Origin of the sequence: Sphingobium abikonense NBRC 16140, from assembly GCF_001598335.1 — a bacterium.
GTDB lineage: Bacteria > Pseudomonadota > Alphaproteobacteria > Sphingomonadales > Sphingomonadaceae > Sphingobium > Sphingobium abikonense.
The window spans coordinates 1-56885 of the sequence record NZ_BCYT01000018.1 but is presented as its reverse complement, the minus strand read 5'-3'; the positions used below and the strand labels follow the sequence as shown (position 1 = coordinate 56885).

Annotated in this window: 49 protein-coding genes, 1 tRNA gene and 1 pseudogene (1 of these 51 running past the window's edge); 26 read left to right on the top strand and 25 right to left on the bottom strand. The window is 63.0% G+C overall.

Translation table 11 applies throughout. The features are described 5' to 3' along the window. Together SAB01S_RS15365 and purF are read right to left on the bottom strand one after the other, a co-directional pair. Positions 1-518, bottom strand: the 5' portion of a protein-coding gene (locus tag SAB01S_RS15365; RefSeq protein ID WP_062734094.1) for an SDR family NAD(P)-dependent oxidoreductase. The gene continues 196 nt to the left of window position 1, outside the view; the window shows 518 of its 714 coding nt (coding positions 1-518); its start codon is at positions 516-518; its stop codon lies off the left edge, out of view. Positions 519-606: 88 nt separating this feature from the next. Continuing rightward, entirely contained in the window at positions 607-2067 is a 1461-nt protein-coding gene (gene purF / locus SAB01S_RS15360; protein ID WP_062734079.1) for an amidophosphoribosyltransferase, read from the bottom strand. 203 nt (positions 2068-2270) lie between these two features. On the opposite strand from purF, the gene ccmC reads away from it, so the two are divergent. The 8 genes from ccmC to SAB01S_RS15325 all read left to right on the top strand — a co-directional run bounded on the left by ccmC (position 2271) and on the right by SAB01S_RS15325 (position 9124). Then, positions 2271-2993, top strand: a complete 723-nt coding sequence (ccmC, locus tag SAB01S_RS15355) for a heme ABC transporter permease CcmC (protein WP_062734077.1) — start codon at positions 2271-2273, stop codon at positions 2991-2993. A gap of 1 nt (position 2994) precedes the next feature. Continuing rightward, entirely contained in the window at positions 2995-3126 is a 132-nt protein-coding gene (locus SAB01S_RS18990) for a hypothetical protein (protein ID WP_281179055.1), read from the top strand. Further along, on the top strand, positions 3123-3569 hold the full coding sequence (gene ccmE, locus SAB01S_RS15350; RefSeq protein WP_062734076.1) for a cytochrome c maturation protein CcmE: 447 nt from the start codon (positions 3123-3125) through the stop codon (positions 3567-3569). The genes SAB01S_RS18990 and ccmE overlap by 4 nt, the downstream gene beginning before the upstream one ends. Beyond that, on the top strand, positions 3566-5494 hold the full coding sequence (locus tag SAB01S_RS15345; RefSeq protein WP_062734074.1) for a heme lyase CcmF/NrfE family subunit: 1929 nt from the start codon (positions 3566-3568) through the stop codon (positions 5492-5494). Before ccmE ends, SAB01S_RS15345 begins: the two co-directional genes overlap by 4 nt. After that, the gene (locus tag SAB01S_RS15340; RefSeq protein ID WP_245646504.1) at positions 5491-6018 is read left to right on the top strand and encodes a redoxin family protein; all 528 of its coding nucleotides are present in this window, start codon (positions 5491-5493) and stop codon (positions 6016-6018) included. The genes SAB01S_RS15345 and SAB01S_RS15340 overlap by 4 nt, the downstream gene beginning before the upstream one ends. After that, on the top strand, positions 6015-6422 hold the full coding sequence (locus tag SAB01S_RS15335; RefSeq protein WP_062734071.1) for a cytochrome c-type biogenesis protein: 408 nt from the start codon (positions 6015-6017) through the stop codon (positions 6420-6422). Before SAB01S_RS15340 ends, SAB01S_RS15335 begins: the two co-directional genes overlap by 4 nt. After that, entirely contained in the window at positions 6419-7063 is a 645-nt protein-coding gene (locus SAB01S_RS15330; RefSeq protein WP_062734069.1) for a tetratricopeptide repeat protein, read from the top strand. Before SAB01S_RS15335 ends, SAB01S_RS15330 begins: the two co-directional genes overlap by 4 nt. A gap of 132 nt (positions 7064-7195) precedes the next feature. Further along, entirely contained in the window at positions 7196-9124 is a 1929-nt protein-coding gene (locus tag SAB01S_RS15325; protein ID WP_062734068.1) for a potassium transporter Kup, read from the top strand. Between the two features lie 81 nt (positions 9125-9205). Here the strand turns inward: SAB01S_RS15325 and SAB01S_RS15320 are convergent, their stop codons facing one another. Next, entirely contained in the window at positions 9206-9676 is a 471-nt protein-coding gene (locus tag SAB01S_RS15320; protein ID WP_174525667.1) for an Hsp20 family protein, read from the bottom strand. 594 nt (positions 9677-10270) lie between these two features. On the opposite strand from SAB01S_RS15320, the gene SAB01S_RS15315 reads away from it, so the two are divergent. Both SAB01S_RS15315 and SAB01S_RS15310 read left to right on the top strand, forming a co-directional pair. After that, a complete protein-coding gene (locus SAB01S_RS15315) occupies positions 10271-11521 on the top strand; it encodes a lipoprotein-releasing ABC transporter permease subunit (RefSeq protein ID WP_062734065.1) in 1251 nt (416 codons plus the stop codon). Next, the gene (locus SAB01S_RS15310; protein ID WP_021225690.1) at positions 11514-12191 is read left to right on the top strand and encodes an ABC transporter ATP-binding protein; all 678 of its coding nucleotides are present in this window, start codon (positions 11514-11516) and stop codon (positions 12189-12191) included. The genes SAB01S_RS15315 and SAB01S_RS15310 overlap by 8 nt, the downstream gene beginning before the upstream one ends. A 17-nt stretch (positions 12192-12208) precedes the next feature. Here the strand turns inward: SAB01S_RS15310 and SAB01S_RS15305 are convergent, their stop codons facing one another. After that, the gene (locus SAB01S_RS15305) at positions 12209-14005 is read right to left on the bottom strand and encodes a diguanylate cyclase (protein WP_062734063.1); all 1797 of its coding nucleotides are present in this window, start codon (positions 14003-14005) and stop codon (positions 12209-12211) included. Positions 14006-14149: 144 nt separating this feature from the next. Between SAB01S_RS15305 and dnaE the strand changes: the two genes are divergently transcribed. Together dnaE and SAB01S_RS15295 are read left to right on the top strand one after the other, a co-directional pair. Continuing rightward, on the top strand, positions 14150-17695 hold the full coding sequence (dnaE, locus tag SAB01S_RS15300) for a DNA polymerase III subunit alpha (RefSeq protein WP_062734061.1): 3546 nt from the start codon (positions 14150-14152) through the stop codon (positions 17693-17695). A 94-nt stretch (positions 17696-17789) separates the two neighbouring features. Then, entirely contained in the window at positions 17790-17999 is a 210-nt protein-coding gene (locus SAB01S_RS15295) for a hypothetical protein (protein ID WP_062734059.1), read from the top strand. 335 nt (positions 18000-18334) lie between these two features. Here the strand turns inward: SAB01S_RS15295 and SAB01S_RS15290 are convergent, their stop codons facing one another. Beyond that, positions 18335-19402 carry a PA0069 family radical SAM protein gene (locus SAB01S_RS15290; RefSeq protein ID WP_062734057.1) on the bottom strand — a complete coding sequence of 356 codons (1068 nt, stop codon included), beginning with the start codon at positions 19400-19402 and terminating at the stop codon, positions 18335-18337. A gap of 96 nt (positions 19403-19498) precedes the next feature. Here SAB01S_RS15290 and rnr point away from each other — a divergent pair, with 96 nt between their 5' ends. Continuing rightward, entirely contained in the window at positions 19499-21811 is a 2313-nt protein-coding gene (gene rnr, locus SAB01S_RS15285; protein WP_062734056.1) for a ribonuclease R, read from the top strand. Positions 21812-21884: 73 nt separating this feature from the next. Here rnr and SAB01S_RS15280 read toward each other — a convergent pair whose 3' ends face one another. Beyond that, a complete protein-coding gene (locus SAB01S_RS15280; protein ID WP_021224590.1) occupies positions 21885-22340 on the bottom strand; it encodes a universal stress protein in 456 nt (151 codons plus the stop codon). Between the two features lie 186 nt (positions 22341-22526). On the opposite strand from SAB01S_RS15280, the gene SAB01S_RS15275 reads away from it, so the two are divergent. The 4 genes and pseudogenes from SAB01S_RS15275 to SAB01S_RS18195 all read left to right on the top strand — a co-directional run. Next, on the top strand, positions 22527-23852 hold the full coding sequence (locus SAB01S_RS15275) for a pyruvate dehydrogenase complex dihydrolipoamide acetyltransferase (RefSeq protein WP_062734054.1): 1326 nt from the start codon (positions 22527-22529) through the stop codon (positions 23850-23852). After that, the gene (locus SAB01S_RS15270; RefSeq protein ID WP_009821884.1) at positions 23852-24253 is read left to right on the top strand and encodes an acyl-CoA thioesterase; all 402 of its coding nucleotides are present in this window, start codon (positions 23852-23854) and stop codon (positions 24251-24253) included. Before SAB01S_RS15275 ends, SAB01S_RS15270 begins: the two co-directional genes overlap by 1 nt. Before the next feature lie 12 nt (positions 24254-24265). Next, positions 24266-25678 carry a dihydrolipoyl dehydrogenase gene (gene lpdA / locus SAB01S_RS15265; RefSeq protein ID WP_062734052.1) on the top strand — a complete coding sequence of 471 codons (1413 nt, stop codon included), beginning with the start codon at positions 24266-24268 and terminating at the stop codon, positions 25676-25678. Further along, positions 25635-26216 (top strand): annotated as a pseudogene (locus SAB01S_RS18195) (phosphatase PAP2 family protein); the annotation flags it as partial. The gene lpdA and the pseudogene SAB01S_RS18195, both read left to right, overlap by 44 nt. A 51-nt stretch (positions 26217-26267) precedes the next feature. Here the strand turns inward: SAB01S_RS18195 and SAB01S_RS18880 are convergent. From SAB01S_RS18880 to SAB01S_RS15210, 11 genes are all read right to left on the bottom strand, one after another. Further along, a complete protein-coding gene (locus tag SAB01S_RS18880) occupies positions 26268-27752 on the bottom strand; it encodes a DUF2142 domain-containing protein (protein ID WP_062734050.1) in 1485 nt (494 codons plus the stop codon). 91 nt (positions 27753-27843) lie between these two features. After that, on the bottom strand, positions 27844-28779 hold the full coding sequence (locus SAB01S_RS15255; protein ID WP_062734048.1) for a hemolysin family protein: 936 nt from the start codon (positions 28777-28779) through the stop codon (positions 27844-27846). Between the two features lie 67 nt (positions 28780-28846). Next, the gene (gene ybeY / locus SAB01S_RS15250) at positions 28847-29359 is read right to left on the bottom strand and encodes an rRNA maturation RNase YbeY (protein WP_062734046.1); all 513 of its coding nucleotides are present in this window, start codon (positions 29357-29359) and stop codon (positions 28847-28849) included. Next, positions 29356-30360 (bottom strand): PhoH family protein, encoded by a 1005-nt coding sequence (locus SAB01S_RS15245; protein WP_021224957.1) that lies wholly within the window; start codon positions 30358-30360, stop codon positions 29356-29358. The genes ybeY and SAB01S_RS15245 overlap by 4 nt, the downstream gene beginning before the upstream one ends. Before the next feature lie 122 nt (positions 30361-30482). Beyond that, positions 30483-31847: a tRNA (N6-isopentenyl adenosine(37)-C2)-methylthiotransferase MiaB gene (gene miaB, locus SAB01S_RS15240; RefSeq protein ID WP_062734045.1), complete on the bottom strand. Its 1365-nt coding sequence runs from the start codon at positions 31845-31847 to the stop codon at positions 30483-30485. A gap of 9 nt (positions 31848-31856) precedes the next feature. Next, positions 31857-32615 carry a lysophospholipid acyltransferase family protein gene (locus SAB01S_RS15235; RefSeq protein ID WP_062734043.1) on the bottom strand — a complete coding sequence of 253 codons (759 nt, stop codon included), beginning with the start codon at positions 32613-32615 and terminating at the stop codon, positions 31857-31859. 4 nt (positions 32616-32619) lie between these two features. Continuing rightward, complete coding sequence (locus tag SAB01S_RS15230) at positions 32620-33042, bottom strand: Fur family transcriptional regulator (protein WP_009821873.1); 423 nt, start codon at positions 33040-33042, stop codon at positions 32620-32622. Between the two features lie 123 nt (positions 33043-33165). Beyond that, positions 33166-33588 carry a Ros/MucR family transcriptional regulator gene (locus tag SAB01S_RS15225; protein WP_021224960.1) on the bottom strand — a complete coding sequence of 141 codons (423 nt, stop codon included), beginning with the start codon at positions 33586-33588 and terminating at the stop codon, positions 33166-33168. A gap of 114 nt (positions 33589-33702) precedes the next feature. Beyond that, complete coding sequence (locus SAB01S_RS15220; RefSeq protein ID WP_021224961.1) at positions 33703-34182, bottom strand: GNAT family N-acetyltransferase; 480 nt, start codon at positions 34180-34182, stop codon at positions 33703-33705. Further along, entirely contained in the window at positions 34179-34805 is a 627-nt protein-coding gene (gene tsaB / locus SAB01S_RS15215; protein WP_062734042.1) for a tRNA (adenosine(37)-N6)-threonylcarbamoyltransferase complex dimerization subunit type 1 TsaB, read from the bottom strand. Before tsaB ends, SAB01S_RS15220 begins: the two co-directional genes overlap by 4 nt. 86 nt (positions 34806-34891) lie before the next feature. Then, positions 34892-35467 carry a NifU family protein gene (locus SAB01S_RS15210; RefSeq protein ID WP_062734041.1) on the bottom strand — a complete coding sequence of 192 codons (576 nt, stop codon included), beginning with the start codon at positions 35465-35467 and terminating at the stop codon, positions 34892-34894. Between the two features lie 96 nt (positions 35468-35563). Between SAB01S_RS15210 and SAB01S_RS15205 the strand changes: the two genes are divergently transcribed. The 4 genes from SAB01S_RS15205 (at position 35564) to SAB01S_RS15190 (ending at position 41904) form a co-directional block, all read left to right on the top strand. After that, a complete protein-coding gene (locus SAB01S_RS15205) occupies positions 35564-36034 on the top strand; it encodes a pyridoxamine 5'-phosphate oxidase family protein (protein WP_062734092.1) in 471 nt (156 codons plus the stop codon). A 281-nt stretch (positions 36035-36315) separates the two neighbouring features. After that, positions 36316-37695 (top strand): DEAD/DEAH box helicase, encoded by a 1380-nt coding sequence (locus SAB01S_RS15200; protein ID WP_062734039.1) that lies wholly within the window; start codon positions 36316-36318, stop codon positions 37693-37695. Between the two features lie 95 nt (positions 37696-37790). Beyond that, positions 37791-40682 (top strand): M16 family metallopeptidase, encoded by a 2892-nt coding sequence (locus SAB01S_RS15195; protein WP_062734038.1) that lies wholly within the window; start codon positions 37791-37793, stop codon positions 40680-40682. A gap of 97 nt (positions 40683-40779) precedes the next feature. Then, positions 40780-41904: a glycosyltransferase family 4 protein gene (locus SAB01S_RS15190; RefSeq protein WP_062734037.1), complete on the top strand. Its 1125-nt coding sequence runs from the start codon at positions 40780-40782 to the stop codon at positions 41902-41904. Positions 41905-41911: 7 nt separating this feature from the next. Here SAB01S_RS15190 and SAB01S_RS15185 read toward each other — a convergent pair whose 3' ends face one another. Beyond that, positions 41912-42499 carry a TetR/AcrR family transcriptional regulator gene (locus SAB01S_RS15185; RefSeq protein ID WP_031297574.1) on the bottom strand — a complete coding sequence of 196 codons (588 nt, stop codon included), beginning with the start codon at positions 42497-42499 and terminating at the stop codon, positions 41912-41914. Positions 42500-42616: 117 nt separating this feature from the next. Between SAB01S_RS15185 and SAB01S_RS15180 the strand changes: the two genes are divergently transcribed. From SAB01S_RS15180 to SAB01S_RS15165, 4 genes are all read left to right on the top strand, one after another. Continuing rightward, entirely contained in the window at positions 42617-43801 is a 1185-nt protein-coding gene (locus tag SAB01S_RS15180; protein ID WP_062734035.1) for an efflux RND transporter periplasmic adaptor subunit, read from the top strand. 3 nt (positions 43802-43804) lie between these two features. Next, complete coding sequence (locus SAB01S_RS15175) at positions 43805-46981, top strand: efflux RND transporter permease subunit (RefSeq protein WP_062734034.1); 3177 nt, start codon at positions 43805-43807, stop codon at positions 46979-46981. A gap of 4 nt (positions 46982-46985) precedes the next feature. Beyond that, a complete protein-coding gene (locus SAB01S_RS15170; protein WP_062734032.1) occupies positions 46986-48398 on the top strand; it encodes an efflux transporter outer membrane subunit in 1413 nt (470 codons plus the stop codon). Positions 48399-48657: 259 nt separating this feature from the next. After that, complete coding sequence (locus SAB01S_RS15165; protein WP_062734031.1) at positions 48658-49599, top strand: glutaminase; 942 nt, start codon at positions 48658-48660, stop codon at positions 49597-49599. 2 nt (positions 49600-49601) lie between these two features. Here the strand turns inward: SAB01S_RS15165 and SAB01S_RS15160 are convergent, their stop codons facing one another. From SAB01S_RS15160 to aroA, 7 genes are all read right to left on the bottom strand, one after another. Then, positions 49602-51386: a cation:proton antiporter domain-containing protein gene (locus SAB01S_RS15160; protein ID WP_062734029.1), complete on the bottom strand. Its 1785-nt coding sequence runs from the start codon at positions 51384-51386 to the stop codon at positions 49602-49604. A 241-nt stretch (positions 51387-51627) separates the two neighbouring features. Next, positions 51628-51713 (bottom strand) — tRNA-Leu (locus SAB01S_RS15155). Positions 51714-51761: 48 nt separating this feature from the next. After that, the gene (locus tag SAB01S_RS15150) at positions 51762-52052 is read right to left on the bottom strand and encodes an integration host factor subunit beta (RefSeq protein ID WP_021225008.1); all 291 of its coding nucleotides are present in this window, start codon (positions 52050-52052) and stop codon (positions 51762-51764) included. Positions 52053-52210: 158 nt separating this feature from the next. Further along, positions 52211-53923, bottom strand: coding sequence for a 30S ribosomal protein S1 (gene rpsA / locus SAB01S_RS15145; RefSeq protein ID WP_021225009.1), 1713 nt, complete (start codon positions 53921-53923; stop codon positions 52211-52213). 163 nt (positions 53924-54086) lie between these two features. Continuing rightward, positions 54087-54731, bottom strand: coding sequence for a (d)CMP kinase (gene cmk / locus SAB01S_RS15140; RefSeq protein WP_062734027.1), 645 nt, complete (start codon positions 54729-54731; stop codon positions 54087-54089). Next, the gene (locus SAB01S_RS15135) at positions 54728-54976 is read right to left on the bottom strand and encodes a CBU_0592 family membrane protein (RefSeq protein ID WP_062734026.1); all 249 of its coding nucleotides are present in this window, start codon (positions 54974-54976) and stop codon (positions 54728-54730) included. Before SAB01S_RS15135 ends, cmk begins: the two co-directional genes overlap by 4 nt. Further along, positions 54973-56313: a 3-phosphoshikimate 1-carboxyvinyltransferase gene (gene aroA, locus SAB01S_RS15130; protein WP_062734024.1), complete on the bottom strand. Its 1341-nt coding sequence runs from the start codon at positions 56311-56313 to the stop codon at positions 54973-54975. The genes SAB01S_RS15135 and aroA overlap by 4 nt, the downstream gene beginning before the upstream one ends. Positions 56314-56460: 147 nt before the next feature. Here aroA and SAB01S_RS15125 point away from each other — a divergent pair, with 147 nt between their 5' ends. Continuing rightward, entirely contained in the window at positions 56461-56796 is a 336-nt protein-coding gene (locus tag SAB01S_RS15125) for a TIGR02300 family protein (RefSeq protein ID WP_009821851.1), read from the top strand. Positions 56797-56885 lie beyond the last annotated feature (89 nt).

The following is a 56885-nucleotide window of genomic DNA, read 5'->3' as shown; positions in this document are numbered from 1 at the left end:
CCATAGGCGCCGATCAGCGTCTCCAGTGCCGCCTTGGACGCGCCGTAGGCGCCCCAATAGGCGCGGGGTGCTGAACCGACCGATGACGTCAGGGCAATGACGCGCGCGTCACCGCTTGCGCGCAACATGGTGTCGAACGCCGCGATCATGGCTTGCGGCGCGGCGATATTGAGCGTCAGCAGCCGCGCAAATTCCTTGGCGTCTATCGCCTGCACCGCCGCCAGCGACCCCAGCGTGGCCGCATTCAGCACCAGAATGTCGAGCGCGGACCAGCGCCCGCCTATGGCTTGCGCCAGGCGGCCGATACTGTCGCCGTCGATCAAATCGAGCGGCGCGATCGTCGCGCTGCCCCCGGCGGCATGGATGCGCTCTTCCACTTCCTCCAGCGCGCCGGGCGTACGCGCGGTCAGGATGACATGCGCGCCGGCCTTCGCCAGCGCCTGCGCCGTTGCAGCGCCGATCCCGCGACTGGCCCCGGTGACGAGCGCCAGCTTGCCGGAAAGAGGAAGATTGGACATGGCACTCCCGTTCATGCCGGCCGCCGGCCGAGCTGGTCTGATGTCTGGAAAAAAAGAGCGGCCATTTCCGGCCGCCCGCGCATGCGCGTCAAACGACGCGTTCGGCCAGCAGTTCGAACTGATTCTGCACGACCGCTTCGTCCTGATCCGTCAGCGTGGTGGGATAATCGCCGGTGAAGCAGGCGTCGCAATATTGCGGCCGTATGTCGGCGCGCTTCGCCTCGCCCAGCGCCTTGTACAGGCCGTCGATGGAGATGAAGGACAGGCTGTCGGCATGGATGAAGTCCTGCATGCCGCCAATGTCGAGCCGATGAGCCAGAAGCTTGGTCCGCTCGGGCGTATCGACGCCGTAGAAGCAGCTATGCTTTGTCGGCGGCGAGGCTATGCGCATATGGACCTCCGCCGCGCCCGCTTCGCGCATCATCTGCACGATTTTGAGCGAGGTCGTGCCGCGCACGATCGAATCGTCGATCAGCACGATGCGCTTGCCCTCGATCAGCGCGCGATTGGCATTGTGCTTGAGCTTGACGCCAAGGTGACGAACCTTGTCGCCCGGCTGGATGAAGGTGCGGCCGATATAATGCGACCGGATGATCCCCAGCTCGAACGGAATCCCCGATTCCTGTGCATAGCCTATGGCCGCCGGCACGCCGCTGTCGGGCACGGGAATGACATAATCCGCCTCGACCGGGTTTTCGATCGCGAGCTGCGCGCCGATCGCCTTGCGCACCGAATAGACGCTGGACCCGTCGACGATCGAATCGGGCCGGCTGAAATAGACATGCTCGAAAATGCACGGGCGCGCGTGGGTTTCGCCAAAGGGGCGATGCGACCGGATTTCGCCGCTGTTGGTGACGATGACCAGTTCGCCCGGCTCGACGGTGCGGACATAATCGGCGCCCACGACGTCGAGCGCAACGGTTTCCGACGCAAAGATGGTCGCGTCGCCCAGCGTGCCCATCACCAGTGGACGGATGCCCAGCGGATCGCGGCAGGCGATCATGCCCTCGGGCGTCATGACGATCAGCGAATAGGCGCCTTCCACCTGCTTCAAAGCGTCGATGAACTTGTCGAGCAGGGTCCGGTAGCTAGAGGTCGCCACCAGATGGATGATGACTTCGGTGTCGGACGTCGACTGGAAGATGGAGCCGCGGCGAATCAGTTCGCGACGCAGCTTCATCGCGTTGGAGATATTGCCGTTATGGGCCACCGCAAAACCGCCCGAATTCAGCTCCGCATAAAGCGGCTGAACGTTGCGCAGCGATGTCTCGCCGGTCGTGGAATAGCGGACATGGCCGCAGGCGCTTCCGCCGGGAAGGCCGCGAATCACGTCGTCGCGGTCAAAATTGCCCGCGACATGCCCCATGGCCCGATGGGTATGGAATTCATGCCCGTCCCAGCTGGTAATGCCGGCTGCTTCCTGGCCGCGATGCTGGAGCGCATGGAGGCCGAGCGCGACGATAGCGGACGCCGTTTCGGCGCGGGACACGCCGAAAATGCCGCATTCCTCGCGCAACTTGTCGTCGTCGAAGGGATTGGTCGTGATCATGGGTGCGAACCGGTTCCGTTGCCGTTCTTGCCGCCCGTCCGGGCCGCGTTTGACCGCGCATATAGTCGCTTGAGGCTGGTTTGTCGCCTCCCTGTCACAAAAAAGCCGGCTCGGCCGCCCCAACGCAGCGTTTCCCGACCTGCGCTATCGGCAAAAAGCCCTACTGGCGCAGCCCGCCCGGCGCAGCTACACACGCAGCCCTGATGCATCGTTTCGCCAATCCCGCCCGCTTCCTCAAGATTGCGCGCCCCCTGACCCAGTGGCTGTTCTGGCCGGGCCTGGCGCTGATCCTGATTGGCGCTGGCTGCGGGCTGCTGGTGACGCCGGCGGATTATCTGCAGGGGCAGACGGTGCGCATCCTCTATATTCACGTGCCCGCCGCATGGCTCGGCATGGGCGGCTGGACGGGGATTGCGCTTGCTGCCCTGGTGCAGCTGGTGTGGCGGCATCCACTGGCGGCCATAGCGGGACGCGCGATCGCCGCGCCCGGCGCCCTGTTCACGGCCATCTGCCTGGCGACCGGCTCGATCTGGGGGCGACCGACCTGGGGCACCTGGTGGGAATGGGACGGGCGAATGACGTCGATGCTGGTGCTGCTGTTCCTCTATCTCGGCTATATCGCGCTTGCTCAGGCCAGCGCCCGCGACGGACAGGGCGGCGTCAGTCATGTGACCGCGATTTTCGGCCTGGTCGGTGCGGTCAATATTCCCATCATCAATCGATCGGTGGTGTGGTGGAACAGCCTGCACCAGGGACCCAGCATCACGATGCGCGGGTCGACCATCGAAACGACTTTATTATGGCCATTGGGGCTGACGCTGCTGGGCTTTTCCCTGTGGTTCGGCGCGATCGTCCTGATGCGGATGCGCGCGATACTGGCGCAAAACAAGGTCGAGGCGCGAATGCAGCGCCTGGCGAGAGGATAGAATGAACCAGTGGGCCTTCGTGATCGCCGCCTATGCCGTGACGGCTGGCGCGACGATCGTCATGAGCATCATGAGCTGGCGCGCCATGGGAAGCGCCGAGCGCGCGGCGGACAGGCTGTCGGACAGGGCATGAAGGCGAAGCATCAAAGGCTGGTGCTGGCGCTTGTGGCGCTGGCCTCAATCATCGGCGCAGGGTTGCTCGCGGCGTCGGCGCTCAAGGATGAAGCCGCCTATTTTTACGCACCCGCCGACGTGAAGGCCAAAGGCGTGGAGCCGGGCCGCGCGATCCGATTGGGCGGCATGGTGGTGAAGGGCAGCCTAAAGCGGGCGGCCGATGGCGTCACCATCCGCTTCAACGTGACCGATGGCAAGGCACGCGTGCCCGCGACATTCAGCGGGATCGCGCCGGACCTGTTCAAGGAAGGCAGCGGCGTCGTGGCCGAAGGCGCTTTTGACGACAAGGGAACCTTCGTCGCGACCAACCTGCTCGCCAAGCATGACGAACGCTATATGCCGCGCGAGCTGGAGGGAATGCAGTATAACGAAACGACGCATGAGATGAAGGTGACGCCGTGATTGCCGAAGCCGGTCTTGCCGCCCTCTGGCTTGCCGCCTCGCTCGCGCTGCTTCAGCTGTTCCTCGCCGTCACAGGGTTGAAGGGGGGAAAGGCGGAATTGCTGGCCGCGATGCGTCCGGTCGCAGTGGGGCAGGGGATGCTTACGGCGATTGCCTTCTCGCTGCTCATCACCCTGTTCCTGCGATCTGATATGTCGGTTTTGCTGGTGGCGATGAACAGCCATTCGGCCAAGCCCTGGCTATATAAATTCGCCGGGACGTGGGGCAATCATGAAGGGTCGATGCTGCTATGGGTCACGGTGATGGGCGTGGCGGGCGGTGCAGTGGCCCTGTTCGAACGGGCCTTGCGGCGCGACACGCACATGGCGACATTGGGCGCGCAGGCGACGATTTCGCTCGGCTTCTATGCCTTTCTCCTTTTCTCCTCCAATCCGTTTGCCCGGATCGACCCGCCGCCAACCGACGGGCAGGGCCTCAATCCGTTGTTGCAGGACCCCGGCCTCGCCTTTCACCCGCCGACGCTCTACCTTGGCTATGTCGGCCTTTCGGTCGCCTTTTCCTTCGCGGTGGGCGCGCTGCTGACCCGCACGGTCGATGCCGCTTTTGCGCGGGCGATGCGCCCATGGGTGCTGGGCGCGTGGATATTGCTGACGCTCGGCATCACCGCCGGCAGCTACTGGGCTTATTATGAGCTTGGCTGGGGCGGCTGGTGGTTCTGGGATCCGGTAGAAAACGCCTCGCTGATGCCATGGCTGGCTGCCACGGCGCTGCTCCATAGCGTCACCGTGCTGGCGACCCGCGATGGCTTGCGCGCCTGGACCATCATGTTGGCCGTCATCGCCTTCTCCATGTCGATGGTCGGCACCTTCCTGGTGCGATCGGGCATTTTGACGAGCGTTCACGCCTTTGCGGTCGATCCTGAAAGGGGCAGCTTCATCCTCGCGCTGCTTGCCATCTATATCGGCGGAGCGCTGGCGCTGTTCGGCTGGCGGATCGGGTCGGTGCGGGAAGGCGCGCCGTTCGAACTAATCAGCCGCGAAACGCTGCTGGTGGTGAACAATCTGCTGCTGTCGGTGATCCTGGGCATCGTCCTGATCGGCACGCTCTACCCGCTGATGACCGAAGCCTTCGGTCACAAGGTATCGGTGGGCGCGCCCTATTTTGATCGGATTGCCGGCCCCATTGCGCTGGTGCTGATGCTGGCAATGGCCGCCGGGCCGCTGACGCGGTGGCGGCGCGATCGCGTGCCTGCGGTGGCCAAGCGCCTGGCGATACCGGCGGCGGCGGGCGCGGTTGCGGCAGTCATCATCGCCACGCTGGCCTGGGGACGAATGGGCCTGCTGCCCTTGTTCGGGCTGATCGTCGCGATCGGCGTCGGCATCGCCAGCCTGGCCCCGCTCTGGAAGCGCAAGCTGCTGCGTACGCCATTATTCACCTGGGGAATGGTGATCGCGCATCTGGGCTGCGCCGTCAGTCTGGCGGGCATGGCGTGCGATTCGGCCTTCACGGTGGAAAAGCTGGTGGCGGCGCGACCGGGTGAGACGATCCGAACGGCTGGTTGGGCCTTGCGCTTCGTGCAGATCATGCCGCTGGCCGGTGATAACTGGACGGCATTGCAGGCGGACCTGGCCGTAGATCGCGGCGGCAACGCCGTGATGATGCGCCCGCAGTCGCGCTTTTTCACCTCCCCGCCCACGACCACCAGCGAAGCGGCCTTGCTGACGCGCTGGAACGGGCAGCTCTATGTGGTGCTGGGAGAAGAGGTCGAAGGCGGTCGCTGGCAGCTGCGCATCTGGTGGAAGCCGTTTGTGACGCTCATCTGGCTTGGGGGCATATTGATTGCCTTTGGCGGCGCGCTCGCGCTGATCGGGCGGGAACGGCGCGGGTGGCTGGCGAAATGGCGTGCGCGGAGGGCGGTGGCATGAGGCGCATCCTCATCTGGCTGCCGCTGCTGCTTTTCGCCGCGTTCATTGGCCTGTTTGCGAGCGGCCTGTTCCAGCCGGACGATCGCATCATCCAGTCCCGGTTGGTCGGTCAGCCGCTGCCGGACTTCGACTTGCCGGCGGCCGCGAGCGACCAGCCCGGCCTTGGCAGTCGTGACATGGCTGGCGGCAAGCCCCGCCTTCTCAACATCTTTGCCAGCTGGTGCGTGCCCTGCGCGGTCGAGGCGCCGCAGCTCATGGCGTTGAAGCGGGCCGGTGTCGCGATCGACGCCATCGCCATTCGCGATGCGCGCAGCGATGTCGATGCGTTCCTGGCGCGCAACGGCAACCCCTATCAGCGGATCGGGCTGGACGCGCGCAGCGCTGTCCAGATCGCGCTCGGCTCCTCAGGCGTGCCGGAATCCTTCATCATCGATGGAAGGGGCCGCATCGCCTATCAGCATATCGGTGACATACGCGCGGACGATGTGCCGACGATCCTTGCCCGGCTGGAGGATGCGCGATGAAAATGCTGATCGCCATGTCGCTGGCCCTGGCCGCCGCGCCTGCAGTGGCGCAGACCGCGCTCCCGCCCGCGCCCTGGGCGGACCGGCAGATACCCGACGCCGACCAGGAACGCGCGGCAAAGGCGCTTATGGAAACCATCCGCTGCCTTACCTGCCAGAGCCAGTCGATCGCCGATTCCAACGCCAGCATGGCCGCCGACATGCGATCGCAGATTCGCGAACGCATCATGGCGGGAGAAAAACCTGAAGCGATCCGCGCCTGGCTGGTGTCCCGTTATGGCGATTGGGTGAGCTACGCCCCGACCGCCGATCCCATATTGTGGCCGCTATGGGCGGCGCCGCTCATCCTGCTGGCCTTGGGCCTGTTTCTCATGCGCGGGCGGATAGGGAGGAGGAGGCCATGACCGGCTGGCTCATCGCTTTTGCCCTGGCGGCATTGGTCCTCGCTGGCCTTGTGCTGCTCGGCCGCATTCCGCGATCGGCATGGGAAATCAGCGCCGCGGCCTTGCTGTTCGGCCTTGCCGGCTATGCCTGGCAGGGCAACCCCGGACTGGCAGGGGCGCCGCGCCAGCTTGCACAGGCTGATGCGCAGCCGTTCGATGAGGCGCTTGCGGAAAAGCGGCGCGGTCTTGCCGAACGTTTCGGACCGGCGGCGCAATGGATGATGCTGTCCGATGGCCTGGCGCGGCAGGGCAAGACGAAGGCGGCAGCCAATGTGCTCCTGTCGGCGCTGCGCGATCAGCCCGACGACGCGAACCTGTGGCTGGGGCTGGGCAACGCCCTGGTCGCGCATGGCGACGGCATGCTGTCGCCCGGCGCGCAATTTGCCTATCGCAAGGCGCTGGCGATCGACCCTGACGCGCCTGCGCCGCGCTATTTCTACGGCTTGGCGCTCGCCCGCGCAGGTCAGTTACAGGCGGCGCGCGACCTGTGGGCGCCCTTGGTCGCGCGCGCGCCGGCCGACAGCGAAGTGCGCAAGGAACTTGAAAGCAATATCGCGCGTATCGACGCCATGCTGGCGGGTATTCAGTCTGGTCAGCCATGATGCGGTGCAGCGTTCGCGTTGCACGGCGACAGGAGCCGTGATAGGGCGCGGCGGTTTGCGGGGGTAGCGGACTGTTCCGCCCATGCCCCCGAGTGGGTGTCCAGACGAGCATGACCATTCGGCATATCATTCATGGCTGATCTTCTTCCCAATACCGCTCCTTCGTCTCCTGACGAGGGAGAGGGCGGTCACGGCCATGTGCGGCAGAAGGCTACGCTGAAACTGGTCGTCGGCGCGATCGGCATCGTGTTCGGCGACATCGGCACCAGCCCGCTCTATGCGTTCCGGGAAACCTTCGCCGGCCACCATCATCTCGATCTCGACCCCGATCACATATTGGGCGTCATCAGCCTGATGTTCTGGTCGATGATGCTGGTGGTGACCCTCAAATATGTCAGCATCATCATGCGGGCGGACAATAAGGGCGAAGGCGGCAGCCTGGCGCTGCTCGCGCTTATCAACGGCCAGACGAAGAGCCAGCGCTGGTCGCGCGGCATCGTGCTGCTGGGCGTGTTCGCCACGGCGCTGTTCTACGGCGACTCGATGATCACGCCAGCGGTGTCGGTGCTGTCGGCGGTCGAGGGCATCGCGGTCTATAACCCCAATCTGGCCCCCATGATCCTGCCGGTGGCGATCCTCATCCTGCTTGGCCTGTTCTGGATACAGGGGCTCGGTACCAACAAGGTGGCGTCCCTGTTCGGTCCGGTCATGCTCACCTATTTCGTGACGATCGCGACGTTGGGGCTGATTTCGATCCTTCAGACCCCCGGCATCCTGTTCGCGCTCAACCCCTATTGGGCGTTCATGTTCTTCGTCACCGATCCTCTGCCCGCTTTCCTGGCGCTTGGGTCCGTCGTGCTGGCCGTGACCGGCGCCGAGGCGCTTTACGCCGATATGGGGCATTTTGGCCGCAGCCCGATCCGCGTGTCGTGGCTTGCCTTCGTCCTGCCGGCGTTGATGCTCAACTATATGGGGCAGGGCGCCTTGCTGTTCCGCGAAGGCGCGCCGGCCCTCGACAGCCCCTTCTATAATCTGGCGCCGCAATGGGGGCAGTTGCCGCTGGTCATCCTGGCCACCATGGCGGCGATCATCGCGTCACAGGCCGTCATATCGGGCGCATTTTCCGTGACGCAGCAGGCGATCCAGCTCGGCTTCATGCCGCGCCTGCGCATTTCGCACACCAGCGCTTCGGCCGCCGGGCAAATCTATATTCCCCTGATCAACTGGGGCCTGATGACGATGGTCATCCTGCTGGTGCTGGTGTTCCGCACCTCGTCCAACCTGACCGCGGCCTATGGCATCGCGGTGACGGGCGCGATGTTCATCGACAATCTGCTGCTAACCGTGCTGCTCTATCGCCTGTGGCATTGGAAATGGTATTATGCAGCGCCAATGCTGGCGGTCTTCTTCCTGGTCGATGGCGCGTATCTGGCGGCGAACCTGACCAAAGTGCCCGATGGTGGCTGGTTCCCGCTGCTGATCGGCTTCATCGTCTTCACCCTGCTCACTACCTGGTCGCGCGGGCGCAGGCTGGTGCAGGACCGGCTGCGCGAAGCCGCCATGCCCATCCCGGTCTTTGTCGCGTCGGCCGCCAACAGCGCGGTACGCGTGCCCGGCACCGCTGTGTTCATGACGTCCACGCCCGACGGCGTGCCCCATGCACTGCTGCATAATCTCAAGCATAACAAGGTGCTGCATGAGCGGGTCATCCTGCTGACGGTCAAGATCAAGAACGTGCCCGTGGTCGAGGATGAAGGGCGCGCCAAATTGGAGGATCTGGGCCGGGGCTTTTTCCGCCTGGTGCTCCAATATGGCTTCATGCAGGAGCCCGATGTGCCTGCGGCGCTTAAAAATGTCACGGGCTGCGGGCAGGCGTTCAAGATGATGGACACCAGCTTCTTCCTGGCGCGGCAGACGCTGTTGCCATCGGCCAAGCCGGGTATGCCGCTCTGGCGGGAAAAGATCTTCGCCTGGATGCTGCGCAACGCGGAAAGCGCGATGGAATTTTTCCGCTTGCCCACGAACCGCGTCGTGGAGCTGGGCAGCCAAGTCGAAATCTAAGCCAGCGTTTTAGCGCGACTGGCCATCAAAAAGGGCGCGACCTTCATGGCCGCGCCCCAATCATCTTCGATTATCCACCGATCAGGCGGCGTCGCGATCCTGTGCGTTGATGTCGACCAGCTGACCGCCGTTGATGGCGATCTTCTTGGGCTTCATCGCTTCGGGAACCTCGCGCACCAGTTCGATCACCAGCAGACCGTCGGCCAGATCGGCCTTTTCCACGCGCACGAAATCGGCCAGCTCGAACCGGCGTTCGAAGCTGCGATTGGCAATGCCGACATGCAGGAATTTGGAACGATCCGCTGCGGAGTCATCCTTGCGACCAATTACCTGCAACAGGTTCTGCTGCGCGGTGATATCGATTTCGTCGGAGCGGAAACCCGCGACGGCCAAGGTCACGCGATAGCGATCCTCCGACAGGCGCTCGATATTGAAGGGCGGATAATTGTCGCTCTGCTGCAATCGGGCGTTATTTTCGATCAGGTCGAACAGACGATCAAAGCCCACGGTCGAGCGGCGATAAGGGGTCAAGTCAAAAGCACGCATCGTCATAATCTCCTGAAGAGCAAAATGAACCATGCCGAACCCGTCATTATGGCGTTCGGCGATACTGAGCCCGGCCCCATGCGGCGACCGGACGACATGAATATGGTTTGACGAATATGGCTTTCAAGAGGGCCGATGGCGCCCGAAATTTCCTAGGGACGCCCACGCCTCGGTCGAACGATTGTCGCCCGGTACAGGCATATCACGTAGGGGAGATCAATATTTGCTGTGTCGCAGCAAGCAGCCGCCAAGATACGACCGCCTCGGCGCATTGTGGCTAAAGAAAAAGCACCCGGATCATGCTTTCATGATCCGGGTGCTTAATGGACGATTGCTCGTCTCCCCCTTGGCCTGCCTCAACCACTTCTTAGCCCCCTAAGCTCGAAGCGGGAAGCAGTATCCCTGAACCACGGCCTTTCACCTGTGCTTCGATTGTCTTGCTATGCTTACCGACGCAGCGAGTCACGGGCAAAATCGGGATGTTGTGATTTTCGCTGCGACCCTGTTGCGACGATGCAACAATCCGGCAATGCTTGCCGTGGGTCCCGGCCGGTCCTAGAGCCTGTTCCAAATTTCCATCACAGGGGCCATTCGCGCCACATGATTCTGTCCCGTTACGAACGTATGATTGCCAAGCGCTATTTGCTGCCGGGCAAGGGCGAAGGCTTCATCTTCCTGGTCGCTGGCATCAGTCTGGTCGCCGTGATGCTGGGCGTCGCGGCGCTCATCATCGTCATGAGCGTGATGAATGGTTTTCGCGCGGAGCTGTTCGACAAGATTGTCGGTTTGAACGGCCATGCGGTGGTGCAGGGCTATGGCGGCCGCCTGCCCGACTGGCAATCCATCCTTAAGCAGGCAAAGGCGACGCCGGGCGTCACCAGCGCCACGCCCATGATCGAACAGCCCTTGCTGGCGACGTTCAACGGCCGCGTCGAGGCAATTCTGGTGCGCGGCATGACGGTGCCTGACATTCGCGCGAACAAGACGCTCAAGGGCAAGGTGCTTGCCGGCAGCCTGGACAGCCTGACGCCAGGCGCGGGGAAGGTTGGCATCGGCTCACGTCTTGCCGAAAATCTGGGCGTGCAACTGGGCGACAGTCTGACGATCATCAACCCAGCAGGCCGGTCGACCCCATTCGGGACCGTCCCGCGGCAAATATCCTATCAGGTGTCGGCGATCTTCGAAGTCGGCATCTATGATTATGACAAGGCGATGGTCGTCATGCCGGTCGAGGATGCGCAGACGCTCCTCCTGCTGGGCGATGTCGTTGGCATGATAGAGGTGGAGACGGTCAATCCTGACAAAGTCGGCCAGATTTTGGAGCCGTTGGCCGCGAAGGTCGCCGGCCGGGCGGTCATCACCGACTGGCGGCAGATGAACGCATCCCTGTTCGAAGCGCTGGCGGTCGAACGGGTGGCGATGTTCGTCGTCCTCTCGATCATCGTGCTGGTCGCAGTGTTCAACATCCTGTCCTCGCTCATCATGCTGGTGCGCGCAAAGACCCGCGACATCGCGATCCTGCGCACCATGGGGGCGAGCCGGGCGGGACTGGTCAAGATCTTCATGACGGTCGGCGTCACCATCGGCACACTCGGCATGGTGGCGGGCATGATATTGGGCTTCACCTTCCTCTTTTTCCGGCAGAATGTGGTCAATGCTATCCAGTTCGTGACCGGTCAGAATTTGTGGGACCCCTCGATCCGCTTCCTTACCGAATTGCCGTCTCAGCCCGACCCGGTCGAAATCGCGGTAATATGCGTCATGGCGCTGCTGTTCAGCTTCCTCGCCACCCTCTACCCGGCCTTCAAGGCCGCCAATACCGATCCGGTCCAGGTGCTGCGCTATGAATGATGTTCTGAAAGTCACGGGCCTCGCGCGCAGCTTCACGCAGGGCGGGGTGACGATCGACGTGCTGCGCGGGGTCGACCTGCGCGTGGGCGAGGGCGAGATCGTGGCGCTGCTCGGCCCATCGGGATCGGGCAAATCGACGCTATTGCAGGCAGTCGGTCTGCTGGAGGGCGGATTTGAAGGGTCGATCCGCATCGCTGGCGAAGAAGCGGCGAAACTCGACAATGACGGACGCACCCGGCTGCGCCGCGATGCGCTGGGCTTCGTCTATCAATTCCATCATCTCCTGCCCGACTTCAACGCGACCGAAAATGTCGTGTTGCCGCAGGTCATTCGCGATGCAGACATGGCGACGGCGCAGTCGCGCGCGGAATCCCTGCTGACGTCGCTGGGGCTTGGCCACAGGCTGGACCATCGCCCCAGCCAATTGTCGGGTGGTGAGCAGCAGCGCGTCGCCGTGGCCCGCGCGCTCGCCAACCGGCCGGCGCTCGTGCTGGCCGACGAGCCGACAGGCAATCTGGACGAGCGGACGGCAGACGTTGTCCTGGCGGAGTTTCTGCGCCTGGTCAGGGGCGAAGGCTCCGCCGCGCTGGTCGCCACGCATAATGAGCGGCTGGCGCAGAAGATGGACCGGGTGGTGCGCCTGCATGAAGGGCGCTTGCAAACGGCCTGACGCAGCGGAAGCGGGGGTCAGGCTGCGTCCCGCACCACCGCCACCAGCACCCGGTCGCGCCCTTCCGCCTTGGCGCGCAACAGCGCGGCGTCCGCCGTCTGGATCAGGCGATCGGCGCGACCATGATCGGGAAAGGCGGACAGGCCGAAGCTGGCGGTCACGGGTCCCAACAGATTGCCGTCATGCTGGACCCGCAAGGATTGCAGTTGCTGCCGTATCTGCGCCGCACGCGCGATCGCCTGATCCAGCGAGAAACCGGGCATAAGGACCACAAATTCCTCGCCCCCCAGGCGAAAGGCGTGGCCGTCTTCCCGCAGCGATTCATTCAGCAAGCCGCCAACCGCGCGTAAAATCGCATCGCCAGCATCATGCCCATGATTGTCGTTGAACCGCTTGAAATGGTCGATGTCGATCATCAGGCAGGAAAGCGGCGTGGCGTTTCGCTCGGCCTCCTGTGCCAGTCTGGTGAACAGCATGTCGAACTGGCGGCGATTGGGCAGGCCGGTCAGCGGGTCGACCATCGCCATGTCGCGCAGCACGTCGCGCAGCCGCAGGTTAGACAGGGCCAGGCCGATATTTTCCGCCAGCATCTCCAGATAGGTGCCGCTGCGCTCCAGATGCGCTTGGCTCGCGCTCGTCGGTTCCTCGAAATAGAGCAGGCCGATGCTCTCGCCCTGCGCCGTGAGCGGAATACAGATCGTCTGAAGCGTGCCCCGTGCGCCCAGATGCTCGCAGGGAATGTCGACCATTTCCCCGATGGGCCGATGGGTCTGGCCCCGGCGCAAGGCCCAGCAGGCCGATGGCCCGAATTCCGTCAACGAATGGGCGGGGTCCAGCCATTGGCACGCCTGCGCCATCGCATTGCGACGGGCGTCGTAGATGTATAGCCTGCCCGGAAAATCAGGCGTGATTTCGGGCACGAAGCGGCGCACTACCCCCACCAGATCGGCGGTATCGTCGCATCCCTGCAACCGCTGCGTCAGGCGCGAGAGAAGGTCGCGCATCCGGTGATCCACGTCCCGCTCGCGCTCCAGCCTTTGGCGTTCCAGCCCGTTTTCGCGAAAGATGCGGATCGCCTGCGCCATATCGCCAATCTCGTCGACATGCGCCATGTCGGGCGGGACCGCATCATAATCCTGCGCCGCGAGCCGCGTGACCACATCGCTCAACCGCACCACCGGGCGAAGAATGCGCTGTTTCAGGATGAAATAGAGGACGCACAGGAACAGCAGCGCGGTAACGCCCAGCATGATTTCCGACATGGTGCGCCACAGCCGCGCGCTTTCGGTCGCGCGCGCCACCGCCTGATCGGTGCGTTGATCCAGCATATATTGAAAGCGGTCAATCTGCGCGGCGACCCGGTCCATTTCCCGCCCATATTCGTCGCCAAACAGGATGGCTCGCGCGGATTGCGCGTCCCCTTTTTGCGCGGCCTTCAGCGCGGCTTCCTGCTCCTCGATCAGCGCATCCGCCCAGTGGATGCCCTGCCGCAAGGCCTGAAGCTCGGCATGGTTGGCGCCGGCGTCCTTCAGATAGCCTATCCGCTCCTCGACCGATCGCAATCCTGCTCGTTCGCGACGATAGGCGATCAGATGGCTGGGGTTGCCGGTGACGACAAAACCGCGCGCCTGCTCGCTCAAGCGATAGACATCCTCCTCCAGCGTGGCGGTAAGCTTGTCGAAGGTCGCGCGCTGGCTGACGGCAGCGCGCTCCTGCTCCTCGACGGACGAGGCGCGCAGCATCGTCGCGCCGGACACGAGCGTCAGCGCAACGGTTGCGCCATAGGCCCAGTTAGTGATGGTGGAAAGCCGCATGGCGGCAATCTACCGGTCAGAAGTTGGCGATTGATTAAGCACGACGGCAGATTGGACGAAAGCGCGGCCCGCACGCGCTTTCGTCCACAGCTTTCGCGCGTCGGGGGCTGGCGCCGACTCATGCGCGCCGCCTAAGGTGCCGTCATGTCCCATGCCGCTTTCGTTCCGCTTCGCGTCTTTTCTTCCTTTACCATGCTGGAAGGGGCGATAGATCCCAAGAAGATCGCAAAGCAGGCGCGGGCGCTCGGCTTTCCGGCGGCGGCGATCACGGACCGCAACGGCCTGTACGGCTCCATGGCCTTTTCCGACGCCTGCAAAGGGGAAGGCGTGCAGCCGATCATCGGCGCGATGCTGGGCGTGCTGCGACCCGGCCGGCCCGCCAATGCGTCGCAAGTCCATGACTGGATCGCGCTTTATGCGCAGGATGCGCGCGGTTACGACAATATCTGCGCGCTGGTATCGATGGCGCATCTCGATCGCCCGGTAGAGGAAGTGCCCCATGTGACGCTCGATACGCTGGAGGGGCGCACCGACGGCGTCATTGCCCTGACGGCGGGTGGCGAGGGCGCGCTGGCGCGGCTGTTCGCAGAGGATCAGCCCGATGCCGCTTTGGCCTATGCCGAGCGGCTGGAGGCGCTGTTCCCCGACAGGCTCTACGTCGAAATCTGCCGTCGCCTCGACCCGGTGGAGGGCAAGGCGGAAGGCGCGCTGCTCGACCTTGCCTATGATCGCGGCCTGCCCTTGGTGGCAACCAATCCCACCTGCTTTACCGAACCGCATTTCCATGAAGCCCATGACGTCATGCTGTGCATTGCAGACAGCGCCTATGTGGACACGGCCGACCGTCGCAGAAGCTCGCCCGACGCGTGGATGAAGCCGGCGGCCGAGATGCGGCGCCTGTTTGACGACCTGCCCGAAGCGCTGGCCAACACCCTTGTCGTGGCGCAACGCTGCGCCGTGGCAGCCCCCAAACGCAAGCCCATCCTCCCCAGCCTCGCGGGCGATATCGAGGGGGAGGCCGCGATGCTGCGGGATCAGGCGGCAGCGGGGCTGGAAGCGCGGCTGGAAAAGGCGGGCATATTGGGCGAGGAGATGCGGCGGCCCTATTATGAGCGGCTGCAATTCGAGACCGACATCATCATCCAGATGGGCTTTCCCGGCTATTTCCTGATCGTTGCCGACTTCATCAAATGGGCCAAGGATCAGGATATTCCCGTGGGGCCGGGGCGCGGATCGGGCGCAGGCTCGCTTGTCGCCTGGGCGCTCACCATCACCGATCTTGATCCCTTGCAACTAGGCCTGCTGTTCGAACGCTTCCTCAACCCTGAGCGCGTGTCGATGCCCGACTTCGACATCGACTTTTGCGAAACCCGACGGGGTGAGGTTATCCGGTACGTCCAGCAGAAATATGGCGCGGATCATGTGGCGCAGATCATCACCTTCGGGAAGCTCAAGGCGCGCGCGGTGCTCAAAGACACCGGTCGCGTGCTCCAGATGAGCTATGGCCAGGTCGACCGCCTCGCCAAGCTGGTGCCCAACCATCCGACCGACCCCTGGACGCTGGAACGGTCCCTGAATGGCGTCAGCGAGTTCAAGGCGGAATATGACAATGACAATCAGGTCCGCCGCCTGATCGACTATGCGATGAAGCTGGAGGGCTTCCCGCGCCACAGTTCCACCCACGCCGCCGGCGTCGTTATTGGCGACCGTCCCTTGAGCCAGCTGGTGCCGCTTTATCGCGATCCGCGCTCCGACATGCCGGTGACGCAATTCGACATGAAATATGTCGAGGGCGCCGGACTGGTGAAGTTCGACTTTCTGGGTCTGAAAACGCTGTCGGTGTTGCAGAAGGCGGTGCAGTTGCTCGCCGCGCGCGGCGTCACGGTGGACCTCGATACACTCGCCTGGGATGACATGGCGGTTTATGACCTGCTCCAGCGCGGCGACACGGTCGGCGTGTTCCAGCTGGAATCGGAAGGGATGCGCAAGACGCTCGCCGCCGTGCGCCCGACCAATTTCGGCGACATCATCGCGCTTGTGTCGCTCTATCGTCCCGGCCCGATGGACAATATTCCGATGTTCGGCCGTCGCAAGAACGGCCAGGAAGATATTGAATATCCCCATATTCTCCTGAAACCGATCCTCGAAGAAACCTATGGCATCTTCGTCTATCAGGAACAGGTGATGCAGGCCGCGCAGATCCTGGCGGGCTACAGCCTGGGGGACGCCGACCTGCTGCGTCGCGCGATGGGCAAGAAGGTGAAGGCGGAAATGGACGCGCAGCGTTCCCGCTTCGTCGAAGGCTGCGCCGCCAAAAGCGATATTCCGGCAGCCAAGGCGAATGAGCTGTTCGACTTGATCGACAAATTTGCCGGCTATGGCTTCAACAAGTCGCACGCCGCCGCCTATGCGCTGCTCGCCTATCAGACGGCGTGGCTCAAGGCGCATTACCCGGCCGAATTCTATGCCGGGTCAATGGCGTTCGACATTCACCTGACGGAAAAGCTGACGGTGTTTGTCGACGATATGCGGCGCATGGGCCTGACCTGCCTGCCCCCCGATATCAATCGCAGCGAAGCGGATTTCACGGTCGAGCCGGTCGCTTATGAGGGCGAAGACGCGCGATTGGGCTTTGCCGTGCGCTATGCGCTGGGCGGCCTCAAGGGCGTGGGCGAAAAGGCGATGGAACAGCTGGTCGAGGAGCGCAACAAGGGCGGCGCCTTCAAGAGCCTGGACGATTTTGCGGACCGGATCGAGCCGCGCCTGCTCAACCGGCGCCAACTCGAAAGTCTGGCGGCGGCAGGTGCGTTCGATGGCATCCACGCCGACCGCGCGGGCGTCCATGCGGCTGCCGAGACGATCCTGTCCGTCGCTTCCAGCAACGCCGCCGCACGCGAAAGCGGGCAGGGCGGCCTGTTTGGCGACGTGGAAACGCCCCACGCCGATGTACGCATCCCCCCGCATCAGGCCTGGACGGTGGCGGACCGCATGGCGCAGGAAAAGGAAGCGTTCGGCTTCTATTTCTCCGCGCATCCGGTCGACCGTTACAAGCATCTGGCCGACGCCCGTGGCGCACGTAGCTATGCCCTCATCTGCCAGTCGCCCATGCCCGCGCCCAATGCCGAAGGGCGGGCCATGACGATCATGGCGGCGATGGTGGAGGATGTCCGCTGGCGCGAGACAAAGCGCGGCGCGCGCTACGCCAGCGCCACCTTCTCCGACCAGAGCGGCCAGTTCCAGGCCAGCTGTTTCGACGAGGATGGCTGCAAGGCGATCGAGGAACTGGCGCGCGATGGAGACTGCGCGCTGCTGGTCGTCGAACTGGATCGCCTGCCGGGCGAGGAAACGCCGCGCGTCACCGTGCGTAGCGTCGAACCCTTCCGCGCGATCGCCAGCGCGTCGCGCATGGAATTGACGATCGATGTGGAAAGCGCCGAGGCGGTCGAGGCGCTGGCGGCGCTATTGGCCGGCGCGGGCGGAGGCCGTAGCGAAGTCTTCCTGCGCGCGCGATTAAGCGACGGGCAGGCGGCGCGCGTGTTTCTGGGTGATGGATATAGCCTTGGCGCCGATCAGGTGGACGCAATCGCAACCATCAAGGGGCTGACCATCCATAAGTTCGAGCGAATGGACGTGAAGGCCGACGGCTACCGCACGCGCACGCGCCGGTCGGGCATGCGGCTGGTGGGATGAGGGTGGGGCGGCAACTGGCGACCATTTTTTGCCGTTCATTGGACCTCGCGCTGGTCGCCATAGCGGACATCGCAAATCATGCTAGGTAACGATCATGAAGCGTTTGCTAGATGCCCTATTCAGCGTCACCCACATCACGATATTCTTTATCGCGATCTGGGTGGGAACCGCCTTCATGGCGGCCGAGGCATTTGGCTGGTTGCGCCCCGACTACAGGCGACTGCTGCTCGTAATGATCCTTGCTTACTGGGCTGGGGTGGCACTTGAACTCGGTGTTCTTGGTCGCCGTAGGGCGAGGCGCTGACGAACAGTTTTGCCGTTCTCTCTCTTTGTGGCAAATGCCGATAGTCGACATCGGTAAGGTTTCCTCCGGGATGGAGCGCTACCCGCATAGCCAAGGGTCAGCCATGGTCGAGATTGAAGGACGAATAGAAGTCCGCGGGAGTCCGCTTTAGGGATTGTCCGATCCAACAGCAGGCCGTCCGCTTCCCACCCGTTTCGGTCATATACCCGCGGTCAGAAAACGATCCTCTAACCTCTTCTCAACGACCATGAGAAAAGACGACCCCAACCGCACAGGGATGGCGGAAGGATGTTGCGTTTGGTCGCTACTTGTTATCCTGCGCCTCTCATTCGCCATCAAAACAGCCGCATCTGCGCGCCTTCGGGCGGGCGAAACAGGTCGGAGCGCAGCGCCAGCTTTTCGCCGCTCAGACCCGCCTTGCGCCGTGCCTTGACGAACCGCGAGCGGATGAGGTCGGCCCAGACGCCTTGCCCTTTCATCCGGCTGCCGAAATTGGGGTCGTTGTCGCGGCCGCCGCGCAGGTCGCGGATGATCGCCATGACCTTTGCGGCGCGGTCCGGATGATGTTCGTCCAGCCAGGCGCGGAACAGGGGGGCCACCTCGTGGGGCAGGCGGACGAGGATATAGCTTATGTCGCGCGCGCCGGCGGCGGCGACACGGGCGACGACGCTCTCAATCTCATGGTCGTTGATGGCGGGGATGATCGGCGACATGTTGGCGGACACCGGCACGCCTGCTGCCGCCAGCCGGGCGATGGCGGCCAGCCGTTTTTCGGGATGGGCCGCGCGCGGCTCCAGCGTCCGGGCGACCTTGGGATCGAGCGTCGTCACCGAAATCATCACCGCGACCAGATTGTCGCGCGCCAGATCGGCAAGCAAGTCGATATCGTGCAGGATGCGGTCCGATTTGGTGGTGATGAAGGTCGGATGGCGGGTTTCGACCAGCACCTCCAGCACTTGTCGCGTGATGCGCCAGTCTTTCTCGATCGGCTGATAGGGATCGGTATTGGTGCCCATGGCGATGGGGCTGACGACATAGTTTCGCTCCCCCAGTTCCTTGCGCAGCAGGGCTGCGGCATCGGGCTTGGCAAAGAGCTTGCTTTCGAAATCCAGTCCCGGCGAGAGGTCCAGATAGGCGTGGGTCGGCCGCGCGAAACAATAGATGCAGCCATGTTCGCAGCCCCGATAGGCGTTTATCGATTGCGAGAAGGCGATGTCGGGCGACGAGTTGCGAGCGATGATCGTGCGGGGATGTTCCACGGCGACCTGGGTGCGCAGCCGCGGCAGCGCACCGTCGATCGCTTCGGCCATGTCGAGCCAGTCGCCATCGACCTGGCGTTCGGGCAGGGCGAAGCGGCGGCTTTCACCGTTCAGTGTCGCGCCTCTGCCCTTTTCCGCCGCCATGACGGTAAGTTAGAACAATAAGGGAACATTCGCAAGCGCCCGCCGGGTGCTGGTGCGACACTGGCGCGCGGGGGCGGGGATGCCTATAGCAGAAAGATGGCTTCCAACCAGAAACAGAAAAAACCCGCCAAGGTCCGTCCTGCCGGCCTGCCCACGCGTCAGCAGGTGATGGATTTCATCGCCGAAGCCGATACGCCGGCGGGAAAGCGGGAGATCGCCAAGGCGTTCGGTCTCAAGGGGCAGGAAAAGATTGCGCTCAAGGCTCTGCTCAAGGACATGGCCGATGAAGGGCTGATCGACATTGGTCCGGCCCGCGCCTTTCACAAGATGGGGGGTGTGCCCAAGGTGACGGTGCTGCGCATCGTCGATGTGGACGACACGACGCTGATCGCAACTCCGGAAAAATGGGAAGCGGAAGGCCAGCCCGCGCCCCGATTGCGCATCGTCGAGCGGGGCAAGCCCAAAACACGGCAGTCCGCGCTGACCATTGGCGACCGGGTTTTGGCTCGGACCGAGGAAGCGGGTCGCGGCTGGATCGCGCATCCGATGAAAAAGCTTGCGAAAGCGAGCGAGGAATTGCTGGGCGTGGTCGAGGAAATGGCCGACGGCAAGCTGTGGCTGCGTCCGGTCGACAAGCGTATTCGCAAGGACACGCTGATCAGCGATTCTGGCAATGCGCGTCCCGGCGACCTGGTGCTGGCCGAGCCGCATGGCCGGCCGCCGCGCATGGCCGCGCGGGTGACGGATATATTGGGCGATCCCTTTGCGCCGCGCAGCTTCAGCCTGATCGCCATTCACAAACATGGCATTCCCCACGTCTTTCCCGACCGGGTGGAGGATGATGCGCTGACCGTCGCGGCCCTGCCGCTGCATGAGGACAAGCGCGAGGATTTGCGTCACCTGCCGATCGTGGCGATTGACCCGGTCGATGCGCGCGACCATGACGATGCGGTCTGGGCCGCGCCCGACGAGGACGAGGGCAATCCGGGCGGATATAAGGCAATCGTCGCGATTGCGGACGTGAGCTATTATGTCCGCCCCGGCAGCGCGCTGGACAAGGAAGCGCGCAAGCGCGGCAACAGCGTCTATTTCCCCGATCTGGTCGTACCGATGCTGCCGCATCAATTGTCGTCCGATATGTGCTCGCTACGCGCGGGCGAGGACCGGGCGGCGATGGCGTGCCATCTGACGATCAACGCGCAGGGCAAGGTGACGGCGTGGCGCTTTACCCGCGCGGTGATCCGGGTGGCGGCGGTGCTGGCCTATGAGGATGCGCAGGCGGCCATAGACGGGACAAAGGACAATGCCCTGCTGGAGCCGGCCTTGAAGCCGCTCTGGGCGTGCTGGGCCTTGCTGCAAAAGGCGCGCAAGGCGCGCGATCCGCTGGCGCTGGACCTGCCGGAACGGCGGGTCGTGCTGGACGAGGCGGGCAAGATCGTGAGCGTGGCGGTGCGCGAGCGGCTGGACGCGCATATGCTGATCGAGGATTATATGATCGCCGCCAATGTCGCGGCGGCCAAGGCGCTGGAACAGAAAAAGGCGCCGGTCATGTACCGCGTTCATGAACCGCCGAGCCGCGACAAGCTGGTCGCATTGAAGGATTATCTGGCGACTTTCGACATCGGCTTCGCGCTGGGGCAGGTGGTGAAGCCTTTCACCTTCAACCAGCTGATCGCGAAGATCGGTGAGGCGGAGGAGAAGCCGCAGATCATGGAGATGATCCTGCGCAGCCAGACCCAGGCCTATTATGCGCCGCAGAATATGGGGCATTTCGGGCTGGCGCTGGGCAGCTATGCGCATTTCACCTCGCCCATTCGGCGCTACGCCGACCTTCTGGTCCACCGGGCGCTGGTCGGTGCATACGGGCTGGACCTTCCGGTGCCCAAGGGCAGGGACGTGCCGGATCGTTCGTCGCTCAGCCAGGACGATTATGAGAATATGGGGCGCGTGGGCGAGATGATTTCGGGCTATGAGCGGCGCGCGATGGAGGCCGAGCGGGAGACGATCGATCGCTATGTCGCCGCCTATCTGGCCGCGCATGTCGGGGAAGTCATGCCTGCGCGCATTACCGGGGTGCAGAATTTCGGCTTCTTCGCCACGGTCGAGGGATTGGGCGGCGACGGGCTGGTGCCGGTGTCGACCATGGGGGCCGAGCATTTCTTTTACGACGAGGCCGGCCGAGCGTTGCAGGGGGTGGAGAGTGGCGACCGCTATACGGTGGGACAGCGGCTGGAGTTGCGACTGGCGGACGCGGACCCGATCAACGGGTCGTTGCGCTTCGAATTGCCCGATAGCCCGGCACCGCGCGGCGCGCCGATGAAGCGCGATCGCACTCGACCGGGCATCAAACGGGGGCGTCCAGCCAATATCCGCCATATCGGCGGGAAGCGGGGGAAGCATCGGAAATGACCTGCCTGAGTTTCAGGTGCAGATTGACCGGTGCTCTCGATTCTCGACACGCTATAAAGAGCGACTTTCGCGTTTAGCTCAGCCGGTCGATGGCTTCGCTGTCCAGGCCGCCGGGGATGACCATGATCGGGCAGGGCAGCTTGCCGGCGTCCGCACCTGCAAAATGGCTGACGAGCTTGCCAGGGTTGCCCATGGCCGCCGCGCCGAGGACCAGAGCGGCGACATCTTCCATTTCCTCCAGCGTCTTGCGCACGACCGTGACGGCGTCCCCCTGCCGCACGGTGATGCTGGGTCGAATGCCGGATTCGTCGCTGAGCGTGCCGGCCGCGCTCGTCACTAGTGCTTCGGCGCGTTGCAGCGCTTCATCCTCCATCGTGGCCTGAACGCCACCCCATTGGACAAATTCTGCTGGCGGGATCAACGCCAAAATGCGCACCGCGCCGCCGGTCTTGGCTGCGCGCCGGGCGGCGAAGCGGAGGGCTGTCTCTGCCTCCGGCGATTCGTCTACAACAACCAGATATGTCCGCATAATTTGAGCGCCCCGCATCGAACTTTCGGCCGTGACGGTCGGGAATAAGACCGCAACGAACCAGTCCGGTGAAATGTGGGGGATAAATGCCCGCTCTGCAACCCGCTGCTTGACCGATCCGGCGAATGGGTGGAAACACGGCGGCAAATGGCGACCGCCGGATAATCCAGAAGAGGCCCCGCACGCATGAGCAAGAAAATCCAGATGCCCGCCCTTTCCCCCACGATGGAGGAAGGCACGCTGGCCAAATGGCTGGTGAAGGAAGGCGACACCGTATCGTCGGGCGACCTGCTGGCGGAGATCGAAACCGATAAGGCGACGATGGAATTCGAAGCGGTGGATGAAGGCGTCATCGCCAAGATCCTGGTGTCGGAAGGCAGCGAAGGCGTGAAGGTCGGCACCGTGATCGCGATCATTGCCGAAGAAGGCGAGGATGTGAGCGCCGCGGCGGCCGGTGGATCGGATGCACCCGCGCAAAAGGCCGAAGATCAAAAGGCCGAGGAGGCGCCGAAGAAAGCGGACGAGAGCCCGGCGCCCAAGAGCGAACCCATGTCGGAAAAGCCAGCCCCGGCCGCTACAACCGCTTCGGGTGATCGCGTCAAGGCGAGCCCGCTGGCACGCCGCCTGGCCGAAGCGAAAGGCATCGACCTGAGCAGCGTCAAGGGCAGCGGCACCAATGGCCGTATTATCAAGGCGGACATCGACGCGGCCACGCCGGGCGATACGGCTGCACGAGCCGCGTCGGCGGCTTCGCCCACCACAGCTGCGCCGGCTGCCCCGGCACCCGCGCCCGCCGCTTCGCCCGCTGCGCAGGATTTCGGCATCCCGCACGAGGTCATCAAGCTCAATGGCATGCGCAAGACCATCGCGCGCCGCCTGACCGAATCCAAACAGCAGGTGCCGCACATCTACCTCACCGTGGATATCCAGCTCGACAAGCTGCTCAAGCTGCGGGCGGAGATGAACGCGGGTCTGGAGAGCCGCAAGGTCAAGCTGTCGGTCAACGACCTGCTGATCAAGGCGCTGGGCGTCGCGCTGGTGCAGGTGCCCGAATGCAATGTGCAGTTCGCCGGCGACCAGATGCTGCAATTTAAGCGCGCCGACATTTCGGTTGCGGTCTCCATCCCCGGCGGCCTCATCACGCCCATCATCACGGAAGCGGACAGCAAGGGTGTAGCCGCCATTTCGACGGCGATGAAGGACTTGGCTTCGCGAGCGAAGGACGGGAAGCTCAAGCCCGAAGAATATCAGGGCGGCACGGCGTCGCTGTCGAACATGGGCATGTTCGGGATCAAGCAGTTCGAGGCGGTCATCAATCCGCCTCAGGGCATGATCATGGCGATCGGCGCCGGCGAAAAGCGTCCCTATATTGTCGATGACGCCGTTCAGATCGCAACGGTCATGTCGGCCACGGGCAGCTTCGATCACCGCGCCATCGACGGCGCCGATGGCGCGCGCCTGATGCAGGTGTTCAAGGAACTGATCGAAAATCCGATGGGCCTGCTCGCCTGATGGGGCATCCCGACGAACAGCCGCCCGAGGCGAGTCCGGCTGTGCGCATCATCGCCATGCCCGCCGACACCAATCCCTATGGGGATATTTTCGGCGGCTGGTTGATGAGCCTGATGGACTCGGCCGCCGGGTCGGTCGCGGCGCGTCATAGTCATGGACGCGCCGTCACCATCGCGGTGGAGGGGATGACATTCCTGCGTCCGGTGGTCGTCGGTGACGAGGTTTCGGTCTTCGCAACCCTGAAATCCGTTGGGCGCACGTCCATGAAGATTGACGTAGAAGCGTGGCGCCGAACCCGCCATGACGACCGTAGTTACCGCGTGACTCGCGCAACCTTCACCTTCGTGGCGATCGGCGAAGATCGCCAGCCCCGATCCGTGCCGCCGCTTCCGGCAGAATAGAGAGAAGACATCATGGCTGAGAATTACGATCTCATCGTTCTGGGCTCCGGCCCTGGCGGCTATGTCGCCGCGATCCGCGCGGCGCAGCTGGGCTTGAAAGTCGCGATCGTGGAGCGCGAAAATCTGGGCGGCATCTGCCTCAACTGGGGCTGCATTCCCACCAAGGCACTGCTGCGCTCCGCGGAAATCTACCATTATATGCAGCATGCCGGCGATTACGGCCTAGCGGCTGAAAAGATCAGCGCCGACATTGCCGCCGTGGTCAAGCGTTCGCGCGGCGTTGCCAAGCAGCTGAATCAGGGTGTCACCCACCTGATGAAGAAGAACAAGATCGCCGTGCATATGGGCGATGGCAAAATGACCGGCCAAGCTTCAGACAAAACTCGCAAGCTTTCCGTCACCAAGGACGGCAAGACCGAGGAACTTACCGCCAAGAACATCATCCTGGCGACCGGCGCGCGGGCGCGCGACCTTCCGGGCACGCCGGCCGATGGCAAGCGGGTATGGACCTATCGCCATGCAATGACGCCGCCCGAAATGCCGACCAAGCTGCTGGTCATCGGATCGGGCGCGATCGGTATCGAATTTGCCAGCTTCTATAATGACATGGGCGCGGACGTGACGGTCGTCGAAATGATGGACCGCATCGTCCCGGTCGAGGATGCCGATGTGTCGGCTTTCCTTGAAAAGGCGCTTAAAAAGCAGGGCATGACGATCATGACCGGCGCGGGCGTCAGCGACGTCAAGGTGACGGACAAGGGCGTCAGCGCCAAGCTGAAGGACAAGGCCGGCAAGGAAAGCGTCGCTGAGTTCAGCCATGTGATCGTCGCCATCGGCATCGTCCCCAACACCGCCGACATTGGCCTCAAGGAACTGGGCGTCGCTATGGACGATCGCGGGTTCCTGAAGACCGACGACATGTGCCGCACCAATGTCGAGGGGCTGTGGGCGATCGGCGACATCACCGCGCCGCCTTGGCTGGCGCATAAGGCGAGCCATGAGGGCGTGATTGCGGCCGAAGCCATTGCGGGCAAGCATCCCCACGCCATGGACGCGCGCAACATCCCTGGCTGCACTTATTGCCACCCGCAGATCGCCAGCGTGGGCCTGACCGAAGCCAAGGCCAAGGAAGCGGGCTATGAGGTGAAGGTCGGCATGTTCCCCTTCATCGGCAATGGCAAGGCGATCGCGCTGGGCGAAGCGGAAGGCTTCACCAAGACAGTATTCGATGCCAAGACTGGCGAATTGCTGGGCGCACACATGATCGGCGCGGAAGTGACCGAGATGATCCAGGGCTACACCATCGGCAAGACGCTGGAGACGACCGAGGCGGAACTGATGCACACGGTCTTCCCGCATCCGACCATTTCGGAATCGATGCATGAAAGCGTGCTCGCGGCCTATGGGCGCGCGCTTCATATCTGACCGGCGATCAGTGACAAAAGGCGCGGGAGCTTTGGCTCTCGCGCTTTTTTGCGTGTTGTTGATCGCGTTCGCGCAGCGTTTCGGATGGCTGGACGGAATCAATGTCGGGCTGATGACGCTGGCGGGCGAAGGGCGAGACACCGCGCTTGGCGGCAAGGTAACAATGGTGATGCGGCTGGCGTCCGCCATCGGCGGCACATTGGGGCGTATCACGCTGCTGGCGGTGGTGCTGGCACCGCTCATCTGGGCTGGTTATCGGCGGTCCGCGATGTGGCTGGCAGCTATGATGGCAGGGGGAACATTGCTCAACCTCGCATTGAAGCAGGTTTTTGCCGCGCCGCGGCCCGACCTGTTGCCGCATCTCGATATCGTCCACACATATAGTTTCCCCAGCGGCCATTCGGCGGGGAATATGATGTTCTTCGGCGCGCTGGCGATGCTGGCTGGCCGGCGTGGCGCTTATTGGGGCGCGGCCGTCGCAATCTTGCTGATCGGGGTCAGCCGCGTCTGGCTCGGCGTTCACTGGCCAAGCGACGTACTGGCCGGCTGGATCGAGGGACTGGGCTGGCTGGCCTTCTGCGCGATCTGGCTACCAGCGCGGGGAGGGGAGCAGCAACGCACGCAAGACGCTGCCGTGCGGAGGCATTCCATCGCTGGTGATAAAGCCGTGGACCCAGAAACTGTCGAAGGCGGTGGCGGCGGCGATCAGCGATAAGGGAATCGCCGTCCACGCGAACAGCCTTTGCGCGCCGGCGATGGCGCGTGCCGGCGACAGGGCGATCAGGACCAGCGGCAGCACGGGCAGGAAATAGCGGCCCTGCGTCCCTTGAATATAATCCGCGCCGAGCGGCGTGCCGGTGAGATACATCGCGGTTTCGATGAGAAGCGCGACGCCGAGCGCGACAGCAACCCACCAGACGCGTTGCCCCAGGCCAAAGCGCGCGCCTGTGCCCGTTGCGACGCCAGCGGCCAGCATCAATGCCGCGAGCGGATAGGCAAGCAAGGGCAGGAGAATGGCGTTCCAGCCGAACCGTCCGACGATCTGCAGCGCATAGACGGGCATGCGTTCGATGATGCTGGTGACGAGGATATGGACATAGCCGAGCGGCGAGGCGAGGATTGTGGCGAGTTGATCGCGCAGCGGCGCGGTCATCATCGTTTCGCCGGTCTTGCGCGACTGAATATGGTAGAGCGCTTGGCTGCCGCCGGAATAGTGCATCCAGGCCAGGAAGGCGATCGCGCCCAGGGCCATCGCGCAGAGGATCAGCCACAGGCGGGGATCGCGGCGCGTCGGCCAGCGCAGGCCAGCGGCCATGATCGGCAGATAGACGCCCTTGCAAAGGGCGAGCAGCGGTCCGGTGAGGAGTAGCCCAGCCGAGCGAGCCGGCGCCGACCCCATGAACCCAACGCGTAGGGCAAGAGCAAGGCCGATGAAGCCCAGGCCGTTGATGACCGCATCGGGAGAGAGCGATCCGGTCTGATAGGCGAAGGTCGGTAGCAAAGCCGTTGCCAGCATCGCGTTGCGGCCGAAGGGCAGCAATCGCAACGCCGCGATCAACAGGACAAGACCGGTCAGGGCATTGACGACGCGTCCGGCATAGAAGGCGCCGAGCGATGACAGGCCGAGGCCCTTGCCCGCCGCCAGACCGATTGCGCCCGGCAGATAAAGGGTAGGCGCATAGCTGGCGACATTGGGGAAATCGGCGAAGTCGGAACCGGCGCGCCCAGCGTCAGCAGACGCGCTCCTACGCAACTGATCCGCACGAAACAGTCGTGACGTCGCGGGAACATCCGTCGGAAAGTCGATGCGATGAATATCCAGCGCGGCGCGCGGCAGGTCCGTACCGATGGCCGGGCCGAGCTGCTTGGTCAGCATGTCCCCCTGCCGAACCGCCAATGCCTTCATATAATGCTGGTTCTCGTCCGGCGCCTGAAAAGGCGGCGTGATGACAGCTAAAAAGAGCGTGAGCAGGCAAAGGAGCACGAGCGACAGCTTTTCCGTCCCGCTCCAGGGCGCCGCGAACAGCATGTCCGCGCGGTCCAGACCTGAAAATCGCTGACGTTCATTCCGCATGGGCAGAGAGGTAGCCGCGACCGCTTAATATTTCGCGACCGTCTCGCAATGTGACTGGATTTTCAACGATGCGTAACGCCGGCCGAGATTGTTATTCCGCTTCTGGCTCTAGAGCCACAGGCGGATGGAGGCGCAAGCGCGTCACGCGCCGGCTGTCGCTTGCGGTAATTTCAAGCTTCCACCCGCTTTCCGCATGCTCCAATATCTCTCCCACTTCCGGGACGCGGCCGGCCAGCACGAAGGCGAGGCCCCCCAGCGTGTCAACATCTTCCTCCACATCGCCAAGACGCGCGTCAATCTCTTCGGCAACGTCTTCGAGTTCGGCGCGCGCATCGGCGTCCCACAGCCCATCGTCCAGCGGCACCAGCATCGCTTCGGGCGCATCGTCATGCTCATCCTCGACGTCGCCGACAATTTCCTCGACCAGATCCTCGAACGTCAGCAGCCCTTCAGTGCCCGAATATTCGTCCAGCACGATGGCGAGATGGGTGCGCTTGGCGCGCATTTCGGCGAGTAGATCCAGCGCGCCCATGCTTTCGGGCACGTAAAGCGGCTGGCGGATCAGCGGGGCCAGCGTTTCAGGCGCCGGCGCCTTGCCGGCCAGAATGGCAAAGGCGTCGCGAATGTGAATCATGCCCACGATCGTGTCGAGATTTTCGCGATAGACAGGAATGCGGCTGTGGCCGGCTTCCGCGAACAGGGCGGCCAGGTCGGCAAAACTGGCCTTTTCCTCGATCGCGATAATATCGGCGCGGGGCACCGCGACATCGTCGACCGTATGTTCGGAGAAATGCAGCAGGTTGCGCAGCATCTGCCGTTCGATGGCGGACAGGTCGCCCTTTACCGGAGGATGATCTTTCTGGTCTTCCTCGTCATATTCGTCGAGCGCTTCCTCCAGTTCCCTGCGCAGGCTGGTTTCCGCATTCTCACCGAACAGCAGCGACTTGATGCCGCTCCATAGGCCGCCCTCGTTACTACTGTCCGCTTCCTTCGAAGCGTTGCCATCCTTGGGGCTGCCTTCAGCCATCGGTCGTCCTATTCCCCTGTTTGAAGCGGTGCATATGCGGCCTTAGCCGGCTTGCATGAAAAACGCCTCATTTAATATCGTCGCGATCCCCATAGGGGTCGGCCAAGCCCAGCGATGCCAGCGCCGAAACTTCCAGCGCCTCCATGGCTTCGGCTTCCGCGTCGTTCATATGGTCATATCCCAGCAGATGAAAAGTGCCGTGGACGATGAGATGGGTGGCATGGTCGACCATGCTGATGCCCTTGTCGGCCGCTTCGGCGACGCAGACGCCTTCGGCCAAAACGATGTCGCCCAAAAGCACCTCGCCATCGTCGGTATTGGCCGTTGCCTGGAGCAGATCATCCTGCACCATCGGGAAAGACAGGACGTTGGTAGGTTTGTCCTTGTCCCGATAGGCGCGATTGAGGCCGTGTACTTCATCGTCGGAGGTCAGCTTGACCGCGATTTCATACAGCGTCGCGTCGGTGGCGAAGGCGGCATAGGGGCTGTGCGAAATGGCCGCCGCTACAGCCCGCTGGGCAATCATTTCCCAATCGCCCTGTGGCCAGCCCTGGTCATGCAGCAGCGCAACCTCGATCATGCGTCCGGCCCTTCATAGGCCTGGACGATGCGACCGACGACAGGGTGTCGCACCACGTCGCCCACGCCGAAGGGCACCATGGCGATGCCGTCCACGCCATGCAGGCGGGCGACCGCGTCCGCCAGACCGGAAATTCCCGGTTGCGGCAGGTCGACCTGTTTGGGGTCGCCGCAGATGACCATGCGGCTGCCCTCACCAAAGCGGGTGAGGAACATCTTCATCTGGGCGATGGTGGTGTTCTGCGCCTCGTCCAGCACGATGAAGGCATTGGCGAGCGTGCGACCGCGCATGAAGGCGAGCGGCGCGATTTCAATTTCTCCGCTGGCGATGCGCCGTTCGACCTGTTCGGCCGGCAGCGTGTCATAAAGCGCGTCATAGATGGGGCGCAGATAGGGGTCGACCTTGTCCTTCATGTCTCCGGGCAGAAAGCCCAGCCGCTCGCCCGCTTCCACGGCCGGGCGGGACAGGATCAGACGATCGACGCTGCCGGTGATGAGCTGGCTGACCGCCTGCGCGACGGCCAGATAGGTCTTGCCCGTGCCTGCCGGCCCGAGCGCGAAGATGATGTCGTTGCGGGTCAGCGCCTCCATATAGGTGACCTGCGTCGCTGATCGCGGCACGATCGTCTTCTTGCGCGTGCGGATCATCACCTTGGGCGGTTCGGCGACGTCATGGCGGATGATGCCGTCGAGCGTCGGTTCGGCTGACATGGCGATGACCGCCTCGACCGCGCCCGAATCGATTTCCTGCCCCGCGACGATGCGGTTGTAGAGGCCGGTCATGACGTCGCGCGCGCGGGCGGCGGCTTCAGCCTCGCCCTCGATCTGGAGCTTGTTGCCGCGCGCGGCGATGTAGACGCCAAGGCGATTTTCGATCGCGACCAGATTCTGGTCATATTGCCCGAATAATGTGCCCAGCAGATGCGGCTTTTCGAAAGTAACTTCCAGACGCGCGCGCTCGGCGATGTCGGGGCGAGGGCTGTGGTGCGGTTTTTTCGACATAGGTCAGCCTCTCCCTTGCTTGGCCATGCCCGCAAACAGGGGCATCCATCGTCCAGACCATGCATTGAGCGGAGCGGCGTGGCGATGGGTTCCCGCCTGCGCGGGAACGACGGTGCGATGGTTCAAGCGGCCTTCCTCCTCACTGTTTCGCCAGCCAGGCTGTTCGGGCCGGCGCTGATAATGTCGACGTCCACAAAATCGCCGATCTCAAGCTCCGGCGCGGTCACGACTACCGACTGGAGCCAAGGTGATTTGCCGATGAGCTGACCGGGGTGCCGGCCCTTGCGCTCCAGCAGAATCTGTGTGGTGCGGCCCACGGTCGCGGCGTTGAATGCGGCTTGCTGGCGGTTGAGCACCGCCTGAAGCCGCGCGAGCCGTTCATCCATGACTTCGGCGGCGATCTGGTGATCCATGTCGGCGGCCGGCGTGCCTGGGCGGGGGCTATATTTGAAGCTGTAGCATTGGGCATAGCGCACTTGCTCGACGATGCGCAGCGTATCTTCGAATTCGGCATCCGTTTCACCGGGGAAGCCGACGATGAAGTCGCCGGAAATGGCGATGTCGGGTCGCGCCTGCCGCACCCTTTCAATGATGCGCAGATAGCTGTCGGCGCTGTGGCTGCGATTCATCGCCTTGAGAATGCGGTCATTGCCCGCCTGTACCGGCAGATGCAGGAAGGGCATCAGCTTGTCGATTTCGCCATGCGCCGCGATCAGTCCATCGCTCATGTCATTGGGATGGCTGGTCGTGTAGCGGATGCGCCGCAAGTCCGGAATTTTCGCCAGCTCGCGGACCAGCCCGTCCATGCCCTGCGCGCGCCCCTTGTCATCATCCCCGGTCCAGGCGTTCACATTCTGGCCGAGCAAAGTGATCTCGCGCGCGCCGCCATCGACCAGCGCCTTGGCTTCATCGACAATCGCGCTCCAGGATCTGCTGATTTCCGCGCCGCGCGTATAGGGGACCACGCAATAGGTGCAGAATTTGTCGCACCCTTCCATGATGGTGAGAAAGGCCGTGGGGCGGGCCTGTTTGGTGCGCGCAGGAAGCGCGCCGAATTTCGAGGCGGCTGGCATGTCCGTATCCACCGCCGCTTCGCCCCGGCCGACCTTGTCGATAAGGTGAGGCAGGCGATGATAGGCCTGCGGCCCCACCACGATGTCTACATTGCGCGCGCGGCGTTGAATTTCGCTGCCTTCGGCCTGCGCGACGCATCCGGCGACGGCGATCATCGGGCGGCTGCCATCGTCGCGCGTCAGGCGGCCGATGTCGGAATAGACCTTGTCCACCGCCTTTTCGCGGATGTGGCAGGTGTTGAGGATGACGAGATCGGCCTCAGCCCCTTCGGCAGCCGGGGTCATGCCCTGCGTGCCCAGCATTTCTGCCATGCGCTCGCCATCATAGATGTTCATCTGGCAACCGAAGGATTTGACGTGGAAGGTCGCTGGCGCGGTCGTGGCAGGATTTCGGGGGGCGTCGTTACGATTCATGCGATCCAGCTATACAGGCGGCAAGGGGGGAGCGGAAGAGCGGTGATGCGCGGCCATGCTGGCGGCGATCCGGTCCCGCGCCAGCGCTGCCATCGCCTTGCGGTTCGCACAGGTAGCGGGATCGAAGGGTGAGAGGAACCGGATCGTGACCGGCAATCTGCCCTTGCGTCGCAGGATGCGCAGCACGTTGCCAACGGCCGGTTCATCCCCCACCCATGCGATATCTCCGACCGCAGCACCATAATCTATATGCACCGGCTGGATTATCACGGGGCGTGGTGGCGGGAACAATGTCGCGAGCAATGTGGGTTTGAACGGTAGAAGCGTCTCGCCATCGCCCGTCGTGCCTTCCGGAAAAAGCGTGACCGGCTGATGCCCCGTCAAGGCTGACCGGAGCGCAGCCATCTGCCCCAACAAGCCGCCGCGCCGTTCGCGCGAGACGAAGACGGTGTTATTCTGCGCCGCCAGCCAGCCGACGATCGGCCAGCGCGCTACGCCATCCTTCGACACGAAAGCCGCGCCTGTGGCGCCGCCAAGCGCGAGAATGTCGATCCAGCTGACATGGTTGGCGAGCAGGAAGATGTCACCTTGGGCCGGGCGACCTTCCAGAATGACGCGTGCGCCGATGGCGCACGCCGCTAGACCCAGAAACCGGGAGGGCCAGGGCGAACGACGTCTGGCCAGTCGCCATCCCAGATGGGGAATGAGGCACAGCAGCAGGACGCTGGCGAGCAGGACTAGCCGCCCTGCGCAGCGCAAGGGCGCCAGCCCGTCAGTTTTTGCGGTCGAGTGCGACGCCGTACAACTCCATCCGGTGATCGACCAGCCGGAAGCCGAGCTTTTCCGCGATCTGCTTTTGCAGCTGTTCCAGCTCCGGATCGACGAATTCGATCACATTGCCGGTTTCGACGTCGATCAAATGGTCGTGGTGCGATTCCGGCGCGGCCTCATAACGGGCGCGGCCATCACCGAAGTCATGGCGTTCCAGAATGCCGGCTTCTTCGAACAGGCGTACGGTGCGATAGACGGTGGCGATGGAAATGCCAGGATCAATCGTGGCGGAGCGTTTGTGCAGTTCCTCGACATCGGGATGATCGGACGCATCGCTCAGCACCTGGGCGATCACCCGGCGCTGCTCTGTGATGCGCAGCCCCTTTTCATGACACAGGGCTTCGACGTCGATTTTGCGGTTCATGCAGGCTCGCTTAGTGGATTCAGGCGAAAAGTCGGACCAAGCCTAGCGGCTTTTGCCCATGCGGGAAAGGGGCGCATCGGCCGACACGCCCCTTTCCAGAAAAAGTAGCGCTTGATGCCGCGATTACTTGCCGCGGGTGCGCCGACGCTTGGTGCCCAGGCCAATCTTCTTCGCCAGATTGCGGCGCTGTTCGGCATAATTGGGCGCGACCATCGGATAGTCAGCGGGCAGGTTCCACTTGGCGCGATAGTCTTCGGGCGTCATCTGATAATGCGTCATCAGGTGGCGCTTGAGCATCTTGAGCTTCTTGCCGTCCTCCAGGCACACGATGTAGTCGGGCTTGATCGACGCGCGCACCGACACGGCGGGTTCGGGGCGGACTTCAGGCGCTTCGACCGGCTGGTTCAGTGCAGACAGGGCGGCATGAACATTCTGGATCAGCGTCGATACATCGGACACCGCAACGCTATTGTTGGAGACATGCGCGGCAACAATATCGGACGTCAGCGTGATAAGCAGTTCGTTCTGCGCGGATTCGGTTTCCATGGTCCTGTTTCCTGCCAATTTATACAGTGATGCGACCCGCCCGACGGAATATTTTTCAGGAGCGGTATTGCGTCGCCTAATGTTCGCGACGGGTTTGTGCAACCGGATATTGCTTCAGAGGGCCATATCGATGCGAAAACTTAAGGCGTCATATAATTGACCATCATTGCCGCGATAATAACCTGGACGGCGATGCACATATTCGAAGCCAATCTTCTCATAGAGTTGAATGGCGTTATTTGTCGCGCGCACTTCAAGATTCATGGAAGTGATCCCGCGTCGCCGCGCGGTGCGTAGAGTTTCCCGCAGCAACGTTTCACCGATGCCGCGCCCACGCCACAGCGGCGCGACCGCCAGCAACAGCAGTTCGCATTCATCCAGAACCGACCGCACCAGCGCAAATCCCAGCGGTGACGCATCCAGCCGCGCGACCGTCAACCAAGTGCCGGGCATGATCATCACGCCCGCCAATTGCGGCAGCGTCCAGGCTTCGCCAAAGGTCGGGTCGAAGGCAGCGGTCATCACGTCCATCGTGTCGGCCATGGCATTGCGATCAGCGCCTTCGTGCAGGTCGAGGGAAAGTCCGGGCATCATGGCAAGGCCCTCTCCGCCATCGTCTTCGCGTCCGCTCCGCGACCATAAATGGGGGAGGGCGGCAGGCCGGGGAGCGTTTCAATCAACGGCCATGCGGAGGCGTCGGGATAAAGGGTGATCGCGGTGCCGGTGCCGCGTTCGGTCACCAGCGTTTCGGCGCCGGTTCCATAGATGACAGGGGCGTCGATGTGACGCGCCAGCTCCGCAATCGGGGTCGAACGGATGGCGCCATGCTCCGTGCGGCCATCAGCACTAAAGCCTTGCCAGAATAATTCGCCATGACCGCCGGTGATCGTCACGATCAAGGGGCCGTCGCCATGGTCGATCGCCGCCTGCGCAGCGATAATAGACGGCGCGCTGAAGCCGTGAAGCGGAACGTTCCAGGCCAGTGCCAGGGCGCGCGCCGCCGCAATGCCGATCCGCACGCCCGTGAAGCTGCCCGGGCCGACATCAACCGCGATTGCATCGGCGCGTCCTCCGTCCGGCAGGGCGGCGATGGCCGGCAGCAATGCTTCGGCATGACCGCGCCCGACAATGTCATGAAAGCGCCCGATCGGCGTGCCATCCTCCAGCAACGCCACGGACAGGGCCTGTGTCGCAGTGTCGATCACCAGCAGGCGCAAGAAATACTCCCGTTCAGCGTCCGCCAGATGCGGAGTCGCGTAGCGGTTAGTCGATCAGCGTCGATTTGCCAAATAAGCTTATGGGATCAGACCGCCCGCACTTCGGTGACTTCGGGCACATAATGTTTGAGCAGCTGTTCGATGCCGTTCTTGAGCGTAGCCGAAGAGGAAGGACAGCCCGCGCAAGCGCCCTGCATCTTGAGGTACACCGTGCCCTTGTCAAAGCCGCGATAGATGATGTCACCACCATCGTTGGCGACGGCCGGCCGCACGCGCGTGTCGATCAGTTCGCGGATCTGATCGACGATTTCGGCATCTTCAGGATTTTCCGCAAACGCATCCTCATCGGCCGGGACGTGAATGTCGCCAGCCGATCCCGCTGCAAACAACGGCATGTTCGCCGAGAAATGTTCAAGGAGGATCGAAAGGACATCGGGCTTGACGTCGCGCCAGTCGGATCCTTCGCCGATTGTAACGGAGATGAAGTCGCCGCCGAAGAAGACGCCGGTAACATCGCCCAACGTAAAGAGGGCACTCGCAAGCGGCGAGGCTTCCGCTTCCTCAGGCGACGCGAAATCCCGCGTGCCAGCGCCCATGACGACGCGGCCGGGGAGGAATTTGACGGTCGCCGGATTAGGCGTCGGTTCAGTCTCGATCAGCATTACGCGCATGTGGCGATTTGCCGCGCCAAGATCAACCCGTCGGAACTTCGCCCGCGACCGTTGATTGAGTGTGGCAAATAGCAAGGAGACGCGATGATGAGCACCGAAACGGAAATCCGCGAACGCTTTTGGAAAGAATTGTCGGAAAGCCCTTTTCTGATGGTCGGCCTGCAAGGGTCGCAGGAGCATAATCTGCCGATGACCGCGCAGCTGGACCCGGAGGCCAATCATTGCTTCTGGTTCTACACAACGAAGGATAATCGTCTGGCCCCCGCTGGTTCGGCCATGGCGCAATATGCATCCAAGGACCATGATCTGTTCGCCTGCATCGACGGGACATTGGCCCCGGAAACCGACCCTGCCATCATTGATCGCTATTGGTCCAAGCAGGTCGAGGCCTGGTATCCGCAGGGGCGTAACGATCCCAATCTGCTGATGCTGCGCTTTGACCTCAATACCGCTGAAATCTGGCGCGCCGAAATGTCGATTAAGGGCGTTTTCAAGATGATGTTCGGCGGAGACGTTCGTTCGGAGATGAAGGGCAAGCACGCCGAAGTCTCGCTCTGATCCGATATATATTGCGTGAGCGGCCACCGGATGGGTGGCCGCTTGCTTTTTGCCCGTAACGCCGGCATATGCGCTGCGGCGCAGCAACCGGCTCTCACAGGCCCATAGCGATTGGCAGCGTGATCGTCCCCGACGCCTAAGGAGCGGCAAGGGACCGGCCAATGACCAGCCTGCGCCAAGCTTTGAGGCTTCCCTTTTCACGCGGGTCGTTTCGTAACCCGCCTCGCGCCCTCTCTGTGACAGTCACGGACGGTCGGCGCTGGCCGATATGTGAGACTATCATGGAATTTACCGATCTGGGCTTGTCCGAGCCGATCCTGAAGGCGCTTGCCGCCAAAAAATACACGTCCCCCACGCCCATTCAGCAAAAGGCAGTTCCGGTCCTGCTGGAAGGCCGTGACCTGTGTGGCATTGCACAGACCGGCACTGGCAAAACGGCGGCCTTCGCACTGCCCAGCCTGGACTATTTCGCCCGCCATCCCAAGCCGACGCCCGTGCGCGGCTGCCGGATGCTGGTGCTGTCGCCGACGCGCGAGCTGGCCGCGCAAATCGCGCAGAGTTTCCGCGATTATGGCCGCTTCCTTAAGTTGAGCGTCGAAACGGTGTTCGGCGGCGTGCCGATCAACCGCCAGATCAAGGCGCTGAGCCAGGGCGTCGATATCGTCGTGGCGACGCCGGGCCGCCTGCTGGACCTTATCGATCAACGCTGCTTCACCATCAAGGATACCGAAATCTTCGTGCTCGACGAAGCGGATCAGATGATGGACATGGGCTTCATCCATCCGTTGAAGCGCATTGCCAAGCTGTTGCCGGCCGATCGGCAGAACCTCTTTTTCTCCGCCACCATGCCAAAGGAAATCGAGGCGCTGGCCGGTCAGTTTCTGAACGATCCGGTTAAGGTCAGCGTCGCCCCGCAATCCACGACGGCCGAGCGGGTGCGTCAGCAGGCGACTTTCGTCAATCAGGCGGAAAAGCAGGCGTTGCTGCACATCGTGCTCAAAACCGAGGATATTGATCGCGCGCTGATTTTCACGCGCACCAAACATGGCGCCGATCGCGTCGTGCGTTTTCTGGAAGGGGCAGGCATCGACGCCTTCGCCATCCATGGCAATAAGAGCCAGGGCCAGCGCACCACCGCCTTGCAGGCGTTTCGCCAAGGCAAGGTCAAATTGCTGGTCGCGACCGACATCGCCGCGCGCGGTATCGATGTGTCGGGCGTCAGCCACGTCATCAACTTCGAAATCCCCAATGTGCCCGAACAATATGTCCACCGGATCGGCCGCACGGCGCGGGCAGGAGCCGAAGGCGTGGCGATCAGCTTCGTCGCCGATGATGAGCGGCCCTATCTCAAGGCGATCGAGCGTGCGACGCGCGTGAAGCTGGACGTGACGCCGCTGCCGGAGAATTTCCTGGAGGCCGTGCGTAACCTGCCCAAGCCCGCGCCACAGCGCAAAGGGCCGAGCCAGAGCCCGTCGCAGCAGGCCAAGCGCGCCGAAGGGCAGCGCCGCTATCAGGATCAGCAGAAAGCGCAGCGGGGCGCGCCCGACAAGGCGCATCGGGGTGACGGGGATGGTGCGGGCGCCAAAAAGCCATTCCGCCGGCGTCGGCGCGGCGCGGTCGGCGCGCACAAGGGCGCGGTGCAGCGGACTGGCGCGCGCTAAACAGCAATGAAAGAAAGGGAGGCGGCGCTCAGTTGCCTCCCTTTCCTGATTTTGTCAGTGGTGGTTCAGGAAAAGGGCGCTAGGCTCGTCCTCCTATGCGTTTTTCCCCCCGCCGTTCGGCTGCCTCGCTCCTCATCCTCTCCCTGTTGCTTTCCGGCGCGCCGCAGTCGCTGGCCGCGCCAGCGCAACAGCCCGCAGCTCCGGTCAATCAGGATGCGGGCAAGGCGCAGGTTCGCCCATGGCTATATGAAAATAGCGATGTGCCGATTGACGCTGCATGGCGGTTCGGCACGCTGCCCAACGGATTGCGCTATGCTGTCCGGCGCAATGGCGTTCCGCCGGGGCAGGTATCGATCCGCCTGCGGGTGGACGTCGGTTCGCTCATGGAGCGCGAGGATGAGCAGGGTTACGCCCATTATATGGAGCATCTGACCATGCGCGGGTCGCGCCATGTGCCCGATGGTGAATCCAAACGTATCTGGCAGCGGCTGGGCGTCACCTTTGGCAGCGACAGCAATGCCCAGACAACGCCCACCGGCACGACCTATGCGCTGGACCTGCCGCAGGCGACGCAGGCCAGCCTGAGCGAAAGCATGAAGATATTGGCCGGCATGATGGCCGAGCCAAATATCAACGAAACATCGGTCGATGCAGAACGCGCGGTGGTGCTGGCCGAGAAGCGCGAGAGCGATGGCCCGCAAAGCCGCATTTCCGACGCCAACCGGCTGCATTTCTTTGCTGGACAGCCCTTGGCCGAACATGCGCCGATCGGCACGGTGGAGACGCTGAAGGCCGCAACCCCTGCGAAAATGGAAGCATTTCATCAACGCTGGTATCGGCCCGAAAACACCGTGATCGCGATTTCGGGGGATATCGATCCGGCGCTTGCCGAACAGCTGATCAATGGTAATTTCGCCAGCTGGAGCCCGACCGGAAAAGGCGAGAACATCCCCGACTTTGGCGCGCCCGATCCGAAGGCGCCAGCGACGCGCGTATTTGTCGAACCCGGCGTGCCGGTCAGCCTGACCATGGCCTGGCTGCGGCCCTGGACCCCGCATGCCGACACCATCGTTTATAACCAGGACAAGCTGACCGACATGCTGGCGTTGCAGATCGTCAGCCGGCGGTTGGAACGGGCAGCCCGCAGCGGTGGCAGCTTCCTGCAGGCCAGCGTAGAGCAGCAGGATGTCAGCCGGTCCGCCGACGGCACCTTTGTGTCGATCATGCCCAGCAATGATGACTGGCAAAAGGCCCTGCGCGACGTGCGGGCGATCATCGAGGACGCCAAGGCCGCACCGCCCAGCCAGGCAGAGATCGACCGCGAATATGCGCAGATGGATACCGCGCTTGCGATCCAAGTCGAAAACGCGCCGACAGAAGCAGGAGCCAAGCAAGCGACCGACCTGGTGAGCGCCGTCGATATTCGCGAAACAACGGTCAGCCCGCAGGCGGCGGTGGAGATATTTCGTGCCGGCAAACCAGCGATGACCCCGCAAAAGATTCTCGATTCCACGCGGCGTCTGTTTTCCGCAGGGGTGTTCCGGGCAATGCTGGTGACGAGCAAGGTCGAGCCGGGGCAGGACGAGCGACTGGCCGCTGCCCTTTCCGCGCCAGTCAAGGCCGCCACGGACGCGCGGCTTTCGGACAAGCCCGTTACGATGGCTGACCTGCCCGACCTGGGTACGCCGGGGACAGTGGTATCGCGGACGCAGGTCGGTTTGCCGAGCATGGAGACGATCACTTTCTCCAACGGGGTGAAGCTGGTGCTGTTCGCCAATGACGCCGAACCGGAAAAAGTACGGATCAATGTTCGTTTCGGCCATGGTCAGCAGGCCTTTTCGCCGGTGAAGCCGGTGCCGAGCTGGGCCGGGGGCTATGCACTGATGGCGAGCGGCATCGGCGATCTGGGCCAGAGTGAGCTGGACGAGCTGATGATCGGCCGCCGCATGGGAATGGATTTCGACACCGACGACGACGCCTTTGAAATGCAGGCGGTGACGCGGCCGGCGGACTATAAGGATCAACTGCGTCTGTTTGCCGCCAAGCTGGCCAAGCCCGGTTGGGACCCGGCCCCGATCGCGCGGGTCAAGACTGGTGCGATGGTTGCCTATGACGCCATGTCCCGCGCACCGGACTCGGTGATGGGTCGCGATCTCAACTGGTTGCTGCATGACAAGGATGTGCGCTTCCGCACGCCGTCGCGCGCAGAGATTGATGCACTGACGCCGGAAGCCTTCCGCGCGACCTGGGCGCCGGTGCTGGCTTCGGGACCGATCGAAATCCAGCTGTTCGGGCATGTCGACGCCGATGATGCGATCAAGGCGGTCGCCGCCACATTTGGCGCACTGCCCCCACGGGCCGACACGCCGGTCCCGGCCGCAAACAAGGCGATGCGCTTTCCTGCCCATGTCGAAAAGCCCGTGGTATTGCGACACAAGGGCGACAAGGATCAGGCAGCCGCCGTCATGGCCTGGCCCACTGCTGGCGGCTTTGCCTTGCAGCAGGAGGGGCGCCAGCTGGAAATTCTGACTCAGATCTTCAATGATCGCCTGTTCGACAAGCTGCGGTCGACGGAGGGTGCGGTCTATTCACCCAGCGTCCAGAATAACTGGCCCTTTTCCTATGATAGTGGCGGATATATATTGGTCACGAGCCAGGTACGGCCAGACCGGATCAGCTATTTCTACGATGCGGTGAAGGCGACGGCGGCCGATCTGGCGGCCAATCCCGTCAGCGCGGATGAACTTCAGCGCGCGGTTGCACCGATGCAGCAATTGCTGATGCGCGCGAGTACCGGCAACGCCTTCTGGATGAACCAGATGGAAGGGGCGACACATGATCCGCGCTATGTCCAGGCCATGCAGACGATGGGCAAGGACATGCTGAGCGTCACGCCGGCGCAGTTGCAAGCGCTTGCCGCCAAATATCTGGTTCCTGCCAAAAGCTGGTCGGCGATCGTGCTGCCCGAAGGCGTCACCGCCAAATAAGGGATCATTTGCGGCTTTTTTCTTGCCCCTGAACGGGCCGGGCGACTAGGCGGCGGCTTCGGCAGCGTGGGGCAGGAATGATGAAGGGCGGACGGCGTTGAGCGTACGGGTGATCCTGTCGGTGGAAGCGCTGGAGCCGCGACTTTCGGGCATAGGCCGCTATAGCTGGGAACTGGCGCAACGATTGCCATTGATCGAGGATGTCGAGAGCGTCCGCTATTATCGCAATGGTCAGTGGATCACCGATCCTGGATTGCTGCTGACCGATGGCCGGCAACCCCTTTGGGGCAACAAGCCGTTGCGATGGTTACGCAAGCGCAATCAATGGGCCGTTCGGTTGAAGCAGGCGGCAACGATGCGCAGCCACCTGTTCCACGGGCCCAACTACTTCCTGCCGCCCGCTGGCGAGGGGGGCGTCATCACCGTGCATGACCTGTCGGTGTTTCGCTATGCCCAAACGCATCCCCCCGAGCGGCTGGCGCAATTTGAGCGCTATTTTCGTCTGTCGGTGGATCGGGCTGCGCATATCATCACCGACAGTGAGACGACGCGGCAGGAAGTCGCCGATTTCCTGGGTTTTGACCTGTCGCGGATCACGGCAGTACCGCTTGCAGCCAGTCCGGCATTCCAGCCGCGCACCGCTGATGAGGTTGCAGCGACGCTGGCGCGGTACGGCCTGGCGCCCCAAGGCTATGCATTGTGCGTGTCGACCGTCGAACCGCGCAAGCGCATCACGGAATTGCTGCACGCCTGGAAAAACCTGCCCATAGCTGTGCGCGATCGCTGGCCGCTCATGGTGACGGGTGGATCGGGGTGGCTGAGCGAGGCTGTCCGTGGCCTGATGGACAAGGGCGCGCGCGAAGGGTGGGTCCGGTATTTGGGCTTCGTGCCGGAACAGGATTTGCCGTTGCTTTATGCCGGGTCTGCGCTTTTCGTTTATCCGTCGGTCTATGAAGGGTTCGGCCTGCCGCCGGTCGAGGCGATGGCCAGTGGCGTGCCCGTCGTCGTATCCAACGCGTCCTGCCTGCCCGAAGTCACCGGCGGTGCGGCGATGCTGGTCGAGCCGGAGGATATTGCCGGATTTTCAACGGCGCTTGTTCGGGCTTTGGAGGATGACGACTGGCGGCAGCACGCCATACACAGTGGGCTGGCGGTCGCCGGTCGCTATAGCTGGGACAGGTGCGCGCAAGAAACAGTGGACGTGTATCGCTCCCTGCGTTGAGCGATGATCAGCGTATTGCCTTCAACCCCGCGACGATCATCTGCGCCGCTCGCTTGGCGGCGATGACGGCGGGAAGCTTTGGACGCGACAATGTGCGATGGCCCAGCCCGAACATGCATGCCAAAAGCAATTCTTCCGCCGCGTCGAGCGCTTCCCCGGTCAGGTCAGGATTGGCGACACAGGCGAAGTCACGCAACACGACTCGAAATCCAAGGCACAGCTGGCCAATCATTCCACCAACCGCTTCGTTACGAAAGGCTTCGGCCAGGATCTCGAACGACAGCGCTTCATCCTTTTCGTCGGTGCTGTGAAGGAGCATCGCTTCAAAGGCCTGCTCGACTGACAACTCCTTCGCATCGAGGCGGGAGCGAAGAATGGTCATTTGGGCCGTCCACGCGTCCGAGTCGACGCGAACCAGCGCCTCGATCACGTCTTCCTTCCCTTTGAACAAGCGATAGATTTGGCCGACCGACACCTGAGCGGCGCTGGCCAGCTGGGCCATGGAGGTCTGATGGAAGCCCTTGCTTGAAAAAAGCGAGCGCGCGGCGGTCAAGATCCGCGCACGTCCGTCGACTTCATGCTGCACTGCACTCATTTCTACCCCCAATAGCTCTTTTGAGCCTTGAACTTTCTGTGGCATGATCCTACCTGCGCAGCAAGCGGAATGAACGTTCATTCCGACATTAGGTTTCAGGCAAAACGGATTCAGGCGATGCAAAAGGGGATTTTCACCGTGCTGCTGACGTGCGCGTCGGCATTGACGTTGAGCGGCTGTGGCGAAAGCCAGCCGCCTGCGCCCCCGCCGCCTGCGGTCGGGGTGGTGACGGTGACTACGCAGTCTGTGCCTTTGGTCAATGAACTGCCAGGACGAGTGGCGGCGCTGGAAACCGCCGAAGTGCGCCCTCAGATCAGTGGTGTCATCCGTCGCAGCCTGTTCCCCCAAGGCGGCTATGTTCGCGCCGGCCAAGTCCTGTTCGAAGTGGAGGACGCGCCCTATCGTGCCGCCTTGGCGCAGGCACAAGGCGCCCTCGGACGCGCGCAGGCCGCCATCGGATCGACCAGCCTGCAAGCCCAGCGCTACAAGGATCTGGTGGGGATCAACGCGGTCAGCCGGCAGGAATATGACAATGCGGTAGCCAGTGCGCAGCAGGCGCGGGCAGATGTTGCAGCGCAGCGTGGCGCGGTGCAGGCTGCGCAGGTCAACCTTGGCTTCACGCGAATCCGCGCGCCGATATCGGGCCGTATCGGGCGGTCGCTGTTCACCGCAGGCGCACTGGTGCAGACCGGACAGGCGGACCCGCTCGCGACGATCCAGCGCCTCGATTCAGTCTATGTAGACGTGACGCAGTCGGCAGCGGAAATCATCGATCTGAAGCAAGCGATGAAAAAGGGCGGGGTCAGTGAAGCCGACGGGGCCCGGATTCAGTTGATGCTGCCCAACGGCACGGTCTACCCCATTGAGGGACGGCTCCAATTTTCCGAAGTGACGGTCGACCCCGATACCGGAGCGGTGACGCTGCGTGCGACCTTCCCCAATCCCGATGGGTTGCTGCTTCCTGGCATGTATGTCCGCGCGCGACTGGTCGAAGGCCAGCGCAATTCCGCGATCCTCGCGCCGCAGCAGGGCATCAGTCGCGACGCGCGCGGCCGCGCAACGGCGATGGTGGTGGGTAAAGACAATAAGGCCGAGCTACGTCAGGTCGAAGTTGATCGCGCCGTTGGCGACAAGTGGATCGTTACCAGCGGCCTGAAACCCGGAGACAAGCTGATTGTGGAAGGGCTGGTCAACCTCAAGCCCGGAGCAGTGGTTCGCCCTGGTGCTCCACAGCAGATAACGGCGCAGCAGCAGGGTGGAAAGCCCCGCGCTGGCCAGCAGGTTCAGGGCGAGGCCAACTAAATCATGGCGCGCTATTTCATCGACAGGCCCATCTTTGCATGGGTCATCGCCATCGTCATCATGCTCGCGGGCCTGCTGGCGATCCGGTCCCTTCCGGTCGCGCAGTTCCCTGAGATCGCGCCGCCGGCTGTCACCATCCAGACCAGCTACCCTGGCGCCAATGCTCAAACGCTGGAAAGCACGACGACGCAGATCATCGAGCAGCAACTCAAGGGCATCGACAATCTGCGCTATTTCTCGTCCACCAGCGACGGGTCGGGCAATCTCAGCATCACGCTGACGTTCGAGCAGGGCACGGACCCCGACATTGCCCAGGTGCAGGTTCAGAATAAATTATCGCAGGCGACGCCGCTGCTGCCGCAAGAGGTGCAGCAGCAAGGGCTGCGGGTCGGCAAGTCCACATCCAGTTTCCTTTTGATCGCAGCGGTCTACGCCGACGATGGCATTCACGATCAGGAGGACGCGGCCGATTTCATCGCATCCACGCTGCAGGACCCACTTAGTCGCGTCACCGGCGTGGGCGATACGCAGCTTTTCGGATCGCAATATGCGATGCGCATCTGGCTCGATCCATACAAGATGGCGAATTTGCGCATCACGACGGGCGACGTGAAGTCCGCGATCCAGGCGCAAAATGCTCAGGTTTCGGCGGGCCAGATCGGTGGCGCGCCCTCACCCAAAGGGCAGGCTCTCAACGCGACCGTCACGGCGCAGTCCCGACTGCGGACTACCGAGGAGTTTGAGAATATTCGACTGCGCAGCAACAGTGATGGGTCGGTCGTCCTGTTGTCCGACGTCGCTCGCGTCGAGCTTGGGGCCGAAAATTACGGCTTTGGCGTCAAGTTCAATGGCCATCCCGCGTCTGGTTTCGGCGTGAAGCTCGCACCCGGCGCCAATGCGCTCGATACCGTTGACGCGGTGAAGACCCGCGTGGACGAATTGTCGAAGAATTTTCCATCCTGGGTCAAATATGATTTCCCGGTCGACAATTCCGAGTTCGTCACCTTGTCGGTCGAGCAGGTTATCCATACGCTGTTCGAAGCAATCCTGCTTGTCTTTGTCGTCATGTTCGTTTTCTTGCAGAACTGGCGTGCGACGCTCATCCCCACCATTGCCGTGCCGGTCGTCCTGCTCGGCGCGTTGGCGGTCCTGTACGCGGCCGGTTTCACCATCAATACGCTGACGCTGTTCGGTATGGTTCTGGCGATCGGCCTGCTGGTCGACGACGCGATTGTCGTGGTGGAAAATGTCGAGCGGCTGATCCAGGATGAAGGGCTGACGCCCAAGGAAGCTGCGCGGCGATCCATGGATGAAATCAGCGGCGCGTTGATCGGCATTGGCTTGGTGCTGTCTGCGGTGTTTCTGCCGATGGCCTTTTTTGGCGGGTCGACCGGCGTTATTTTCCGGCAGTTCTCCATTACCATCGTATCCTCCATGATCCTGTCGGTTCTGGTGGCGTTGATCCTGACGCCGGCCCTGTGCGCGACGATCCTGAAGCCTGCGTCGCATGGCCATGATCAATGGTCAGGACGGTTCGGATCGATCTTCGGTCGCTTTTTCGGCTGGTTCAACCGCACCTTCGACAAGGGCGTCACGCGCTACGGCGAAGGCGTTGAAAAGGTGGAGCGTCGCTGGGGCCGCACCATGCTGCTCTATTTGCTGATCGTGGTGGGAATGGCATTCATCTTCCTGCGCCTGCCATCGGGTTTCTTGCCCGAAGAAGATCAGGGTCTGCTCATCGCACAGCTATCCCTGCCGGCCGGGTCGACGCTGGAGGAAACAGAGCGTTCGCTGGCGCGGATGCGCGACCATTATCTGGTCGATGAAAAGAACAATGTGGAGGCCGTCTTCACCATCGCAGGCTTCGGCTTTGTGGGGCAGGGGCAGAATGTCGGCATCGTCTTTGCCCGCATGAAGGATTGGGCGGATCGCAAAGGCGCGGAAAATGCGGTCCCGGCGATCGCGCAGCGTGCGAACATGGCGTTCCAGAAGATCACCGCCGGCATGGCCATCGCCTTTGTGCCGCCAGCCGTTCAGGAACTGGGTAATGCGTCTGGTTTCGATTTCCAGCTGCTCGACCAGGGCAATCTGGGCCATGACAAGCTGTTGGCGGCGCGCAACCAGTTGCTTGGCATGGCTATGGGCGATCAGAGGCTGGCCCAGGTGCGGCCCAATGGGCTGGAAGATACGCCTCAGCTGAAATTGAACGTCGATCAGGCGGCAGCGGGCGCGCTCGGCATCGCGCAGGCCGACGTCAACGATACGATCAGCACCAATTTGGGCGGCGCCTATGTCAATGACTTCATTGATCGGGACCGCGTGAAGCGTGTCTATGTTCAGGCCGATGCGCCTTATCGCACCTCTGCCGACGCGATCGGCGCCTATCATGTCCGGGGCAGTTCCGGCGAAATGGCTCCTCTTTCCGCCTTTTCGACGACCGAATGGGTCCAGGGGCCAGCGCGTCTGGAACGCTTCAACGGCGTGCCGTCGATGAACATCCAAGGCGCGCCGGCACCGGGCGTCTCCAGCGGAACGGCGATGCAGGCGATGGAGGAGCATGCCGCCAAACTGCCGGCAGGCATCGGCTTCAGCTGGAACGGCATTTCTTATGAGGAGAAGACCTCAGGTGGTCAGGCCCCCTATGTCTATGCCCTGTCGATGCTGATCGTGTTCCTGTGCCTTGCCGCCTTGTATGAAAGCTGGTCCGTGCCGATCGCGGTCATCCTAGTGGTTCCGCTCGGCGTGCTGGGCGCGGTCGTCGCCGCGACGCTGGCGGGCCTCAACAACGACATTTATTTGCAGGTCGGCCTTATCACGACCATCGGCGTATCGGCCAAGAATGCGATCCTGATCGTGGAATTTGCCGAGGAAAAAATGCGCGAAGGGTTGCCGCCCGCTCGTGCCGCGCTGGAAGCCGGTAAGCTGCGCCTCCGGCCGATCCTGATGACCAGCTTTGCCTTCGTCTTCGGCGTCCTGCCGCTGGCGCTGTCCACCGGCGCGGGTGCGGGGGGGCAGAATGCCATTGGCTGGGCCGTGGTAGGCGGCATGCTGTCCGCGACGGTTCTGGCCATCTTCTTCGTTCCGGTCTTCTTCACGGTGGTGAAACGCTTGTTCCGGGAACATCATGATCACGACGCGACTGATAGCGCCGATGCGCGCCCGTCGTCGCAGGAGGCTTGAGACTATGCGCAGCATCAAGACGCTGGGCGCTGTCACCTTGTCGCTGACTTTGGCAGCGTGCGATATGGCGCCGAAATATGTGCGGCCCGACCTGCCGGTGCCGGTCGAGAGCCCCAAAGGGCCAGCCTACGCTGAGACGGGCGAGGGCACGGCGGTCACCCCAGCGGACACGGCATGGCGAGACTTTTTCACCGACCCCCGGATGGTGCGCGTGATCGAGACGGCTCTTGCCAACAACCGCGACCTGCGTATCGCTGTCGCCAATGTTGCCCAGGCGCGCGCGCAATATCGTGTGCAGAGGGCCGATCTCTTTCCGACTGTGAACGCAAGCGGCACGGCGACTTATTCCGAGCAACCGCTGGTGCAGTTCGGCCAGACGCAACGGCTGAACAACGACGTCTATCAGGCGCAAGTCGGCGTTTCTGCATGGGAAATCGATCTGTTCGGCCGCGTACGCAACCTCAGCAAGGCGGCGCTGGAGCAATATTTTGCAAGCGAGGAAAATCGTAAGGCCGCGCAGACCAGCCTTGTCGCGGAAACCGCCAATGCCTGGCTGACGATGGCGGCAGATCAGGAACGGCTGCGCATCGCGCGGGAACTGGAAGGGGCGTTCGGCAAAACCCTGGCCCTCACCAAGGCGCGGTTCGACAAGGGTATCGCATCGGAACTGGAGGTGCGCCAGGCGCAGACCAGCTATGACCAGGCACGATCGGATATAGCGGATGCGACCACACTGGTCGCGCAGGACCAAAATGCGCTCAACCTGCTGGCCGGCACGACTGTGCCTGCAAGCGACCTGCCTGACAGCCTTCCGACGGGCGGGGCGACGATCACGAACCTGCCGGCCAACATCACGTCCGACATTCTGTTACAGCGGCCCGATATCGCGTCTGCGGAGCATCAGTTGCGATCCGCCAATGCCAATATCGGTGCGGCGCGGGCCGCTTTCTTCCCCAATATCTCGCTGACGGCTGCGTTCGGATCGATCAGTCAGGGGCTTTCCAATCTGTTCGGATCGGGATCGGACTTCTGGTCTGTGGCGCCGTCGGCAAGCCTGCCCATTTTCGATTTCGGGCGCAATCAGGGGAATCTCCGCTACGCACGGGCGACCTATGACGCCATGGTGGCGACATATGAGAAAAGCGTGCAGACCGGTTTCAGGGAAGTCGCCGACGCATTGGCTCGGCGGGGGACGATGGAGCGGCAGCTGGAGGCCCAGACGTCGCTGCGCGATTCGGCTCGTGTCGCCTACACCCTTTCCGAAGCCCGGTTCAGGGCGGGGGTGGACAGTTTCCTGACTACGCTGGATTCGCAGCGATCGCTCTACACCGCCGAACAATCTCTGGTAGCGACCCGGCTGACGCGCGAGGCCAATATGGTCGAACTGTACCGAGCGATGGGCGGTGGCCTTAAATAGGGTTTGACCGCACCCAGCGGGAGGGAGAGCGTTGGCGGCGGCGATAGGCTGCCCTCCCGGTTCCGAGTCTCGCGAGCGACAGCGGATTTGTTGCGCTCTGCCGCCCGCAAGGTCGGCCGCTGCGCGGGGGGGGCGGCGCCCCTGTGGCGTGACCCGCTTTCGATCATCACGTCCTGCCAGCGACGTGGCCTTGAGCGTTGGCCATCTTCTTTCCTGTCCTGCTTGTCGCTAAGGTGTCTTGGGGAGCATCAGGGAAGACATGGCGGACGATCTTACCGATATCGTGGCAGACATCGTCGCCACCATGCGAAGCGCTCAGGATCGCGGCCGCGTCGCCCATTATATCCCCGAACTCGCCAAGGTGGAGCCGCATCATTTCGGCATCGCCGTGGCGACGGCGGACGGGCAAATGGTGACAGGCGGCGAGGCCAACCTGCGCTTTTCCATCCAGTCCATATCAAAGGTGTTCGCGCTGACACTAGCGCTTGGGAAGGTTGGCGATCAGCTATGGGATCGCGTGGGACGGGAGCCATCGGGCACCGCTTTCAATTCGATCGTGCAGCTGGAGCATGAGCAGGGCATTCCCCGCAATCCCTTCATCAACGCAGGCGCCATTGTGGTCGCCGACGTCAATCTGGGCGGTCATCAGCCGCGCGTCGCCATCGGTGAAATGCTCCGCTTTCTGCGCTATCTGGCGGGTGACGACGACATCGCCATTAACGAGGAAGTGGCCGCATCCGAAACCGCATCGGGCTTTCGCAACATGGCGCTGGCCAATTATATGCGCGCTTTCGACAATGTGCGCCATCCGGTCGAACTGGTGCTCGGCGCCTATTTCCATCAATGCGCGATCGAGATGAGTTGCCGGCAGCTGGCACTTGCGGGACGCTATCTGATGCTGGACGGACGGCATCCCGATGGCGGTCGGGTGGTGTCACCGCGCCGGGCGCGGCGTATCAACGCGCTGATGTTGACCTGCGGCCATTATGACGCATCGGGCGACTTCGCCTTTCGGGTTGGCATGCCCGGCAAATCGGGGGTCGGGGGTGGCATATTGGCGATCGTGCCAGGGCGCGCGTCGATCGCGGTGTGGTCACCGGGCCTGAACGCCAGCGGCAACAGCCAGTTGGGCACATTGGCGCTGGAGGAGCTGTCCAGCCGGACCGGATGGTCGATCTTCAGCCCGCCCGTCGCCCGCTGACCTCACTGTGTTTCGTCTGCGCGCAGCCGCCGCAATTTGGGCGCTTTCTGCATCTGCGCCGCATCCTTGATCCCCAGGCGCAAATCCTCGCGCGTCTGGTGAATGGAGGCGATAACCGGCCCCATGGCAACGCCAAGGTCTACCAGCGCGGTTTCCGCCAGTTGCAGCGAGCTTTCGAGCGTTTCGGGGACGGCGTCGCTGGCGCCGGCGCGATAGAGCTGCGCAGCATGGTCCGCATCGCGCGCGCGCGCAATAATGGGCAGGTCTGGCACCCAGCCGCGCACCCGCTGCGTCACGCGAACCGACAGCACCGGATCGTCCATCGTCAGAATAAGCGCGCGCGCATGGCCCAGGCGCAGCTTGTCGAGCATTTCGACGCGCGCGACGTCGCCAAACAGGATGGGATAGCCCGACCGGCGCGCCTCCGCCACGACATCAGGGTCGGACTCCACGACGATGAAGCGCTGACCATGTGTGCGCAAAAGGTCGCAGACCATGCGGCCGACCCGGCCAAAGCCGATGACCACCGCTGCAGCCTCCGTCTGCACTTCGTCGGTATCCGCTCTTTCCTCGCCCAAAGCCATTTCCAGGCGGCGGGCGATATCATGGCCGAATCGCGCGAGCAGCGGCGTGATGGTGAGGCCGATTGCCGTCACGATCTGCCAGAAGGCGGCGGTCGATGGCAGGATCAGCTGTGCGGCGGCGGCCGCAGACAGGACGATCAATGTCGTTTCAGACGGGCTGGACATCAGCACGCCAACTTCCAGCGCGGTCCCTTTGCGGGTGCCCGAGAAATAGAGCAGGGCCGCTGTCACTAGCGTCTTGCACAGCACGACCCCGAACACGGCGAGCATCAGGCTGGGCCAGTTGGCCAGAATGACGCGCAGGTCCAGGCTCATGCCCACGGTGATCAGAAAGACGCCGAGCGCCAGGCCCTTGAACGGGGCGGTGATGACCTCGACTTCGCCATGATAATCGGTTTCCGCGATCAACAAGCCCGCGACCAGCGCACCGACGATCGGCGACAAACCCGCGATCGAGGTTGCCATGCTGGAAATGATGACGACCAGCAGGCTGGCAGCCAGAAAGACTTCGGGGCTTTTCGTGCGTGCGGCCTGGCTGAAAATATGGGGCAGGGTGATGCGCCCCAGGATCAGCATGACGCCAACGGTCACGCCCCCCTTGACCAAGGTGCTGGCGAGCGCGCTCCACGCGCCATCCGGGCTGCTGGCCACCGAGGGGGCAAGCGCGCCGAGCATGAAGATGATGGGGACAAGCGCAAGGTCTTCGAACAGCAGCATCGAGAAGGCGGCGCGGCCAACCGCGCTCTGCGTGCCGACCATCGGCAGCACGACGGCGGTCGAGGAGAGGGCGAGGGCGAGGCCAAGGCCGATCGCGCCGGCGGTGGGTTGCCCCAGAAGATAGAGTCCCGCCGCAATCAGCAGTCCGCTGCCGAACAATTCGGCCGCACCAACCCCGAACACCTGCGCGCGCATCGACCACAGGCGTTTGAAACTCAGTTCCAGACCGATCGAAAAGAGCAGCAGGATAATACCCAGCTCGGCAAAGGGTTCGATCGCTTCCCTGTCGGAAATGGTGATATGGTAGAGCCACGGATAACGCTCGACCAAGGCGCCCAGCCCAGCGGGTCCGACTGCCAGCCCAACCAGGATGAACCCGATAACCGGGCTGATCCGGAAGCGCGCGAAGCCGGGTATCACCAGCCCCGCCGCGCCAAGGATTACGAGGGAGTCACTGAAACTATTGGGATCAATCGCGCCGGCCATGCCCCATCATTGCCGCTGCGAGAGCGAAAGGCCAGTATTTAAGTAGAAAAATGCCTGCAAGGGGTCCGCGCGCTGTTCATGAGGGATCGGTGAAACGAAAGGGCGGGTGTTATGGGAAGCACAGGCGCCGGCAAGTTTGACATGATGCCGACATGCCAAGTCCGGCGGGAGGTGCGCGACAACTCCGGCAAAATGGTAGAGCGTCGCGTCACTCGCCAGCGCTGGCCATCATAGTGCGTGATGGTGCGGACGGCGGGACTTGAACCCGCATTTCCAGGGGAAGGCGGATTTTAAGTCCGCTGCGTCTACCGATTTCGCCACGTCCGCATATGCCACGGCCATAGCCGGCGCGGCGATCAGGTCAAGTCGCAGAACTCAGGCTTCGCTGCCGCTGTTCAGGCGTTCGCGCATTTCCTTGCCCGGCTTGAAATAGGGAACGCGCTTGGCGGATACGGGCACCTGCTCGCCGGTGCGAGGGTTGCGCCCCGTGCGCGCATCACGGGCGCGGGTCGTGAATGCGCCAAAGCCACGCAATTCCACACGACCGCCCGACGCCAGACGATCGACGATTTCACGGAAGAAGAGGTCGACGATCCGCTCAACCTCCGGCACGGTCAGTCCCGGATTTTCCTCGGCCAGCTTTTGAATCAGTTCCGAACGGATCATTGGTGTCCAGCGCCCCTCTGCTGTTCCCTGCCGTTTCATACTGCTTTTGGAAGGCGTTGACAATTGCCCGCTACATTATCGTTGCGATTGTGTCATAATGAGAAAGGCCCGCCGAACGTGGGGTCCGACGGGCCTTTCGCCTAAAGGTTCTGAAGGGATCAGCCTTCGGTCTTGGCCTTGAGCGCTTCGCCCAGAATGTCGCCCAGCGACGCGCCGCTGTCGGACGAGCCATACTGTGCCACGGCCTGCTTCTCTTCGGCGATCTGCATCGCTTTGACCGAGAAGGTCGGCTTCTTGGCGCGGTCGAAACCAGTCACCATGGCGTCGAACTTCTGGCCGACCTGGAAGCGTTCGGGACGCTGTTCGTCGCGGTCGCGGCCAAGGTCGCTACGCTTGATGAAGCCGGCAGCGCCGTCTTCCCCGGCCTGGACTTCCAGACCACCGTCGCGCACTTCCAGAACCGTCACGGTGACGATCGCGTTCTTGTTGAGGCCAGCGGCAGCAGCCGCAGTGCCGCCAGCGGCCGGGCCGCCACGCTCAAGCTGCTTCATGCCAAGGCTGATGCGCTCCTTCTCGACGTCGATGTCGAGAACGACGGCCTGTACCGTCTCGCCCTTGCGATGCAGCGCCAGCGCGTCTTCGCCCGAAATGCCCCATGCGATGTCGGACATGTGCACCATGCCGTCGACGTCGCCGTCCAGGCCGATGAACAGGCCGAATTCGGTCGCATTCTTGACTTCGCCCTCGACGGTCGAACCGACGGGGTGACGTTCGGCAAAGCTGTCCCAGGGGTTCGACTGCGCCTGCTTGAGGCCCAGGCTGATGCGGCGCTTCTCGGGATCGACTTCCAGAACCAAGACTTCGACTTCCTGGCTGGTCGACACGATCTTGCCGGGGTGTACGTTCTTCTTCGTCCACGACATTTCCGAAACGTGAACCAGACCTTCGATGCCCGGCTCCAACTCGACGAAAGCACCATATTCGGTGATGTTCGTGACGCGGCCCGTCAGCTTCGCGCCGACCGGATATTTGGCGCTCGCGCCTTCCCACGGATCGCTTTCCAGCTGCTTCATGCCCAGCGAGATGCGCTGCGTGTCGCGGTTGATGCGGATGATCTGCACCTTTACCGTGTCGCCGATGTTGATCATCTCGTTGGGATGATTGATGCGCTTGTAGCTGAGGTCGGTGACGTGCAGCAGGCCGTCAATGCCGCCCAGGTCGACGAACGCGCCATAGTCGGTGATGTTCTTGACGACGCCTTCGATGATCTGCCCTTCGGCCAGCGTCTGGATGAGGCCGCTGCGCTGTTCGGCGCGGGTTTCTTCCAGAATGGCGCGGCGCGACACGACGATGTTGCCGCGGCGACGATCCATCTTGAGGATCTGGAAGGGCTGCGGAATGTCCATCAGAGGCGTGACATCGCGCACGGGGCGGATATCGACCTGGCTGCCGGGAAGGAACGCGACGGCGCCGTCGAGGTCGACGGTGAAGCCACCCTTGACGCGGCCGAAGATGACGCCTTCGACGCGGGCGCTTTCGGTAAACTCGGATTCCAGCTTGTCCCAGGCGGCTTCGCGGCGCGCGCGGTCGCGCGACAGCATGGCTTCGCCATGAGCATTTTCGACGCGGTCGACATAGACTTCGACTTCGTCGCCGACCTTGAGGTCAGCCTTCTGGCCGGGCATCGCGAATTCGCGCAGCGGCACGCGGCCTTCGGATTTCAGGCCAACGTCGATGACGGCCAGGTCGTTTTCGATACCGGTAACGGTGCCCTTGACGACGCGGCCTTCGAAACCGCCATCCTCGCCACCGAGAGAATCATTGAGCAGCGCGGCGAAATCGTCGCGCGAGGGAAATGCCGTAGAGGCCATTAAGTCGTTCCTTCACTCGTCATTGCTGGCCAACCGGTTGTGTCCGGTGGTCTTTGGCCAAACTACGCGCCAGGCCGAATACCCGCCGCGTATCCAATGGGTTGAGGGCAAAGGGACGCGCCGTCGAGAAAAGCGAAAAGGGCGCCCGGAAAATCCGCGCGCCTTATCGGGTCACTCGTGGAGAGAGACCTTCAAGCTGGGCGTCCACAAGCGCGATCGCCCGCTGGACGGCCAACTCTATAGTCAAATCCGACGTGTCGAGCAAGTCCGCGCCATCGGCAACCCGCAACGGAGCATGATCCCGGCTCATGTCGCGGGTGTCGCGCGCCTGAATGTCGGCGACCAGCGAGTCCATGTCGGGATGTCCACCATGCGCGAGCGCATCCTTGTAACGGCGCTCGGCCCGCACGTGCACACTGGCGGTGACGAAAATCTTGGCGTCGGCATCGGGTGCGATGACCGTGCCGATGTCACGCCCATCGAGGATCGCGCCGCCGGGCTGGGTCGCAAAGTCGCGCTGCCGCTGGACGAGCGCGTCGCGCACGACCTGATGCACGGATACGCGACTGGCGAGGCTGCCGACCGCTTCGCTGCGCAGAGCCGGGTCGGCGAGGAGCGAATCGCTGAAATCACAGGCGGCGAGGGCATCCTCCTCCCGGTCCGGATCGCCGCCGGCCTTGAGCACCGACAACCCCACTGCGCGATAGAGCAGACCCGTATCCAGCACCGGCAACCCATAATGGCGGCCCAATGCCTTGGCGATTGTGCCCTTGCCCGATGCGGCGGGGCCGTCGACGGCGATGATCATTGCGTTTTCCTGCGGAGCGCGTTGCCAAGACCGAGCAGCGCGATGGCTGCCCAGACGATTTCCAGCGCCATCGACGCCATGTTGAAATGGACCGTCAGCGACCAGATGAGAAGCAGCGATCCAAAGAGGTTGAGGAGATTGAAAATGACGAAATTTAGCTGCCGGGCCATATTGCTGTAGGCATAGGCCACCACCATGAGCGCGCTGCCGGCAAGGCCGACCAGATTGGCAAGGTCAAGGGTCATGCCACTGCCCCCAATTGACGCAGCAACGGCATGAAGGTCGGGAAGCTGGTGGCGACCGGGCGCATGTCGTCGATCGTCACGCCGTCGTGGCACATGAGGCCTGCAATGGCGAAGCTCATGGCGATGCGATGATCCAGCTTCGTCGCGATCGGTCCGCCGCCCGGCAGCAACTGCCCGCCCGTGCCCTCGATGATTAGGCCGTCTTCCAGTTCCTCCACCCGCGCGCCTATGGCTCGCAGACCTTCGGCCATGGTAGCGATACGGTCGGATTCCTTGACCCTCAGTTCCTCCAGCCCTCGAAAGACGCTGCGCCCGTGGGCCAGGGCGGCGGCGACGAAGGCGACCGGATATTCGTCGATCATGCTGGGTGCGCGGGCGGGATCGGGTTCGAAGCCGTGCAGAGCGGACGCGGTGATGATCAGGTCGCCGACCGGCTCGCCGCCGACGTCTCGCTGGTTCACCACCTCGATCGCCCCCCCCATTTCACGCAGCAGGTCGATCAGTCCGGCCCGCGTGGAATTGAGACCGACATTGCCGATCGTCACTGTGGACCCCGGCACGATCAGCGCCGCGACCATCGGGAAGGCGGCGGAGGAGGGGTCGCCCGGCACGACAATCTGCTGCGGCTGAAGTTCGGCCTCACCCACAAGCGTGATGACCCGCGTCCCATCGGCCTGCGTTTCGACGGTCAAGTCCGCGCCGAATCCCTGGAGCATGCGTTCGCTATGGTCGCGCGTCGGGACCGGCTCGACGACCCGCGTGATGCCCGGCGTATTGAGACCGGCCAGCAAGATGGCCGACTTCACCTGCGCCGATGCGACGGGCAACTCATAATCCAGCGGCACCGCCGGGCACGCGCCCTTCATCGTCAGCGGCAGGCGGTTTCCGGGGCTGGTCGTGAAGCTGGCGCCCATCTGGGCCAGCGGCTCCGTCACCCGCGCCATCGGACGCTTGCTCAAGGATGCGTCGCCGGTGAATGTAGCGGTGAGGTCATGGCTGGCGAGCAGGCCCATCAGCAACCGCGTCGACGTGCCGCTATTGCCCATGTCAAGCGCGGTATCTGGCTGCAACAGTCCGCCGACGCCCACGCCGTGAATATGCCAGACGCCGTCGGCGTCACGCTCGATCCGGGCGCCCATGGCCCGCATCGCGGCGGCAGTGGCGAGCACGTCTTCGCCTTCCAGCAGTCCTTCGACCCGGCTTTCCCCCACCGCCAGAGCGGACAGCATCAGCGACCGGTGCGATATGCTCTTGTCGCCCGGTACGGTGACGTTGCCCGAAAGCGGGGGCGCTGCGCGGAAGGTCATGGGCATAGGCTGGTCTTGGGTCTGGGTCACAAATGCCCCTTGTCATGGAACGGAAAAAATCTCCGCGGCTTTTGACAGCGGGGTTTGCCTATGGCAAGGCGCGCCTCGTTTCGCGGGCGACCAGGCTGTTGCGCCGCGTGATTTCTGTTTGAGCATCGAAGAAGGAACAGGCCGGACATGGTGAAGGCTGAATGGGGCACGAAGCGGACCTGCCCGAAATGCGCGACTCGCTTCTACGATTTGGGCAAGGACGATCCGGTGGTGTGCATCAACTGCAATACCGCCTGGGAGCCCGAGCCGGTGCTGAAGTCGAAGCAGCCCTTGCCCTATGAGGAAGCGCCCAAGAAGGTGGTGGAAACCGCCGACGGCGAACGGGAAACGGCCGACGATGATCTGGATCTGGATATCGACGTCGATGACGACGATGATTCCCCGGACAATGACGTCGATCTGGGTGGTGACGACGACCTGGGCGTCGAAGCCGGCAATGACGACGACAATGACGACAATTAACTGAAAATTCCGCTTGCCAATGGGGTCCGACGATCCTAGAGGCAGCGACCTCCGAAGCGCCGGCCCAAGCGGCGCTTCGGGTTGGTGAC

Excerpts from the sequence above, each read along its gene's own strand:
- lpdA (WP_062734052.1), top strand. The coding sequence starts at position 24,266 with ATGGCTGAGAATTACGATCTCATCGTTCTGGGCTCCGGCCCTGGCGGC.
- SAB01S_RS15225 (WP_021224960.1), bottom strand. The coding sequence starts at position 33,588 with ATGGAAACCGAATCCGCGCAGAACGAACTGCTTATCACGCTGACGTCC.
- dnaE (WP_062734061.1), top strand. The coding sequence starts at position 14,150 with ATGTCCCATGCCGCTTTCGTTCCGCTTCGCGTCTTTTCTTCCTTTACC.
- SAB01S_RS15185 (WP_031297574.1), bottom strand. The coding sequence starts at position 42,499 with ATGAGTGCAGTGCAGCATGAAGTCGACGGACGTGCGCGGATCTTGACC.
- SAB01S_RS15335 (WP_062734071.1), top strand. The coding sequence starts at position 6,015 with ATGAAAATGCTGATCGCCATGTCGCTGGCCCTGGCCGCCGCGCCTGCA.
- SAB01S_RS15170 (WP_062734032.1), top strand. The coding sequence starts at position 46,986 with ATGCGCAGCATCAAGACGCTGGGCGCTGTCACCTTGTCGCTGACTTTG.
- SAB01S_RS15200 (WP_062734039.1), top strand. The coding sequence starts at position 36,316 with ATGGAATTTACCGATCTGGGCTTGTCCGAGCCGATCCTGAAGGCGCTT.
- SAB01S_RS15310 (WP_021225690.1), top strand. The coding sequence starts at position 11,514 with ATGAATGATGTTCTGAAAGTCACGGGCCTCGCGCGCAGCTTCACGCAG.
- SAB01S_RS15340 (WP_245646504.1), top strand. The coding sequence starts at position 5,491 with ATGAGGCGCATCCTCATCTGGCTGCCGCTGCTGCTTTTCGCCGCGTTC.
- SAB01S_RS15175 (WP_062734034.1), top strand. The coding sequence starts at position 43,805 with ATGGCGCGCTATTTCATCGACAGGCCCATCTTTGCATGGGTCATCGCC.
- SAB01S_RS15125 (WP_009821851.1), top strand. The coding sequence starts at position 56,461 with ATGGTGAAGGCTGAATGGGGCACGAAGCGGACCTGCCCGAAATGCGCG.
- SAB01S_RS15160 (WP_062734029.1), bottom strand. The coding sequence starts at position 51,386 with ATGGCCGGCGCGATTGATCCCAATAGTTTCAGTGACTCCCTCGTAATC.
- SAB01S_RS15230 (WP_009821873.1), bottom strand. The coding sequence starts at position 33,042 with ATGAACCGCAAAATCGACGTCGAAGCCCTGTGTCATGAAAAGGGGCTG.
- SAB01S_RS15315 (WP_062734065.1), top strand. The coding sequence starts at position 10,271 with ATGATTCTGTCCCGTTACGAACGTATGATTGCCAAGCGCTATTTGCTG.
- SAB01S_RS15270 (WP_009821884.1), top strand. The coding sequence starts at position 23,852 with ATGGGGCATCCCGACGAACAGCCGCCCGAGGCGAGTCCGGCTGTGCGC.
- SAB01S_RS15325 (WP_062734068.1), top strand. The coding sequence starts at position 7,196 with ATGGCTGATCTTCTTCCCAATACCGCTCCTTCGTCTCCTGACGAGGGA.
- SAB01S_RS15220 (WP_021224961.1), bottom strand. The coding sequence starts at position 34,182 with ATGATGCCCGGACTTTCCCTCGACCTGCACGAAGGCGCTGATCGCAAT.
- ccmC (WP_062734077.1), top strand. The coding sequence starts at position 2,271 with ATGCATCGTTTCGCCAATCCCGCCCGCTTCCTCAAGATTGCGCGCCCC.
- SAB01S_RS15330 (WP_062734069.1), top strand. The coding sequence starts at position 6,419 with ATGACCGGCTGGCTCATCGCTTTTGCCCTGGCGGCATTGGTCCTCGCT.
- SAB01S_RS15165 (WP_062734031.1), top strand. The coding sequence starts at position 48,658 with ATGGCGGACGATCTTACCGATATCGTGGCAGACATCGTCGCCACCATG.
- ybeY (WP_062734046.1), bottom strand. The coding sequence starts at position 29,359 with ATGATCGAGGTTGCGCTGCTGCATGACCAGGGCTGGCCACAGGGCGAT.
- purF (WP_062734079.1), bottom strand. The coding sequence starts at position 2,067 with ATGATCACGACCAATCCCTTCGACGACGACAAGTTGCGCGAGGAATGC.
- SAB01S_RS15305 (WP_062734063.1), bottom strand. The coding sequence starts at position 14,005 with ATGCGGCTTTCCACCATCACTAACTGGGCCTATGGCGCAACCGTTGCG.
- cmk (WP_062734027.1), bottom strand. The coding sequence starts at position 54,731 with ATGATCATCGCCGTCGACGGCCCCGCCGCATCGGGCAAGGGCACAATC.
- SAB01S_RS15195 (WP_062734038.1), top strand. The coding sequence starts at position 37,791 with ATGCGTTTTTCCCCCCGCCGTTCGGCTGCCTCGCTCCTCATCCTCTCC.
- SAB01S_RS15180 (WP_062734035.1), top strand. The coding sequence starts at position 42,617 with ATGCAAAAGGGGATTTTCACCGTGCTGCTGACGTGCGCGTCGGCATTG.
- SAB01S_RS18880 (WP_062734050.1), bottom strand. The coding sequence starts at position 27,752 with ATGCGGAATGAACGTCAGCGATTTTCAGGTCTGGACCGCGCGGACATG.
- SAB01S_RS15275 (WP_062734054.1), top strand. The coding sequence starts at position 22,527 with ATGAGCAAGAAAATCCAGATGCCCGCCCTTTCCCCCACGATGGAGGAA.
- rpsA (WP_021225009.1), bottom strand. The coding sequence starts at position 53,923 with ATGGCCTCTACGGCATTTCCCTCGCGCGACGATTTCGCCGCGCTGCTC.
- SAB01S_RS15135 (WP_062734026.1), bottom strand. The coding sequence starts at position 54,976 with ATGACCCTTGACCTTGCCAATCTGGTCGGCCTTGCCGGCAGCGCGCTC.
- SAB01S_RS15290 (WP_062734057.1), bottom strand. The coding sequence starts at position 19,402 with ATGGCGGCGGAAAAGGGCAGAGGCGCGACACTGAACGGTGAAAGCCGC.
- SAB01S_RS15255 (WP_062734048.1), bottom strand. The coding sequence starts at position 28,779 with ATGGCTGAAGGCAGCCCCAAGGATGGCAACGCTTCGAAGGAAGCGGAC.
- SAB01S_RS15245 (WP_021224957.1), bottom strand. The coding sequence starts at position 30,360 with ATGTCGAAAAAACCGCACCACAGCCCTCGCCCCGACATCGCCGAGCGC.
- SAB01S_RS15205 (WP_062734092.1), top strand. The coding sequence starts at position 35,564 with ATGAGCACCGAAACGGAAATCCGCGAACGCTTTTGGAAAGAATTGTCG.
- miaB (WP_062734045.1), bottom strand. The coding sequence starts at position 31,847 with ATGAATCGTAACGACGCCCCCCGAAATCCTGCCACGACCGCGCCAGCG.
- ccmE (WP_062734076.1), top strand. The coding sequence starts at position 3,123 with ATGAAGGCGAAGCATCAAAGGCTGGTGCTGGCGCTTGTGGCGCTGGCC.
- SAB01S_RS15150 (WP_021225008.1), bottom strand. The coding sequence starts at position 52,052 with ATGATCCGTTCGGAACTGATTCAAAAGCTGGCCGAGGAAAATCCGGGA.
- SAB01S_RS15280 (WP_021224590.1), bottom strand. The coding sequence starts at position 22,340 with ATGCGGACATATCTGGTTGTTGTAGACGAATCGCCGGAGGCAGAGACA.
- rnr (WP_062734056.1), top strand. The coding sequence starts at position 19,499 with ATGGCTTCCAACCAGAAACAGAAAAAACCCGCCAAGGTCCGTCCTGCC.
- SAB01S_RS15210 (WP_062734041.1), bottom strand. The coding sequence starts at position 35,467 with ATGCTGATCGAGACTGAACCGACGCCTAATCCGGCGACCGTCAAATTC.
- SAB01S_RS15320 (WP_174525667.1), bottom strand. The coding sequence starts at position 9,676 with ATGACGATGCGTGCTTTTGACTTGACCCCTTATCGCCGCTCGACCGTG.
- SAB01S_RS18990 (WP_281179055.1), top strand. The coding sequence starts at position 2,995 with ATGAACCAGTGGGCCTTCGTGATCGCCGCCTATGCCGTGACGGCTGGC.
- SAB01S_RS15295 (WP_062734059.1), top strand. The coding sequence starts at position 17,790 with ATGAAGCGTTTGCTAGATGCCCTATTCAGCGTCACCCACATCACGATA.